This is a genomic window from Parapedobacter koreensis (genome assembly GCF_900109365.1).
GTDB classification, from domain to species: Bacteria; Bacteroidota; Bacteroidia; order Sphingobacteriales; family Sphingobacteriaceae; genus Parapedobacter; species Parapedobacter koreensis.
In genome coordinates, this window is sequence record NZ_FNZR01000003.1 from 344,887 (window position 1) to 402,557 (window position 57,671).

44 protein-coding genes (2 of these 44 only partly in view) are annotated in these 57,671 nt (G+C 48.8%); 35 read left to right on the forward strand and 9 right to left on the reverse strand.

The features are described 5' to 3' along the window. A protein-coding gene (locus tag BMW65_RS09275; protein ID WP_177181066.1) for a pyridoxal phosphate-dependent aminotransferase crosses the window boundary here: on the reverse strand, positions 1-1,135 show its 5' portion. 71 nt of this gene lie to the left of the window's left edge; only the first 1,135 of its 1,206 coding nucleotides appear in the window; the start codon lies at positions 1,133-1,135; its stop codon lies beyond the left edge, outside the window. Between the two features lie 119 nt (positions 1,136-1,254). On the opposite strand from BMW65_RS09275, the gene BMW65_RS09280 reads away from it, so the two are divergent. The 3 genes from BMW65_RS09280 (at position 1,255) to BMW65_RS09290 (ending at position 7,997) form a co-directional block, all read left to right on the forward strand. After that, on the forward strand, positions 1,255-2,229 hold the full coding sequence (locus BMW65_RS09280; protein WP_090604817.1) for a cation diffusion facilitator family transporter: 975 nt from the start codon (positions 1,255-1,257) through the stop codon (positions 2,227-2,229). Positions 2,230-2,366: 137 nt separating this feature from the next. Further along, entirely contained in the window at positions 2,367-4,799 is a 2,433-nt protein-coding gene (locus BMW65_RS09285; RefSeq protein ID WP_090604819.1) for a penicillin-binding protein 1A, read from the forward strand. 132 nt (positions 4,800-4,931) lie between these two features. Beyond that, positions 4,932-7,997, forward strand: coding sequence for a DPP IV N-terminal domain-containing protein (locus BMW65_RS09290; protein WP_090604820.1), 3,066 nt, complete (start codon positions 4,932-4,934; stop codon positions 7,995-7,997). 25 nt (positions 7,998-8,022) lie between these two features. Here BMW65_RS09290 and BMW65_RS09295 read toward each other — a convergent pair whose 3' ends face one another. After that, positions 8,023-8,358, reverse strand: coding sequence for a GIY-YIG nuclease family protein (locus BMW65_RS09295; protein WP_090604822.1), 336 nt, complete (start codon positions 8,356-8,358; stop codon positions 8,023-8,025). A gap of 110 nt (positions 8,359-8,468) precedes the next feature. Here BMW65_RS09295 and BMW65_RS09300 point away from each other — a divergent pair, with 110 nt between their 5' ends. The 12 genes from BMW65_RS09300 (at position 8,469) to BMW65_RS09355 (ending at position 23,787) form a co-directional block, all read left to right on the forward strand. Continuing rightward, positions 8,469-9,242, forward strand: coding sequence for an XRE family transcriptional regulator (locus tag BMW65_RS09300; protein WP_090604823.1), 774 nt, complete (start codon positions 8,469-8,471; stop codon positions 9,240-9,242). Positions 9,243-9,335: 93 nt separating this feature from the next. Then, positions 9,336-9,830 carry a ribosome assembly cofactor RimP gene (gene rimP, locus BMW65_RS09305; protein ID WP_090604825.1) on the forward strand — a complete coding sequence of 165 codons (495 nt, stop codon included), beginning with the start codon at positions 9,336-9,338 and terminating at the stop codon, positions 9,828-9,830. A gap of 1 nt (position 9,831) precedes the next feature. Then, entirely contained in the window at positions 9,832-11,070 is a 1,239-nt protein-coding gene (gene nusA, locus BMW65_RS09310) for a transcription termination factor NusA (RefSeq protein WP_090604826.1), read from the forward strand. Between the two features lie 112 nt (positions 11,071-11,182). Continuing rightward, positions 11,183-14,122, forward strand: a complete 2,940-nt coding sequence (gene infB, locus BMW65_RS09315) for a translation initiation factor IF-2 (protein ID WP_090604828.1) — start codon at positions 11,183-11,185, stop codon at positions 14,120-14,122. Positions 14,123-14,244: 122 nt separating this feature from the next. After that, positions 14,245-15,621, forward strand: a complete 1,377-nt coding sequence (locus tag BMW65_RS09320; RefSeq protein ID WP_090604829.1) for a tryptophanase — start codon at positions 14,245-14,247, stop codon at positions 15,619-15,621. Positions 15,622-15,861: 240 nt separating this feature from the next. Next, positions 15,862-16,785 (forward strand): formylglycine-generating enzyme family protein, encoded by a 924-nt coding sequence (locus BMW65_RS09325; RefSeq protein ID WP_245747579.1) that lies wholly within the window; start codon positions 15,862-15,864, stop codon positions 16,783-16,785. Positions 16,786-16,821: 36 nt separating this feature from the next. After that, on the forward strand, positions 16,822-18,141 hold the full coding sequence (locus BMW65_RS09330; RefSeq protein ID WP_090604832.1) for a Gfo/Idh/MocA family protein: 1,320 nt from the start codon (positions 16,822-16,824) through the stop codon (positions 18,139-18,141). Beyond that, positions 18,141-19,160 (forward strand): FAD:protein FMN transferase, encoded by a 1,020-nt coding sequence (locus tag BMW65_RS09335; protein ID WP_245747581.1) that lies wholly within the window; start codon positions 18,141-18,143, stop codon positions 19,158-19,160. Before BMW65_RS09330 ends, BMW65_RS09335 begins: the two co-directional genes overlap by 1 nt. 23 nt (positions 19,161-19,183) lie before the next feature. After that, positions 19,184-20,116 (forward strand): hydroxypyruvate isomerase family protein, encoded by a 933-nt coding sequence (locus BMW65_RS09340; RefSeq protein WP_090604833.1) that lies wholly within the window; start codon positions 19,184-19,186, stop codon positions 20,114-20,116. 87 nt (positions 20,117-20,203) lie between these two features. Then, on the forward strand, positions 20,204-21,433 hold the full coding sequence (locus BMW65_RS09345; protein WP_090604835.1) for a nucleoside permease: 1,230 nt from the start codon (positions 20,204-20,206) through the stop codon (positions 21,431-21,433). A gap of 93 nt (positions 21,434-21,526) precedes the next feature. Continuing rightward, positions 21,527-23,206, forward strand: a complete 1,680-nt coding sequence (locus BMW65_RS09350) for a GMC oxidoreductase (protein ID WP_090604836.1) — start codon at positions 21,527-21,529, stop codon at positions 23,204-23,206. A gap of 11 nt (positions 23,207-23,217) precedes the next feature. Further along, positions 23,218-23,787, forward strand: a complete 570-nt coding sequence (locus BMW65_RS09355; protein WP_090604838.1) for a gluconate 2-dehydrogenase subunit 3 family protein — start codon at positions 23,218-23,220, stop codon at positions 23,785-23,787. 28 nt (positions 23,788-23,815) lie between these two features. Here BMW65_RS09355 and BMW65_RS09360 read toward each other — a convergent pair whose 3' ends face one another. Then, complete coding sequence (locus BMW65_RS09360; RefSeq protein WP_090604839.1) at positions 23,816-24,706, reverse strand: M20/M25/M40 family metallo-hydrolase; 891 nt, start codon at positions 24,704-24,706, stop codon at positions 23,816-23,818. A gap of 143 nt (positions 24,707-24,849) precedes the next feature. On the opposite strand from BMW65_RS09360, the gene BMW65_RS09365 reads away from it, so the two are divergent. The 7 genes from BMW65_RS09365 to BMW65_RS09395 all read left to right on the forward strand — a co-directional run bounded on the left by BMW65_RS09365 (position 24,850) and on the right by BMW65_RS09395 (position 37,058). Next, positions 24,850-25,122, forward strand: coding sequence for a hypothetical protein (locus BMW65_RS09365; RefSeq protein WP_177181067.1), 273 nt, complete (start codon positions 24,850-24,852; stop codon positions 25,120-25,122). A gap of 2 nt (positions 25,123-25,124) precedes the next feature. Continuing rightward, positions 25,125-25,817: a type 1 glutamine amidotransferase gene (locus BMW65_RS09370; RefSeq protein ID WP_090604840.1), complete on the forward strand. Its 693-nt coding sequence runs from the start codon at positions 25,125-25,127 to the stop codon at positions 25,815-25,817. A 46-nt stretch (positions 25,818-25,863) separates the two neighbouring features. After that, a complete protein-coding gene (locus BMW65_RS09375; protein ID WP_090604842.1) occupies positions 25,864-28,023 on the forward strand; it encodes a S9 family peptidase in 2,160 nt (719 codons plus the stop codon). A 202-nt stretch (positions 28,024-28,225) separates the two neighbouring features. Beyond that, positions 28,226-28,873, forward strand: a complete 648-nt coding sequence (locus BMW65_RS09380) for a LuxR C-terminal-related transcriptional regulator (RefSeq protein ID WP_090604843.1) — start codon at positions 28,226-28,228, stop codon at positions 28,871-28,873. Between the two features lie 338 nt (positions 28,874-29,211). Next, a complete protein-coding gene (locus BMW65_RS09385; RefSeq protein WP_177181068.1) occupies positions 29,212-33,957 on the forward strand; it encodes an Ig-like domain-containing protein in 4,746 nt (1,581 codons plus the stop codon). 104 nt (positions 33,958-34,061) lie between these two features. After that, positions 34,062-35,033, forward strand: a complete 972-nt coding sequence (locus BMW65_RS09390) for a PorP/SprF family type IX secretion system membrane protein (RefSeq protein ID WP_394332217.1) — start codon at positions 34,062-34,064, stop codon at positions 35,031-35,033. A gap of 78 nt (positions 35,034-35,111) precedes the next feature. After that, positions 35,112-37,058 (forward strand): OmpA family protein, encoded by a 1,947-nt coding sequence (locus BMW65_RS09395; RefSeq protein ID WP_090604848.1) that lies wholly within the window; start codon positions 35,112-35,114, stop codon positions 37,056-37,058. A gap of 79 nt (positions 37,059-37,137) precedes the next feature. Here BMW65_RS09395 and BMW65_RS09400 read toward each other — a convergent pair whose 3' ends face one another. Further along, complete coding sequence (locus BMW65_RS09400) at positions 37,138-37,977, reverse strand: prephenate dehydrogenase (protein WP_090604849.1); 840 nt, start codon at positions 37,975-37,977, stop codon at positions 37,138-37,140. Positions 37,978-38,009: 32 nt separating this feature from the next. Beyond that, positions 38,010-39,179: a pyridoxal phosphate-dependent aminotransferase gene (locus BMW65_RS09405; protein ID WP_090604851.1), complete on the reverse strand. Its 1,170-nt coding sequence runs from the start codon at positions 39,177-39,179 to the stop codon at positions 38,010-38,012. A gap of 107 nt (positions 39,180-39,286) precedes the next feature. Here BMW65_RS09405 and BMW65_RS09410 point away from each other — a divergent pair, with 107 nt between their 5' ends. From BMW65_RS09410 to BMW65_RS09430, 5 genes are all read left to right on the forward strand, one after another. Further along, positions 39,287-41,107 (forward strand): ABC transporter ATP-binding protein, encoded by a 1,821-nt coding sequence (locus BMW65_RS09410; protein ID WP_090604852.1) that lies wholly within the window; start codon positions 39,287-39,289, stop codon positions 41,105-41,107. Positions 41,108-41,180: 73 nt separating this feature from the next. After that, a complete protein-coding gene (mqnE, locus tag BMW65_RS09415) occupies positions 41,181-42,389 on the forward strand; it encodes an aminofutalosine synthase MqnE (protein WP_090604854.1) in 1,209 nt (402 codons plus the stop codon). 11 nt (positions 42,390-42,400) lie between these two features. Beyond that, on the forward strand, positions 42,401-43,027 hold the full coding sequence (locus tag BMW65_RS09420) for a histidine phosphatase family protein (protein ID WP_090604855.1): 627 nt from the start codon (positions 42,401-42,403) through the stop codon (positions 43,025-43,027). Between the two features lie 17 nt (positions 43,028-43,044). Then, positions 43,045-43,785 carry a menaquinone biosynthetic enzyme MqnA/MqnD family protein gene (locus tag BMW65_RS09425; protein WP_090604857.1) on the forward strand — a complete coding sequence of 247 codons (741 nt, stop codon included), beginning with the start codon at positions 43,045-43,047 and terminating at the stop codon, positions 43,783-43,785. Positions 43,786-43,840: 55 nt separating this feature from the next. Continuing rightward, positions 43,841-44,311 carry a MarR family winged helix-turn-helix transcriptional regulator gene (locus BMW65_RS09430; RefSeq protein ID WP_090604859.1) on the forward strand — a complete coding sequence of 157 codons (471 nt, stop codon included), beginning with the start codon at positions 43,841-43,843 and terminating at the stop codon, positions 44,309-44,311. Here the strand turns inward: BMW65_RS09430 and BMW65_RS09435 are convergent, their stop codons facing one another. Both BMW65_RS09435 and BMW65_RS09440 read right to left on the reverse strand, forming a co-directional pair. After that, positions 44,312-45,055, reverse strand: coding sequence for a ZIP family metal transporter (locus BMW65_RS09435; protein WP_090604860.1), 744 nt, complete (start codon positions 45,053-45,055; stop codon positions 44,312-44,314). Continuing rightward, a complete protein-coding gene (locus BMW65_RS09440; protein WP_090604862.1) occupies positions 45,052-45,636 on the reverse strand; it encodes a phosphatase PAP2 family protein in 585 nt (194 codons plus the stop codon). The genes BMW65_RS09435 and BMW65_RS09440 overlap by 4 nt, the downstream gene beginning before the upstream one ends. Positions 45,637-45,787: 151 nt before the next feature. On the opposite strand from BMW65_RS09440, the gene glmM reads away from it, so the two are divergent. Genes glmM through ctlX form a run of 3 tightly spaced genes read left to right on the forward strand, consistent with a single transcriptional unit; the run spans position 45,788 to position 49,585 of the window. Next, complete coding sequence (gene glmM / locus BMW65_RS09445; protein WP_090604863.1) at positions 45,788-47,170, forward strand: phosphoglucosamine mutase; 1,383 nt, start codon at positions 45,788-45,790, stop codon at positions 47,168-47,170. Positions 47,171-47,222: 52 nt separating this feature from the next. Beyond that, positions 47,223-48,668, forward strand: coding sequence for an arginine deiminase family protein (locus tag BMW65_RS09450; RefSeq protein WP_090604865.1), 1,446 nt, complete (start codon positions 47,223-47,225; stop codon positions 48,666-48,668). Then, positions 48,665-49,585 (forward strand): citrulline utilization hydrolase CtlX, encoded by a 921-nt coding sequence (gene ctlX / locus BMW65_RS09455; protein ID WP_245747583.1) that lies wholly within the window; start codon positions 48,665-48,667, stop codon positions 49,583-49,585. Before BMW65_RS09450 ends, ctlX begins: the two co-directional genes overlap by 4 nt. On the opposite strand, the gene BMW65_RS09460 is transcribed toward ctlX, so the two are convergent. Next, positions 49,560-50,015, reverse strand: a complete 456-nt coding sequence (locus tag BMW65_RS09460) for a YybH family protein (protein WP_090604866.1) — start codon at positions 50,013-50,015, stop codon at positions 49,560-49,562. The genes ctlX and BMW65_RS09460 overlap by 26 nt on opposite strands. A 44-nt stretch (positions 50,016-50,059) precedes the next feature. On the opposite strand from BMW65_RS09460, the gene BMW65_RS09465 reads away from it, so the two are divergent. Then, entirely contained in the window at positions 50,060-50,614 is a 555-nt protein-coding gene (locus BMW65_RS09465; protein ID WP_090604868.1) for a DUF1543 domain-containing protein, read from the forward strand. Positions 50,615-50,629: 15 nt separating this feature from the next. Here BMW65_RS09465 and BMW65_RS09470 read toward each other — a convergent pair whose 3' ends face one another. Next, positions 50,630-51,625, reverse strand: a complete 996-nt coding sequence (locus BMW65_RS09470) for an acyl-ACP desaturase (RefSeq protein ID WP_090604869.1) — start codon at positions 51,623-51,625, stop codon at positions 50,630-50,632. 174 nt (positions 51,626-51,799) lie between these two features. Between BMW65_RS09470 and BMW65_RS09475 the strand changes: the two genes are divergently transcribed. The 4 genes from BMW65_RS09475 to BMW65_RS09490 form a co-directional block, all read left to right on the forward strand. Then, positions 51,800-52,258: an NUDIX domain-containing protein gene (locus BMW65_RS09475; RefSeq protein ID WP_090604871.1), complete on the forward strand. Its 459-nt coding sequence runs from the start codon at positions 51,800-51,802 to the stop codon at positions 52,256-52,258. A 75-nt stretch (positions 52,259-52,333) separates the two neighbouring features. After that, positions 52,334-53,518, forward strand: coding sequence for a glycosyltransferase family 2 protein (locus BMW65_RS09480; RefSeq protein ID WP_090604872.1), 1,185 nt, complete (start codon positions 52,334-52,336; stop codon positions 53,516-53,518). Positions 53,519-53,633: 115 nt separating this feature from the next. Next, positions 53,634-54,905 carry a Gfo/Idh/MocA family oxidoreductase gene (locus BMW65_RS09485; protein WP_090604874.1) on the forward strand — a complete coding sequence of 424 codons (1,272 nt, stop codon included), beginning with the start codon at positions 53,634-53,636 and terminating at the stop codon, positions 54,903-54,905. A 28-nt stretch (positions 54,906-54,933) separates the two neighbouring features. Further along, a protein-coding gene (locus BMW65_RS09490; RefSeq protein WP_090604875.1) for a DUF1080 domain-containing protein crosses the window boundary here: on the forward strand, positions 54,934-57,671 show its 5' portion. The gene runs 40 nt beyond the window's last position; only the first 2,738 of its 2,778 coding nucleotides appear in the window; its start codon is at positions 54,934-54,936; its stop codon lies beyond the right edge, outside the window.

Consider the following 57,671-nt stretch of genomic DNA (forward strand, 5'->3'; position numbering starts at 1 on the left):
ATGACAATCGGATGTAATTGTTGTTGCCAAACGAATCGCCACCAACGGTAGCTACGTGGCCTTCGTTTAAAAGATAAAGCGCAAGGTCGGCCGAATCCTTGATTACATTGCCTTGCGGATCCATTTTGCCAAAGAACGAGCTGATATCCGGGAAGAAATAGAAAGCACCTTGCGGTAAGTTCGTTTTTACGCCCGGTATATCTTTCAGTAGGTTGTAGACCAATTCCCTGCGCCGTGCAAAAGCCGCTTTCATTTCCAGTACCGTTTCCAGGCCTTGATCCAGTGCGGCAATGCCTGCTCGCTGTGCGATGGAGCAAGTACCCGATGTGGTTTGTCCCTGCAATTTGTCATTGGCAAGGGCGATTTCTTTCGTTGCAGCGAGGTAACCAAGCCGCCAGCCCGTCATCGCAAAGGCCTTGGAAAAGCCGTTGATGAGGATGACGCGATCTTTGATGCTGTCAAATTGGGCAATGGATTCGTGCTGGCCGATGAAATTGATGTGCTCATAAATTTCATCCGAGATGATGTAGATATTGGGGTATTTCTCAAACACACGCACCAGCCCTTCCAGTTCGGCTTTGGTGTATACGCTGCCGGTAGGGTTGCAGGGTGAAGAGAACATGAACAGCTTGCTCTTAGGCGTAATGACGGCCTCCAGCTCTTCCGGGGTGATTTTGAAATCGCTGTCGATAGTGGTGTTGATGAATACGGATTTGCCCTCTGCGAGGGTCACCATCTCGGAATAAGACACCCAATAGGGTGTTGGGATGATGACTTCGTCACCCGGGTTGATCAACGTGAGGATGGCGTTGGAAAGCGACTGTTTGGCTCCCGTGGAGACCACGATTTGGGAGGCATCATAATCCAGCCCATTTTCGTTTTTCAGCTTATCCACGATGGCTTTACGCAATTCAGGGTAGCCCGGTACCGGCGAATAACGTGTGTAGTTGTCGTCAAGTGCCTGCTTAGCCGCTTGCTTTACGTGCTCAGGCGTATTGAAATCAGGTTCGCCTACACTGAGGCTAATCACGTTGACCCCTTTTGCTGCTAGCTCGCGGCCCAATTTAGTCATTTTCAGCGTAGCGGATTCAGACAGGCTGTTGATCCGATCTGAAAGAATAGATGGTGTACTCATGGTGGGCAAACTTAGGTAAAATTGCGGATTCCGCAAACAAATTTATCGACGTCAAAGTTACCCACAATGGGATTAATCCGATTTAGTTATCTTTGCCAATTATCTTAAGCACATCGGTTTTGAATAAACAGAAAAACATCATTCTTTTTGCATTGGCTGCTGGTGTTGTACTGATGTTGGTTAAGTTTGCGGCATACCTGCTCACCAATTCAAATGCGATCCTGACAGATGCCATGGAGAGTATCGTCAACGTGGTAGCTTCGGGCTTTGCCTTTTACAGCATCCATTTATCGGCGCGCCCCAAAGACCAAAACCATCCCTATGGCCATGGGAAAGTTGAGTTTTTCTCTGTTTTTTTGGAAGGTGGGCTGATTTTTATCGCTGGCGTATTGATTTTGGGCAAAGCGATATACAACATCTTCCTGCCCGAACCCTTGGGCAACCTATTGGGTGGTATTGGGCTTATTGCACTGACGGGCATTGTCAATTTTGTGTTGGGCACGTATATGGTCAATCAAAGCAAGCGGCTGAACTCATTGACGCTGCAAGCCGATGGCAAGCATTTGCAGACAGACGCGTACAGTACAGCAGGGTTGCTGGTGGGACTTTCTCTCCTGTATTTTACCGGATTGGCGTGGATCGATGTGGTGTTATCCATCGGGCTTGGTCTGTACATTTTATTCAGTGGATATAAGCTGCTCCGTAAATCGATAGCTGGCCTGATGGATGAGTCGGATATGCAGCTGGTAGGGGAGGTGGCTGCGATTTTACAGCAATATCGAAAGGATGACTGGATAGACGTGCACAACCTGCGGGTACAGCGCTACGGGCATGAACTTCATATTGATGGCCATGTAACGTTGCCTTACTATTACGACTTAAACAAAGTACATGATGAAGTATCTGCCATCGATGCACTCATTAATAGCCGCCTGCATGCCAATACCGAATTGTTTATCCATGCAGATCCCTGCATGCCAGCTTGTTGCCACTATTGCAGGATAAAAGATTGCCCTGTCCGGAATGAATCGCGGAGTGTAGATATCATATGGGACAAACAACTCATCAGTAAAAATGAAAAACATTTTCATTAACCGGTAATGGCCACCAAAAATATTAAACAATTAAAATTTTGAAAAATAGGGTTTTATATGGCTACCCATGCGCAGGATGTAGCACAAAGCAGTAGTCAACCGTATGCAATATCAAAACATTTCATCATCTTTACCCGATGTTTAAGGAAATACGAAACCGTTACATACGCTATGCTGTGATAGTCATCTATGTGATTATTTTAATCGTGTGTATGGTTGAAGTAAATTTCCTTTGGTTGTTTGGTTACTCGCCTACGGCTAAAGATATCAGCAAGCCTATCCAGCAGGTTGCTTCGGAGGTGTATACGGCGGATAATGTGCTTATTGGCCGCTACTACAGGGAAGATCGCTCGCCCGTGCCTTATGATAGCATTTCACTGGATGTGGTCAATGCGCTGATCGCCACGGAAGATAACCGTTTTTTTAAACACCATGGCGTGGATTTTTTTGCTATTTTATCGAGCATTATATCTACCGCGCAGGGCGACAGGAGGGGGGGGAGTACCATCACCCAGCAGTTGGCAAAAAACTTGTATCGTACCCGTTACAACCAAGCTGTTGGGCTATTGGACAAGGTGCCGGGTATTCGGATGCTCGTTATCAAGTTTAAGGAATGGCTCACCGCGTATAAACTGGAGGGTGCCTATGACAAAAAGGACATCATTGCGATGTACCTCAATACCGTATCATTCAGTAATAATGCTTATGGCATAAAAACAGTCGCCAAACGGTATTTTAACAAGGAGACCCAGGAATTGAATGCCCCGGAGGCAGCGGTGCTCATCGGGATGTTGAAGGGTACCACCCTCTATAATCCGATACGCAACCCCGAGCGTTCACTGGAGAGACGCAACGTGGTTTTGGGTCAAATGCAGAAGGAAGGGTTCCTATCCGTGGAGGAATATGAACAATCAAGGGCCGCCGAGCTTGGACTGCAACTGGGGGAAATCGATGAATTGGGAAGTGGTGATTCCTACCTGCGTACGGCAGTGGAACGATGGCTGGCTTCATGGTGCGAGGAAAACGGGTATGACATCTACGTGGATGGCCTGAAGATATACACGACAATAGATTCGCGGGTACAGCAACATGCGGAAGAGGCTATGGCCGAACAAATGAGGCCCTTGCAACGACGTCTGGAAAATGCCTGGCAGGGAGAAGTTCCCTGGCGGGATTCGGAAGGCCAGGTCATCGAAGGTTTTTTGGAAAACTTAGCAGCACGGACAACGTACTATCAGCAACTGGACAAAAAATACCAGGGCAATAAAGACAGTATCCTTTATTACCTGAATTTGCCCAAGGCTATGGAAATATTTACTTGGGATGGCCTTAAACAGGTGCAGTACTCCAGCATGGATTCGCTGGCACACTATGCAATGATGCTTAATGCCGGGCTAATGACGATGGATCCATATAACGGTGAAATCAAAGCGTGGATCGGAGGTATCAACCACCAGTATTACAAATACGATCACGTATTTCAGGCAAAGCGGCAAGCAGGCTCCACCTTCAAACCATTCGCGTACCTTGCTGCCTTGGAAGCGGGCATGTCGCCCTGCGATAAGTACGTGGATAAATTTGTACGGATCACCTACACGGAAAATGACGAGGAAAAAACCTGGGAACCCAAAAATGCTGATTGGGTGTTCAGTGGCCGGGAGATGTCCCTGCGCTGGGCCATGGGAAGATCCGTCAATTCTATCACCGCCCAAATTACGGAACAAATCGGGTGGGATAAGGTGGTAGACGCCGCTCACCGCTGTGGCATTACAAGTCCCCTGGCCAGCGTGCCTTCGGTAAGCTTGGGATCCAACGATGTGAGTGTGTTTGAGATGGTCAATGCCTATGCAACCTTTATGAACCGTGGGAAAAAAGTGGAACCTATCTTGGTTTCGAAAATCGTCGATTTCAACGGCAATGTGGTCGCTACATTCAAAACCAAGGCTACCCAAGCCATCAGTGAAGAAGTGGCGTGGCTAATGGGATATATGCTCAGGGGCAGCATGGAAGAACCCGAAGGCACTTCACAGGCACTTTGGGAATGGGATCTATGGAAAGATAAAAACCAGATCGGCGGAAAAACAGGTACGTCCTCGGATTATGTGGATGGCTGGTATATGGGCGTTACGAAGGATTTGGTCACCGGCGTATGGGTAGGATGCGACGAGCGGAGTATTCATTTTAAAAACTCGCAGACCGGGGAAGGGTCACGGACAGCCCTCCCGGTGTTTGGAAGGTTTATGGAAAAAATCTACCATGACGATTCGCTGGCTTACGAATACGGCCCGTTTCCTGAGCCCGGTGTGGAGATAAGTCGGAAGTATGACTGCCCGAGTCCACGTGTCCCCCGTCCGGACAGTACACTGCTGGATACCATTGTGCCGTTTAGGTTGCCCGATTCTCCTTCGCTGGAAATTCCGGTGGATATCGAAGAACTGAAAAAACAGCTGGAAATTCCGAAGCAGGTGCCGCAAGGCGATAAAGAAAGCAATACACATGAAGGACAGCCGCTGCATCAAGAGCCGCAGCCGAATAACAAGATCCGTATCCGGTATCCCTTAAAAAAATAATATCATTGGTAATAATTAAACTTTTTCACCGATATTCGTTCTAATTTAGACACTGTGATTATACACCCATTTTCCATGACGTACCTTAATCGATTTGTCAAACGTATAGTGTTAAATAGCTGCTGTGTGTTGATGCTTGGCGTAATTGCTATAAACGCACAGGCCCAGTATTTCGGCCAGAATAAAATGCGGTATAAATCGCTCAAGTTTCAGGTGTATGAAACCCCCCATTTCAACCTTCACTATTATTTGCCAAATGATACGTTAGTCACATGGCTGGCTAAAGAAAGTGAAGTATGGTATGAATTGCACCAACAGGTGTTCAGGGATACTTTTTTGCGCAAAAACCCGATTATTCTGTACAGCAATCACCCGGAGTTCCAGCAGACGACGACTGTCCAGGGGGAAATCGGGGTGGGTACCGGCGGTGTTACGGAAGCGTTCAAGACACGGGTGGTGCTGCCCGTGATGCAGATTAACCACCAAACACGACATGTGCTGGGGCACGAATTGGTGCATGCGTTTCAATACCGGATATTAATGGAGGGGGGGGATTCTACCCGCCTGGAAAATATTGGTAATATCCCGCTATGGATGGTGGAAGGGATGGCGGAGTATTTTTCCATCGGAAAGAAAGATGCATTTACAGCCATGTGGATGCGCGATGCCTACCTGAACAACGATATTCCGTCCTTGCGGGCCATGACCGAAAACATGAACCGTTATTTTCCCTATCGCTTTGGGCAAGCGTTTTGGGCATATATCGGTTCCACCTATGGGGATACGGTGATCATGCCCCTGTTCAAGGCAACGGCGATGTATGGGTATGAGATGGGTATCAGGCGGGTTTTTGGTTACGACGCCCAAACGTTGTCCAACCTCTGGAAAAATAGCATGGAAAATGCCTACCGCAGCCTGCCGGTGGATACGGGAAAAGCACCGGTGGGACGTTCCATCGTGAACAGCAAAAATTCAGGGCGTTTGAATGTATCGCCAGCTATTTCGCCCGATGGTAAATACGTGGCTTTTATGTCAGAACGGGATCTGTTCAGCATCGATTTGTTTTTGGCAGACGCCCAAACGGGCGAAGTGATTAGGAAGCTTTCCAGTAGGCTCACTAACACCGATATCGATGAATTCAGCTACCTGGAATCCGCAGGGGCCTTTTCGCCGGATAGCAAGCGATTTGCCTTCAGTGTGTTTAGCAGGGGCCGAAGCAAACTGATGGTGGTGGACGTAGCCAACGGCAAGACACTTGCCCTGGAAGCGATGGGGGATATTACCGAATTTGCAAACATTGCTTGGGCACCAGATGGCGAAACCGTGGCGTTTTCCGGACTGAAGAACGGCTACAGTGATATTTATTTATATAACCTGAACACAAAAAAGCTAACGCAGCTTACAGACGATTGGTATTCGGATTTTCAGCCGAGCTTTTCGCATGACGGCAAGCGCATCGTATTCAGCACTGATCGCTTGGCGCTTCAATCCGAATCACGGAGCGTAGATATACCCATGAACATTGCCATGCTCGATGTGGAAACTGGGGAAATTACAAACGTGAATGTGTTCCAGGGTGCCAATAACTTAAATCCTCAGTTTGCTGCGGATGATAGTCAGGTTTATTTCCTTTCCAATAGTGACGGTTTCCGAAACATGTACCGGTATACCTTGGCTGGCGGTAAAGTGGAGCGGATGACGGAATATTTCACGGGTATCAGCGGCATTACGGAATATTCGCCAGCCTTGAGTCTATCGGCGAATGGAGACGTGGTATATTCGTATTACCGGCGCAATGAGTACAGCGTATACAACGCCAGGGTAGACGAATTTGAACCCAAAGAAGTTGATCCGTACCTGGTTAATTTCGATGCGGCAATGTTGCCACCACCGGAGAATCTTGGTGTGGATGTGGTGAATGCCAACTTGAGCAACTTCAACCTCTTCCAACGGATTGGTGATAACCAGATTGCGTCGGTGTCCTATAAGCCCAACTTCAAATTGGATTACTTGGCCAATAGCGGGATGGGTTTGGCCGTGGGTAGCCGGTATGGTGCCGGTATAGCCAGTGGCATACAAGGGATGTTTTCGGATATTCTAGGCCACAATCAGATTTTTGCCGCATTATCCGTCAACGGCGAAATCTATGATTTCGGCGGCCAGGTCGCCTATATTAACCAGCGGAGCCGGATAAATTGGGGGGGCGCTATCTCCCATATTCCATACATGTCCGGATTATCCCTGTATGATGAGCGGGATGTTGGTAATGGGCCGGAGCCCATATTGGATACGTATATCATACGGACCTTCCAGCAGCAGGCCGAAGCTTTTGGCGCTTATCCTTTTTCGCGGCATCACCGCTTTGAGCTGGGGGGTGCCTTCGCAAGGTACAGCTATCGGGTTGATAGATGGTGGCAGAGTTATTTGTATGGCTACGGTGGCCGCGATCGGATAGCGAATGACCAAATCGATGAAACACCATTGGGGTATTATTACGGCAATTTCAACGCATTTACCATTCAACAGATCAGTACATCATTTGTTGGTGACAATGCGGTGTTTGGAATTGCAGCTCCGCTGCAAGGATTCCGCTATCGGGTAGGTATGGAGCAATATTTTGGTGATTATAACTTTACGGCCTATACCTTTGACTTGCGCAAATATAATCGGTACCAGCCAGTGACCATCGCAGCCCGTGCGTACACCTATTTACGTGCCGGTCAGCATGAAAATGCGCTATACCCGTTGTTTTTGGGATATCCATACCTCATAAGGGGGTATGAAAGCTCGTCTTTCCGGAATAGCACAGGTAGTTTCAATTTCAATAGCCTGATGGGTACGCGCATTGCTGTGTTCAATTTCGAAGTACGCTTGCCCTTCACCGGGCCGGAGAAATTAGCGGTGCTTCGATCCAATGTGCTGTTTTCAGACCTGAACTTCTTTTTTGACGCCGGGTTGGCTTGGGACAGCAACTCTAAGGTCGCATTTCGGAGCACCCCGAGATACATAGAAACCATCCAAAACCCCAATGGTCAGTCGATCGATGTTTACGAGCGCATTCCGGCGCTAAGTGCGGGTGTATCGTTACGGGTTAATCTATTTGGAGCGATGGTGCTTGAGCCTTATTATGCTTTTCCATTCCAGCGCACGGATGTGAATTTTGGCACATTCGGATTGAACTTTGCGCCCGGGTGGTAGCTGTTTGGCCAGCAACAGCTACCGCCTAACTTAGCATACGGCCTGAATACGGCCCGGAAAGCGGCGTGAAGATGGCCAAGGGCCTCACGAGGCCAAGATCCACCCAGTTGGGATTGTATTTTCGTATGAGCCTTTCTTTCTGCATACGTGTATAAGTACTTATTTCGTTAAACCGGCAAAGGGCAGCTTCTTCGGAGGCAAGCGCTTCGTGGTAAACCAAACGGGAAACTTTTGAACAGGCATCGAAAAATAACCCCGGGGTCTCTTTGTAAGTTTTAATCGCCTTATTGAGGTCGTGTGTCATGCCGACGTGCAGGCAAGTACGGTTGCAATCTGTCAGGATATAGATGTAATTGTTCATATGTTGAAAATTATTATGTTATTTTTTTGTGGCTCTAAAAAATTCTTACTAACTTTATTGGCACAATTATACTAATTTATTTAGTTTGTACAAATTTATTTTTACTTTTTATGTCGAACATTGCTAACAATCTTAAATACCTTCGTAAAAAAAAGGGGCTTACGCAACAACAATTTGCCGATGAAATGGGGATAAAGCGTGCATCTGTCGGTGCGTATGAAGAGAATCGCGCGGAGCCTAAGTATGAATTGCTAAAGAAAATCGCTGACTTCTATGAGTTAACCATGGATGAACTTGCGAATGATACGGTCAATGATAAATGGCGGCCCACACCTCGGGGCAACGCAGCCAATGTGCGAATATTGAGTATAACGGTGGATGGCGACGATAAAGAAAACATTGAATTGGTGCCTGTGAAGGCGAGTGCTGGATACCTCAATGGTTATGCTGATCCGGAGTATATTGCCGAATTGCCAAAATTCAGTTTGCCGATGTTCAGGCAAGGCACTTACAGGGCCTTTGAGATAAAAGGGGATTCCATGCTGCCATTGCAACCGGGGAGCATTGTGATAGCCGAATACATAGAAAATTGGAATGAGGTGAAGCCCGGGCAGACTTACGTGGTGATTTCCCGCAATGATGGGGTGGTCTACAAGCGCATCGCATTCAAGTACAAGGAAGACAAGGGACTGAAACTGGTTTCCGATAACAAGACCTATGAGCCGTATTGGGTGTCTGCCGGGGATATTTTGGAACTATGGAAGGCCAAGGCGTATATCAGTACCCAACTGCCTGAACCCAGCCCGGAACCTACCATGGAGACACTTACTGCCATGATGGCCCAGATGCAGAAGACCATCAGCACGGTGGTGGATAAACGATAAACTACTGTCGCATGCAGATTTTTAATTGTCAAAGATTTTACTTATCTTTGCATCATCTTGAAAAAGAGGGGACAGAAATCGTCCCCTTTTTTCATGGTTAATAGTTTTATTCGGCTCGTGGAATTTGCAATAGAAAATAAGGTGCGCACATTAGTGGAAGAAAAGATTGCCGATAGGGAGGATCTTTTTTTAGTAGGGGTCAAAATGCATCCCAATGGCAAGCTGGAAGTGCTGGTGGATGGCGACAATGGGATTAGTATCCAAGATTGTGCGGCAATTAGCCGCCATGTTGGTTTTCACTTGGAAGAAGAAGATGCGATATCCCATGCTTATCGGCTAGAGGTGTCCTCGCCTGGTATCGATACGCCGTTTGCGTTGGATAGGCAATACCGCAAAAATGTGGGAAGAATGATACAACTGAAGCTACAGGACGGGGCAGAGAAAGAAGGTAAACTCCTGGAGGTCGCTGATGGGTATATTATCATTATGGAAAAAATAAAAGAAAAAGGGAAGAAAGCTGTCGAACACCAAAGCAATGTGCCCTTTGGAAGTATAAAAACAGCGAAGGTGTTAATTTCATTTAAGTAAAATGAGCAATAGTATCAATTTGATTGACTCTTTTCAGGAATTTAAAGAGTTCAAAAACATCGACCGCCCTACGGTCATCAGCGTATTGGAAGAAGTTTTCCGGAGCATGATTCGTAGGAAATACGGTACAGATGAGAATTGTGATGTCATCGTTAATCCGGACAACGGCGACTTGGAAATTTGGCGTACACGGGTGGTTGTGGAAGATGGTTTTTCCGAGGATGACGATTTGGAAATCGAATTGGCCGATGCCCATAAATATGACCCTGATCTGGAAGTGGGTGATGATTATATCGAAGAAATCACCTTGGAAAGCTTTGGGCGCAGGGCTATTTTGGCCGCTCGGCAGACCCTGGTTTCCAAAATCCTGGAACTGGAGAAAGACGAAGTGTTCAAAAAATATAAGGATCGGGAAGGTGAATTGATTACCGGTGAGGTCTACCAGATATGGAAAAAAGAAACGTTGGTGTTGGACGACGACGGAAACGAGTTGATTTTGCCAAAGACGGAACAGATTCCAGCGGATTATTTCAAGAAGGGCGATACCATCCGGGCGGTGGTACACAAGGTGGAGATGGCCAATGCCAATCCAAGGATTATCATATCCCGTACTGCTCCTGAATTTTTGCAACGCTTGTTCGAATTGGAAGTCCCCGAAATATTTGATGGGTTAATTACTATCCGGAAAATCGTACGGGAACCCGGTGAGCGCGCTAAAGTAGCCGTTGAATCGTATGACGATCGCATCGATCCGGTAGGAGCATGTGTGGGCATGAAAGGATCCCGCATTCATGGTATTGTACGCGAACTGCGGAATGAAAACATCGACGTCATCAATTATACAAACAATACGCAACTGTATATCCAGCGGGCATTGAGTCCGGCACGCATTGGTTCAATAAAGTTGGATGATGAGCATAAAACCGCGGCGGTATACCTCAAATCCGACCAGGTGTCGTTGGCAATAGGCCGCGGGGGCCACAACATCAAGCTTGCGGGCAAGCTTACAGGGTATGAAATCGATGTGTACCGGGAAGCCGAAGAAGTTGAGGAAGATGTGGATATTGAAGAATTTGCAGATGAAATCGATGGTTGGATCATCGACGAATTAAAACGTGTAGGTTTGGATACCGCTAAATCTGTATTGGCTCTTTCTGTGGATGACTTGGTGCGACGCACTGATTTAGAAGAAAATACCATACACGAAATTATCCAAGTGTTGCAGGCTGAATTTGAATAACCGGATCACGGGCCTGGTGCCTGTGGTCGCGCTTTTTTAATTCTTTGCCGATATACGCTTAAAAAAATATATTTTTGTATCAATACAAAGAAATAAGAGGTAAATAAATTAGATGTCAGAAGGTAAGAGCATAACATTGCTGAAAGCAGCAAAAGAATTGAACATTGGTATAGGTACAGCTGTTGATTTTTTGGTCAAAAATGGCTACGATGTCGAGCCCAAGCCAGGAACTAAATTGGACGGTGATACCTACGATGTTCTTTTACGCGAGTTCCAAGGGGATAAGATTGTGAAGGAAGAAGCCAATCAAATTATCATTGGCAAAATCCGTCGTGAAGAATCTCCTGCGGAAACCGCTGTGCAGCGACCACAAAGAGACATTGAGGCGGAAGAGATTCTGATAAAGAACACCGGCGCTTTTACCCCGGAGGTGCGGCCGGCACAATCGGTTGACAAAGAAAAGGGATCGGAACAGCAGATAGAGCCGGCCAAGACCACCGATGAAAAGCCGCATGTCTCCGGCATGAAAATCGTTGGAAAAATAGATTTGGATAGCCTTAAGGGTGGAAGACACCAGAAAGAAGCGCCAAGAGAAGAGAAGAAAGAAGAGCAGGAAACGAAAGAGATACCGGTAAACAATACCTTGCCTGAAAAGGAACCTGAGCATAAACCAGTGCCGGAACAGGCAGTGGAACCGCGCGAAGAACCCATCAGCAGTGAGCCAGCGCCCCCTGTTCCCCCTGTCCAGGAGGCTGCCCCGGAAGTTCCTAAAGTTCAGGATCGGAAACAGCCCGAGCCAATCAGGGCGAGTGCGCCGGACCCGCAGCAAAACGAGGTTATCAGGGCAAGGGCACAGCGCTTGACTGGCCCGAATGTGGTGGGACGTATTGATTTGACGGCTCATCAGCCAAAAGAGAAGCCTGTAGCCTCCTCTTCCAGTGCTTCAAGCGTTTCGTCACACGATCATAAGCGTAAGCGCAAGCGCAAAGATAAACCCGGTACCCAGCAGCGCCCAGGAGGGCCTAATAATGCTCCGGGACAACCAGGGCAGCATGGCCAGCATGGGGGAACGGCGCCGAAAGGACGCCACGATTTTAAAGGCAAACCACGGCAGGCAACCGAAAGCAGGGAAGAACCGTCTGAAAAGGAAATACAGGATCAAATCAAGGCAACGCTCGCCCGCCTCAGCGGTGCAGGCAAGTCGGGGAAATTTGCACAACGAGCCAAACTCCGTCGGCAAAAACGGGACGACATTGCACATTCAGCCGAAGAGGCAGCGCTCGAACAAGAGGCGTTATCCAAAGTGTTGAAGGTAACGGAGTTTGTTACCGCCAACGACCTGGCAAACATGATGGGGGTGCCTGTAACCCAAATCATTGCTACCTGCATGAGCTTGGGCCTCTTCGTTTCCATCAATCAACGCCTGGATGCTGAAACAATTGCCATCGTAGCCGATGAGTTCGGTTATGAAATTGAGTTTGTAAAACCCGAAGACGAGGAAAATACTGAGCTTGAAGAGCCCGATAATCCAGCAAATTTAGTTCCCCGGGCTCCCATTGTAACGGTGATGGGCCACGTGGACCATGGTAAAACATCGTTGCTGGACTATATCCGTAAGTCCAATGTCATTGCGGGCGAGGCCGGAGGGATTACACAGCACATTGGTGCTTATGAGGTAACCCTCGACGATGGCCGCAAAATAACATTCCTGGATACGCCGGGCCACGAAGCGTTTACCGCTATGCGTGCCCGTGGAGCGCAAGTAACGGATATCGCCATCATCGTAATTGCCGCGGATGATAGCGTGATGCCGCAGACAAGGGAGGCCATCAATCACGCGCAGGCGGCCGGTGTCCCGATTGTATTTGCCTTTACCAAGATTGATAAAGCGGGGGCCAATACCGATAGAATCCGTGAACAGCTTTCAGCCATGAATATCTTGGTAGAAGATTGGGGCGGAAAATACCAGTGCCAGGAGATATCAGGTAAAACGGGCGAAAATGTGGATCTGCTGCTTGAAAAAGTATTGCTTGAAGCTGAACTGCTCGAATTAAAAGCTGATCCAAAGAAACGTGCCGTTGGCTCGGTTATCGAAGCCAGCCTTGATAAAGGCAGGGGCATTGTGACCACGGTATTGATCCTTTCTGGAACGTTGAGGGTGGGATCACCCATATTGGCAGGTTCGCATAGCGGCAAAGTGAAAGCGTTGCATAATGAACGTGGGCAAAAGGTGATTGAAGCGGGTCCTTCAACACCGGTACAGATATTGGGCATGTCAGGCGCGCCGACCGCCGGCGATAAGTTCTACGAAATGGAGAACGAGGTTGAAGCGCGGCAAGTAGCTAACAAGCGCCTGCAATTGCAGCGCGAACAGGGACTACGTACCCAGAAACACATCACGCTGGACGAAATCGGCAGGCGATTGGCTATCGGCAATTTCAAGGAACTCAATGTCATTGTCAAAGGTGACGTAGACGGTTCCATTGAAGCGTTGTCTGATTCGTTGCTTAAATTATCGACCGAAGAAATCCAAGTCAACGTGATTCATAAATCCGTGGGCCAAATTTCTGAATCGGATGTATTGCTTGCCTCGGCTTCGGATGCTATCATCATCGGCTTCCAGGTGCGGCCTTCTTCGAGTGCCCGTAAGCTGGCCGAACAAGAACAGATTGATATCAGGCTGTACTCCATTATCTACGATGCCATTGGAGAGGTGAAAGCGGCTATGGAGGGCATGTTGGAGCCTAAATATGAAGAAAAAATCGTGGCCAACGTGGAAATCCGCGAAACCTTCAAAATCAGTAAGGTCGGCACCATTGCGGGTTGTATGGTGCTCGATGGCAAAATTAACCGTAACCATAGCGTACGGGTCATCCGTGATGGGGTGGTGTTGTACACCGGCCAACTGGCTTCCCTGAAACGGTTTAAAGATGATGTGAAAGAGGTATCCGCAGGCTACGAATGTGGGTTGAATATCCATAATTTCAACGACATCAAAGTAGGCGATATCATCGAAGCCTACGAACAGGTAGAAGTAAAACGCAAGCTTTAAATCAACCATGTGGAAGAATATCATTAAGCGTCCTTCTTAGCGTGAATTGAAAATGTATCGCAGTCCAGCTACGGGCTGCGATACGTGTTCAGTTGACTTTTGGATACGCTTAGTGATTATACATGAATACCATAATTGAACCATTTCGGATCAAATCGGTTGAACCGATTTACTTTACCACACGTGAAGAACGGTTTCATATTTTAAGACAAGCCCATTATAATCCTTTTCTAATCAAGGCACAGGATGTCATCATCGACCTGCTTACCGACAGCGGCACGAGTGCGATGAGTAGCGAGCAGTGGGCCGGAATGATGCGGGGGGATGAAAGCTACGCAGGGAGTGACAGCTTTTTCCGTTTTGAAGAAACGGTAAAACGGATTACGGGCCTTCCGTTTATTATTCCCACACACCAAGGCAGGGCATCGGAGAAAATCCTGTTTACCATCATGGGCGGTAAGGGCAAATACGTGCTCAGCAATACCTTATTTGACACCACCCGGGCAAATGTTGAATTTTCTGGAGCCGAAGGCGTGGATTTCCGTTGCGCGGAAGGCCGCGATCCCGAATTGGACGCCCCTTTTAAAGGGAATATGGATACTGCTGCATTGCACTCATTCATTAGGGAAAAGGGGGCAGCCGCCATTTCACTGGTCATGCTTACCATCACGAACAATTCTGGCGGAGGCCAACCTGTGAGCATGGCTAATGTCCGTGAAATCAGTACAATATGTAAACAACAGGGGATCCCCTTGTTCATCGATGCATGCCGATTTGCTGAAAATGCTTATTTTATCAAATTGCGTGAAGCAGGGTATGAGTCGAAAAATATCCCCGAAATCGCCAAAGAATTTTTTTCCTATGCGGATGGCTGCACCATGAGCGCGAAGAAAGATGCTTTTGCGAATATCGGAGGATTCATCGCGCTCCGTGACGAGCCACTGGCCGAAAAATGCAGAAATCTGTTGATCATAACAGAGGGCTTTCCGACCTATGGCGGGCTTGCGGGGCGCGATTTAGAAGCCATAGCCATTGGCTTGCAGGAAGTGATGGATGAAGATTACCTCAAATACCGGATAAGGAGCATCCAGTATATGGGCAATCAGCTTGATGCGCTGGGCATACCTTACATTAAACCGACAGGCGGGCATGCTGTGTATTTGGATGCCAAGCGGTTCATGGATCATATCCCGGTAGATGAATATCCCGGGCAAGCGCTGTGCACGGCCTTGTACCTGGAAGGAGGGATAAGAGGCGTGGAGATTGGCTCGGTAATGTTTGGCAAATATGCCACCGATGGTAGCTTGGTTTCACCGCCCATGGAGCTGGTGAGGCTGGCAATACCCCGAAGGGTATATACACAAAGCCATATTGACTACGTGACGGAAGTCATCGCCGGGGTCTATAATAAGCGACGCGATTTTTCGGGTTATCGGATTGCCCATGAACCACCTTTCCTACGGCATTTTACAGCCAGGTTCGAACCTGTATCCCCCTGATACCGGGGGACGAAACCTAAAAGTTTTCCACATTGGCCACCGCCCATGGTGTGTAATTGATACACCATGGGCGTTTTTTTGGCTGCGACTACCGCCATTTCATAGAAAGACGAGTTGGTGGCGGCTAAAATACCTTTAGGCATATTTTGCATTTAAATAAAAAGGCTTTAAATTGAGCCACCAATTTTTGAATATATTGCAATGTCTATAAGGCCTTTGTTTTTTGTTTATTTGCTAACTGTGAATTTTGCGGTAGCGCAAGAACATTTCAAACCGTATACCCAGCCCATTGAAGGCACGGTCTTGAGCTTTGTGATGCAACCCATCCCCGGTGGAGCATATACCATGGGAAGCTTAAAGGGCAATACCGATGAACAACCGGCGCATCACGTGCAGGTCGATCCGTTTTGGATGGGTACTTACGAAGTGACATGGGACTTGTATGAACCATTCGTGTACAAAGATTTTGAACGTGCTCGTAGTGGGGGCAACATTTCGCCGGAGGTAGATGCAGTGACCCGGCCTACCAAACCCTACCTGGACATGACGTTTGGCATGGGCAAAGACGGGCACCCAGCGTTGGCCATGACGCAGTACAATGCCATTCAATTCTGCAAGTGGCTCTACATCCGTACGGGTATATTCTATCGGCTACCTACGGAGGCGGAATGGGAGTATGCCTGCCGGGCGGGCAGCGATAGCGAATACTATTTCGGAGATGATGCGGCTGTTTTGGGGGATTATGCCTGGTATCGGGCAAACAGTGAGCATAAAACCCATCCGGTGGGCCAGAAAAAACCCAATGCATGGGGGCTTTATGATATGCATGGCAACGTCGCTGAATGGACCTATGACCAGTATATTGAAGATTTCTACCAGCAGTTTGAGGATGCTACGGCGGATAATCCCGTGGCGGTGCCCGAGAAGTTATACCCGCATAGCATCCGTGGCGGTTCATTTGAGGATAGTGCCGCTGACCTGCGGTCGGCATCACGCCTGCCCTCGGACCCCTCATGGAAGCAGTTGGATCCGCAGATACCCAAGAGCAATTGGTGGTTTCCAGAGGCTCCTTTTATCGGTATCAGGCTGGTAAGGCCACTGAATCCACCATCCGAAGCGGAGATCAGGGCCTATTATGATAAAGCACCTATAAAGGATTATTGAACAGAAAAAAACTAAGATAAATCTAAAACAAAACAGATGAATACGAAGCGTACAGGCGAACAACGCCGTGAATTCCTGAAAACCTCAGCGCTGCTGGCTGGCGGCGCCATGCTTAGCGGGATGCCCATATTGGGAGCATATGCCAGCGGAGACGATACGATTAAAGTGGCCGTGGTCGGCTGCGGCGGTAGGGGTACAGGTGCTGCTTTTGATGCGATTGCATCGGGAGCGAATATTAAAATCGTGGCATTGGCAGATGCTTTCCGCGATAGGTTGGACGAAGCATATAAGACACTGTCGGAGCGCCATGCTGACAAGTTGGACGTACCCGAAGAACGGAAATTCGTTGGGTTTGATGCCTACCAAAAGGCCATCCCATTTGCTGATGTGGTTATCCTGGCCACGTCGCCCGGATTCAGGCCCATACATTTCGAGGAGGCGGTCAAGCAGGGTAAACACGTGTTTATGGAAAAGCCTGTAGCGACTGATATACCCGGCATACGCCGGGTACTGGCCGTTGCCGAAGAGGCCAAGCGGAAAAAGCTCAACGTGGTTGTCGGATTGCAGCGCCGTTACCAGGCCAATTACCGGGAGGCCATCAAGCGCATACAGGATGGAGCCCTTGGGGATATTGTGTCCGGACAGGTGTATTGGAACAGTGGTGGGGTATGGGTGCGGCCGCGCCAGCCCAACCAGACCGAGATGGAATATCAGATGCGCAATTGGTATTATTTCAACTGGCTCTGCGGCGATCATATCGTAGAGCAACATGTTCACAACATTGATGTGGCTAACTGGGTGAAAGGAAGTTATCCCGTATCTATACAAGGTACGGGAAGCCGGGCTTGGCGCACAGGTAAGGAATACGGCGAAATCTACGACAACCATGCCATCGAACTTACCTATGCCGATGGTTCGGTCATCTATAGCCAATGCCGCCATTTCGAAGGCACATCAAATAGGGTCGACGAAACGTTTCAGGGCACTAAGGGCCGGATATACCTTTCAGCGGGCAACGATGCCGTGCTCTGGGATACCAAAGGCAACGAGCTGTACAACCATCCTAAGCGTGGCAATGCCAACCCGTACCAGCACGAACATGTTGAACTGTTTGATGCCATCAGTAAAGGCGAATATAAGTTTGACAATGCGGAGTATGGTGCCTACAGCACGTTGACGGGCATCATCGGCAGGCTGGCCACGTATTCAGGTCAGGTCATCAAATGGGAGGATGCCCTGAAATCCAACGTTAGTCTGATGCCCGAACGTTTTGCATGGGATGCGCTTCCGAAAGTACTGCCGGATGAAAACGGTGTGTACCCCTATGCCATACCCGGTCAAACGGTGGTATTGTAGTGAAAAAGAGAACGGAGCTATTCATTGCGGGGATAGCGGCTTGGTGGTTGCTGTGGGCAGGCACCGGTGATGTTGGCCTGAAGCGGCACACCATCACCGGGTATGCCCAAGGCACGGATTATACGGTCACCTATTACGCGGCAGACAGCTTGATCAGCAAAATAGCCATCGACAGCATTTTGGCCGTGATTGATAGCTCCATGTCGCTGTATAAACCCTATTCGCTCATCACTAAAATCAATGGAAGCGGAAAGGGTTTATTTCAGGTGGATGAGCATTTTGATAAGGTGCTCACGCATTCGTTTGCAATCTATCGCGACAGTAAAGGCGTTTTTGACATTACCGTAGCGCCATTGGTCGAACTTTGGGGATTCGGGGTGCGGAAAATAGCGAAATTCCCGGATAGCACGGAAGTACGCCAAGCGCTGGCTTGTGTAGGGATGGATAAAATCCGAAGGAAAGGTGGCCGATTGGAAAAGCGGGTACCGTGTGTGCAACTGGACATGAACGGCATTGCACAAGGCTATAGTGTGGATGTATTGGCAGACTATTTGGAATATAAAGGAATAGCTCGGTACCTCGTAGAATTAGGGGGGGAGTTGCGTGTGAAAGGCCCCAAGCCCGATGGGACGCCAATGCGTATTGGTATTGAACGGCCATCTATTGGCGGGGGCATGGCAGCGGTCGATGGCGTGATGGAAGTGCAGGAAGGAGCAGTAACTACGGCAGGCAGTTACCGTAAGTTTTTGCAAGACAGCGAACGCAGGGTGTCGCACCATATTGATCCGAAAACGGGATATCCTTTTGATACCGGAATCATCGCCGCTACGATTTATGCAAAAAACGCAGTCACGGCAGATGGATATGACAATGTGATCATGGCCATGCCGCCTGATGAAGCCATAGCATTTGTCAACCAGCGCAAAAACCTGGAGGTTTTGGTCGTCTATAAAGACACTTCTGGCGTTGTGAGGGATACGATGAGTGTAGGATTTAAAAAGTTAATAGTCAGCTATTAAAAAGCAGTATAATCAGTACGACAATGAAAAGAAGTCAATTTATTAGCAAGTCACTGTTGATTACCGGCACGGCGGTCGGCGGCGGGGCATTGCACGCTTTTGGGAATCACACAATGGGAAATGCCGTAAAACAGGAAAACAAACCATTCAACCTCAATTATGGCCCACATCAAGGACAATTCGAAAACCACGCAGGGAAAAGCATGATCGACCAGATCCAGTTTGCATACGATCAGGGATTCCGGAGTATTGAAGACAATGGTTTTCCAGGCCGGTCTGTGGAGGAACAAGAACGCATTGGAAGCTTGCTGGCGAAGCTGGGCATGACAATGGGGGTTTTTGTGCTGGATAAAGGGGGTAATGGTGCCAATACGTTGGCTGCGGGCAAACAGGAATATGTGGATATTTTTCTCAAAGGATGCAGGCAGGCGGTCGAGTTGGCGAAAAGATGCGGTGGTACATATACCACGGTGGTGCCTGGCGATTTTGCAAGAAACCTGCCTCTGGACATCCAGACGGCCAATGTCATCGAAGCATTGCGGCGCGGCGCGGAAATATTGGAACCCCATGGGATTATCATGGTGCTGGAGCCTTTGAGTGACACCCCCGATCTTTTCCTGCGTACATCCACCCAGACGTACCTCATCTGCAAAGGGGTAAATAGCCCTTCGTGCAAAATCCTTTATGATGTGTACCATATGCAACGCAATGAAGGTGACCTGATCACAAACATTGACCGTTGCTGGGATGAGATTGCTTATTTCCAGACGGGAGACAATCCCGGCAGGCGGGAACCCACGACGGGTGAAATCAATTACAAAAACCTGTTCAGGCACATCTACGACAAGGGATACCGGGGTGTCGTGGGCATGGAGCATGGCAAGTCGATGGAGGGCAAGGAGGGTGAAGTGAAGCTGATTGCGGCGTATCGGGAAGTCGATGCTTTTTTGGGTTAATTCCTGTTAAATTTGTTGTAGTATTCATAAATATATCTCATATTCGTTGCGGATTCACCATTCCGTCATTTCACGCAATAATCAATTATGAACATAAGCATAAGAATTAAGTTGTCATTTATGATGTTCCTCGAATTTTTTATTTGGGGAGCATGGTTTGTCACATTAGGAACATTTCTGCCGCAGAACCTTAACGCATCTGGTTTTGAAATAGCAAACGTCTTTTCTACACAATCCTGGGGAGCAATCATCGCCCCCTTTATCATCGGGTTGATAGCGGATAGGTATTTCAATGCAGAACGTATATTGGGGATCCTGCATTTGGTTGGTGCTTTCCTGATGTACCAAATGTATAGTGCGCCAAATGTTGGGGTTTTTTATCCGTATGTATTGGCTTATATGATAGCCTACATGCCTACGCTGGCATTGGCAAATTCCGTTTCGTTCAGACAATTGACCAATCCCGAAAAAGAGTTTTCAGGTATCCGCGTTTGGGGAACGATTGGCTGGATTGTCGCTGGCTTATCCATTAGTTTTTTGGGTTGGGATGCCGAAGGGGGGATAAAAGAAGGACTATTGCGGAATACATTTTTAATGTCAAGCACGGCCTCCTTGATCTTGGGGTTGTTTAGTTTTATATTACCCAAAACCCCACCAATTAAAAAGTCGGTTGAAGACAAAAGCAGCATATCCGAACTATTAGGGTTGGATGCGATCAAATTATTGGGAGATAGGAATTATTTGGTATTTTTTCTTTCTTCCGTCCTTATTTGTATTCCACTGGCCTTTTATTACCAAAATGCCAATCTATTCCTGTCGGAAGTCGGGCTGGCTAATCCCACGGGCAAGATGGCAATCGGACAGGTATCCGAAGCGTTTTTCTTGTTGCTATTGCCCATCTTGTTCACTCGGATTGGGTTCAAGAATACCATCATGCTCGGCATGCTGGCTTGGGCGGTACGGTACCTGCTTTTCGCGTATGGCAACTCCGGTGAATTGGCGTATATGTTGATCATAGGCATCGCGTTGCACGGGATTTGCTATGATTTCTTCTTCGTGTCCGGCCAAATCTATACCGATGCCAAGGCAGGGGAAAAGTATAAGAGCTCCGCTCAAGGGCTGATTACCCTGGCTACTTATGGCGTTGGGCAATTGATTGGTTTTTGGGTTGCAGGATTTATCAGCGAACATTACAAAGCAAACCCAACGAACGATCCCTTTTGGCAGAATGTGTGGCTGGTACCAGCGGGGATTGCAGCGGTGGTATTGTTCCTGTTTGCGGTGTTCTTCAGGGATAAGAAGATAGCGAAAGGCTAATTTTCGATGGCGGTGGGCAATAAACCGGCGATAATGACGTCAATAGTAATACCATACTAACACATAACTAAAACAAAACTATACTAACAAACTATGGCAGATAATGTATATGATGCGATTGTCATCGGATCGGGGATTAGCGGTGGTTGGGCTGCAAAAGAGTTAACCCAAAAAGGACTAAAGACCATCATGCTGGAGCGTGGCCGGAATGTGGAGCACGTCAAGGATTATCATGCGGCGACCAAACACCCGTGGGAGTTTCCGCACCGTGGCGGGCGTACGCAGCAGATGATTGAAGATTATCCGGTATTGCGGCGGGACTATCCCTTGAATGAAAAAAACCTTGATTTTTGGGTAAATGAAAAGGAAAGCCCATACGTTGAGGTCAAGCGTTTCGACTGGTACCGAGGCTACCATGTAGGTGGGCGTTCACTGATGTGGGGCCGCCAGAGTTACCGGTTCAGCGATTTGGATTTTGGGGCCAACATAACAGACGGCCATGGCGTAGATTGGCCAATCCGGTATAAGGATATCGCTTCCTGGTACAGCTATGCTGAGCGATGGGCGGGTATCAGTGGCAACCGAGATGGCTTGGATGTGCTCCCTGATGGCGATTTTTTGCCACCGATGGCGATGAACGTCGTGGAGAAGGATTTGGCGGCGCGCATAAAAACACACTATCAAGGCAAGCGGCACTTCATTATCGGCCGTGTGGCGAACCTTACCGTACCGCATGAAGGGCGGGTCAATTGCCAATACCAGAATCAATGTTCGTTGGGCTGCAACTTTGGTGCTTATTTCAGCACGCAGTCGTCTACGTTACCCGCTGCGGTAGCTACGGGCAACCTAACATTGCGCCCCTTTTCCATCGTCACCAAGATTCTCTATGACAAAGATACCAAGAAAGCAAAGGGTGTGGAGATATTGGATGCGGAGACCAATCAGACCTATGAATATTTTGCGAAAATCGTGTTTGTATGCGCATCGGCATTTAACTCGACATGGGTATTGATGAATTCGGCCACCGATATTTGGCCGGAAGGCTTGGGCAGCAGTAGCGGTGAGCTTGGCCACAATGCAATGGATCACCATTTCCGTTGTGGTGCCAGCGGCCGTGTGGAAGGCTATGAAGACAAGTACTATTATGGCCGGCGGGCCAATGGCTTGTACATACCCCGTTTCCGGAATGTCGGCGATGACAAGCGTGATTACGTACGTGGATTTGGTTACCAGGGTTCGGCGAGCCGTGGCCGGTGGAGTGGTGAGATTGCGGAGATGAGCATCGGCGGCGAGTGGAAGGATGCGATGTGCGAACCGGGCAGCTGGTCTGTCGGTTTTACCGCATTTGGCGAGACACTGCCCTACCATGAAAACCGGATTTTCCTGGATAAGGACGTGAAAGATAAGTGGGGATTGCCGGTATTGGCCATGGATATGGAAATCAAGGAAAACGAATTGAAAATGCGCAAAGACATGATGGAGGATGGTAAGGAAATGTTGGAAGCAGCGGGTGTGAAAGATGTGTTTACGTATGACAACGGTTATGGTTTCGGCCAAGGCATCCACGAAATGGGTACTGCACGCATGGGCAGGGATCCCAAAACTTCGGTTCTGAATGCCAACAACCAGGTATGGGATGCGTTGAATGTGTTTGTCACGGATGGCGCCTGTATGACGTCTGCCGCCTGTGTGAACCCGTCGCTCACCTATATGGCATTGACAGCACGTGCCGTTAATTTTGCAGTGGAAGAATTGAAAAAAGGTAATTTATAGGAATTGAAATCATGAATAGAAGAGAAGCTTTGGCAAGGGTTGCATGGATCATGGGTGGGGCCGTTGTTGGTGCCAATCTATTTTTAGAGGGGTGTACCCGGAAAGCCGCGAAAAACGTTGAGGGCCTGTTTGAGCCGGAGACGATAGATTTCCTTGGCGATGTGGCTGATACCATATTGCCACCGACGAGCAGCCCGGGTGCGAAGGAGGCCGGAGTGGGCGCGTTTATCCCTGTGATGGTGAAAGATTGCTATACCACAGACCAACAAAAAATCGTTATCGATGGACTTGGCAAATTGGAAGATGCAGCAACGGAAAAGTTTGGCCGGAAATTCCAGGAATTGGACGCAGCCGAACGCACGGAGCTTTTGGCAGCCATCGACAAAGAGGCTAAAGACTATCAAAAAAATAAAACCGAAGAAGACGCAGACCATTATTTCCACCTCATAAAGCAGTTGACCTTGCTTGGGTTTTTTACGTCGGAGCTGGGTGCCACGGAGGCATTGCGTTATGTGCAGATTCCGGGTCGGTATGATGGGGATTATCCCTATGCGAAAGGCGATAAAGCTTGGGCGACATAATACGGGGAATGCCCTTGGGTTGTGTATGCTATCGTAATTCGGTGGGATTTCCGTTGTCGATATTTTCCACGGTCGCTAAGATGGCCAGCACAGCGTGATAGAAAAAATCAGGCTGGATGCGTTCATAGGTATCACGCGGCGTGTGGTAGTCGGGGTGATCTTCTACACCGAAGTAGATAAACGGGATGCCTGCCTCATGAAAGGCAGCATGGTCGCTTTGCCTTGTCCAATCGTCATGGCCGCTCCCGGGCTGGTCATGACCCGTTTTAACGGTTACTACGGAGTCACCGCCCTTGATGAAAGGCAGTAAAAAAGGATAATGGTAGGTGCCACAAGCGTATAATTCGTTGTTGTCATTACGGCTCACCATATCCATATTGATATGGAGGATGATTTTGTCCAGCGGGATGGGAGGTTTCTTGACAAATGCCCTAGCACCCCGCAGCCCCATTTCTTCGGCATCAAATGCTGCAAAAATCAAGGTATGGTTAGGCTGCCGTTGGCTGAAATAAGCAGCCAATGCGAGTAGCGCAGATGCTCCGCTGGCATTATCATCGGCTCCATAGTAAATTTGCCCATTACGTTCGCCGAGGTGGTCGTAGTGGCCGGAAATCACGATGGCCCCTTCACGTTTCCCCGGTATGTACCCAATGATGTTGTGTCCGGTGAGTCCGTCTTTAATTTCAAAGGTGTCCAGGTAACCGTGCTGGAAGGATTTTAATTGCAACATGTGGAACCGTTCAGTAAGGTAAGCCAAGGCTTTTTGATGACCTTTGGTGCCTGGTTTTCGGCCGGAAAAGGCGCTGGACGACAGGGTTTTGATGTCGTTGAGCAAGTATTCACGATCTATTTTTTGTGCGGTTGCATCGAAAACGATTAAATAACAGGAAATGATAGCAACAAAAAACCTGACGGACACAATAAACTTGTTTTATAGTAAAAAATTACTCGCGCAAAGTAGTAAAAATGTGATGGATGAGCATCATGTAACTGTATTTTTTCAAATCCATCATTGATAGTTTGGGAGTATTTCAGTAGTATTGTTTATCCAAAGCAAAAACCATGATCACAACTGTAGAATTGATACCTAAGGAAGATATCCCGAAGTATAGGTTGGCAAAGGCATCGGAAGATCATTCCAGGGAGCTACGACCTAAATTGCAAGGTGCTTTGCGGTTAGGCAATGAGTTTAAATCCAAGGCAACCATTACCTTCCAGACACTTGATGGGCCTAAGCGTGTGGAGACAACCGTTTGGACACTTACGGATGATGCGCTTCAAATCAAGAATGGGGTGGTACTGCCATTGGGCAGTTTGCTGGATGTCGAGTATTGACGATGAATATACACTATTTCCAGCATGTGCCTTTTGAGGGACCTGGCTATATTCAGGTGTGGGCTGCTGAAAACGGACATTCCCTGACTGCTACACGTTTTTTTGACTCCCAATACATGCTGCCTGAATTGCCGTCTTTCGACGTACTGGTTGTATTAGGTGGGCCAATGAGCGTGTTTGACGAAGAACGCTATGGATGGCTGGTAGACGAAAAGCGCTTTATCAGAAAAGCCATCGATGAAGGGAAGAAAATCCTGGGCGTTTGCCTCGGTGCCCAGTTGCTCGCCACGGTGTTGGAAGCCGCAGTAAAACCAGCACCCAACAAGGAGATCGGATGGTTTCCGGTGTCCCCCACCGAAGAAGCAAAAAAACTTCCCTGGTTTTATGAATTATTTGCCGACCATCCAATGGTATTTCATTGGCATGGCGATAAGTTTGAAATTCCATACCGCGCTATAAATTTGGCTTCCTCTGACGCTAATAAAAACCAGGCCTTTGCTGTAGACGACCAGTTGCTGGGATTGCAGTTCCATGTGGAAACTACACCGGCCAATGTGAGGGACTTGGTAGCAAACGCCAAGGCGGAGATTGTACCGGGTAATTTTATTCAGGACGAAACCGAATTGGTGTCAGGCATTAGGCATATAGCGGATAACCGGCTTTGTGGGCAGTTGCTGATGCACTTCTTTTCTTAAATTTCAATTGCTATTTCATTCATTATTTGTATTACTTATATATTCCATGAAACGATTTTTACTACTAATTGCATTTTCTCAGGTGCTTGTTGCTGCCATCGCTCAGCAAGCTACAGAAAAGATTAAGGTGACCGATTTGCTGAAGATAAAGACGGTGACATCGGTGGATTTGTCGCCGGACGAAAAGCAGGTGCTATTTATTGTACAATCTATCATTCCTGATCAGCAAAATAAGTCGGATTACTCCTATGACAACCAATTGTGGCTTGCGGCTACAACGACGGGTACCAGCACGCCAAGGCAACTGACGTTTTCGGAAGGGGGTGTTTCCCAGCCGGTGTTCAGTCCGGATGGCCAGTCCATCGTGTTCGTAAGGTCGGTAGATCGCAAGCCCCAGCTGTTTTTGCTTTCATTGGCTGGCGGTGAGGCGCAGCAACTTACGCACCATCGTTATGGCGCGAGCAATCCGCAATGGAGCAAAGACGGTCGCCGCATTTTGTTTACGGCATCGTTGTCTTTAGCGGAAGTGCTGCAGGATTCCATCATCAATCCCAAAGGCGGACTTCCGGAATGGGTGGATGAAAAGCCCGGTTTTGAAGACAACGAACACCTGAAGATAGACACCGACTCCAAACCGAATCCCGATGGGACGATGGCGGAAATCCGGGCTTATTTGAGGCAGAATGAAGAAGATAGGAAAGCAAAAGTATTGACCAAGCTCGGCTTCCAGGGTGAGACATCCACGTCGGCAGATATTCGTTTTTCCCATATTTTCGTGATGGATGCCAAAGTGGGGGCAACACCCAAGGCGATCACAAGCGGATTCTATTCCTATGGGTCACCCCAAATCGTTGATGATAACCGCTTGATAACGAGTGTTAGGAGGGAAGGAAAGCTCCATCCCGACCGTGTGCAGGAAAGCCAGCTGGTAATGCTCTTTATCGATGGGTCGACAGAAAAGGAACTGCTGGCAAAACCGGGCAAAAGTTTGTCGGTGGGAGCTGTCTCGCCAAGCGGAAAGTGGCTTGCTTTCCAGGAATCGGAAACGGGTAGCCCCAAGATTCCTGAATTGTATGTGATGAATCTGGATGCTTCCGGAACGGCGGTACCGATTGTTTTCGATCGGAACAAAAGCGGGCTGAAATGGAGCAGGGACGAGCAGTATCTCTATTTTACAAGTCCAAGTAACGGTGGTACCATACTGTGCCGGGCAACTATCGGCACGGGCAAGATCGACAATTTGACTTCCGTAGATGAGGGTATCGGTGACTACGATTTTGAAGGCGGCCCAGTAGTCTATACAAAGACCAGCATAAGCAACCCTTCCGAGCTGTTCATCGCCGACGATTTGGCGATGAAAAACAGCAGGCAATTGTCGGATTTCAACAGCCAGTGGATCGCAACAAAACAACTGAGCATTCCGGAAAAACACACGTTTACCAACGACGAAGGGATGGAAGTCGAATATTGGGTAATGAAACCGATTAACTATCAAGAAGGAACAAAATACCCATTGCTGCTGGAAATACACGGCGGGCCATCGGCCATGTGGGGACCCGGCGAGGCAAGTATGTGGCATGAGTTTCAATATTTCTGCGCGCAGGGATACGGTGTGGTATACAGCAATCCAAGGGGATCCGGTGGATATGGCGAAGCATTTTTGCGTGCAAACATGAATAATTGGGGTGCTGGGCCTACCAGTGATGTGCTCACCTCTCTGGACAAGGCTGTCGCAGAAGGTTGGGCAGATACGGCCAAACTGGTGATTACCGGCGGTTCATACGCCGGCTATTTAGTCAGCTGGATCATCAGCCATGACCACCGTTTCAAAGCAGCGTGCAGCCAACGTGGCGTATATGACTTGAATACGTTTTTTGGCGAAGGCAATGCCTGGCGCTTGGTACCGAATTATTTTGGTGGATATCCCTGGGAAGATGGCGTGAAGGATGTGCTGGAGCGCGAGTCGCCGATCAATTACGTTTCCCAGATCAAGACCCCCTACATCATCTTCCACGGTGAAAATGATCTCCGGACAGGGGTTATTCAAAGTGAAATGCTTTATAAAAGCCTGAAAGTGCTTGGTCGGCCGGTTGAATACGTCCGCCATCCAGGGGCAAGCCATGAAATCACGCGCAGTGGGGATAATCGGCAGCGCATTGATCAAATGCTACGCACGTATGAATTTTTCGAACGTTGGATAGACTAAAATGGAATAAGTCACGTTAAATGATTTAGGTTTAGGTTGATAAAAAACATTTTGTTTTTACCGCGCTTCCCAAAGGCGCGGTTTTTTTTGTCTTTGTCGTTTATATACATTTTTTTGTTGTTTACACGCATTGTTTTTCTGAAAGCTACCTAACCACCTAACTTTGACCATGAATTAATAGCGGAATCTCTTATCTTATACCATGGCTAGTAGCTTGACAAACGTAGGGCGCAATATTTTTTTGACGTATTGCCATGAAATTGTAGGAATAGCGATGAAATGGCTCGTGCAGCAGCATTTTCCGTTTTCGGCCATTGGCGAAGCACAGAATTTTCAGGAAACGCTGAGCGATTTGCCAAAAAAACAATACGATTTGGTTGTCCTGGATGCAGAGATTGGTGGCGGCGCACATGTATTGGGTACCGTAGAGCACATTAAATCTATCAGTCCCAAAACACGTATACTGATATTTTCGGAATTGGACGAAACCATCTATGGGCCTAAATATCTTGCGTTTGGCATCAACGGATATTTGACCAAAAATGCAGATGTCGATAGCATCGTTCAAGCCATTGAAGCGGCGTTAAATGGTGAAATTTTTCAAGGTGAAAACGATTTTTCCGCGGCGGCGCAACAGCAGGAGCCCCTTAAGTGGAGCCCGTTTGGCCTACTGTCCAACCGTGAGGCCCAAATCGCCGATTTGCTGATAAAAGGTGTTCCGTTAATTGAGATCAGCAAGCGGATGAACTTAAAGGAGACCACCATCAGCACCTACAAAAAACGGGTCTTCAAAAAAACCAATGTCAAGGCAATAGCTGATCTTATTTCCTTGTGGCAGCGCTACAAATAATGCTCCCAATGGCGTGCTGCCACACTATGCTGTAGTGTTTCACCTACATCCTTTACTGTTTACATACATTTTCCTGTCGTTCATATACACAAAATTGATGGTCGTATGATTAATCATTCTCTTTGTGTGTCTGATTGGACGCGCTTATCAGACAGTTGATACATACATCTATTAATTTTATTTAAGACATGAGTTTGGGAACCAAGCAACCTGGAATTGCTTCCAATTTCAGATGCACTGAGAAACTTCAATTATGTGATCACTACGGTTTTCGTGGATTAGCTCGTGCCTCTAATGACCATAGCGCGCGTTTTGAGATGACTTCAGCTTATAAAAATATGGAAAATAAACTTTTACGCGGTATTGGAACCAAGCTCTTGGTTTTCGTATTTATCCTGCTGAGCCTGCTGGATAAAACGTATGGTCAGCAGGCCAGCCTAGGCGACAATATCTTTAAGGAGGACTTTGGCCAGGCAACTGTGGGATCGGACGGCAATAGCACCCTTTGGGATGGTATTTATTTTAAGAAAGAACCGCTGCCTTACATCAGCTCGTTGCTTTTTTATAACCCTTCTAATCCCCCATCCGCTTACGGCTGGGGCCAAGACAACAATTGGGGCCCGCGTTATATCAGCAATGAAAGGCTGGTCATCGGGTCATATGCTATTGCTACCAATTCTCAAGGGTATCGAAACCCCTATTTTTACAGTGGCAGGGATCACACCGGAAACGAGCAAGGGCTTATGTTGCTGGTTGATGCCAATGTGTCTACGACACTTTATTTTGATCGGGAGATTGAAGGGCTGTGCGCAGGCACCAAGTTCCAGTTTTCTGTTTGGATAAAAGATATTAATTCAGAAGGGCACGCCAAACCGAGTGTGACATTCAACATATACGACGGGGATCTATACAATGGCGAAAGTTCTCCTACAGGGTTATTAGCTACTTACACAAGCGGCAATCAAGATGTAATCCCCGTCAACCGATGGAAAGAGGTAAAGATGGATTTCGTCATGCCTGCTGGTGTGGGGAAAATCAGGCTGCAAATCCGGAATGCGCTTGCGCAGGAAATCGGCAACGATTTGGCGATTGATGACATCTCTTTTCGGCCTATGGGGCCGCCCATTTCGTTGGTTGCTGATCATACCGGAGCAGTTTGCGTTGGATCACCAGCGACCTATCGTGCCAAGGTATTGGATGGAAGCGCTTATCCAACGAACTATTTTCAGCTACAGCGCCGGAAAGTCATTGCAGAGGGCAATGATCCGCTGGGTGCCGATTATGAAAACGTAGGAGAACTGAAGACGACCACTGGCACGGAAGAAGCTGTATTCACGCTGCCGTCCGTCACACTGGATGATGACAACTATGAATACCGGGTTATCGTAGCTGGCGATCCGTCGACATTGACGAATAAAAACTGCCGTGTGGCCTCGGAATCGAGCATATTGCGCGTCTATCAGCATCAGCCTACTCTTTCGTTTGAGGACAACGACGGGCAACGTGAGTTATGTAAAGGACAGTCTACCGTGTTGGTTGCCAATGTGACCAACGGCGTTGATGATAGTCAAACCTATTTCTATCAATGGGAAAAGTCGACCAACCAAACGGACTGGGAGGTCATTGACGGACAATCCGGTGCGACATTATTTACGGGTGGATTGGCGCAAACAACGTATTACCGTGTGACCGCCTACGCAAATGGGGAGGGGGGATGCCCCGGCAATGGGGTTTCGGATGTCCTCACGATCGTTGTCAATGACAATTGCAACTTCACCAGCGAGAAGAAGGTTGTGGATGCCAACAACGATGGGCTGGCACAAGCCGGGGAGCAACTGACATATTCCATCACGGTAACAAATAATACGAATGAAAGTGCGACTATAGCCATCGTCGACGTAATCCCTCAACATACGGTATACGTTAGCAATGCGACTGATGGGGATTATTCAAATACGGAAAATGAAATCGTCTGGAACGATGTGACTATTCCGGCTGGATCAAGCATGACCGTTTCCTTCGTTGTCAAGGTTGTCGAGAATTTGACGGGCATTTCCCAGGTAGCAAATACAGCGCTCATCACGGGTGAAGAACTGGAAACGCAGACGCCAACGGTGGTGATTGACACCGATCCGGAAAAGCTATTCGTGAGTAGAAAAACAACGGACAAACAGCGGGTCACTGCGGGGGATGAATTGGTCTATACCATCTCGGTCGAAAATACCGGCAACGTTGACTACAATGGCATCTCGGTAGTTGATAATATCCCGGCCAATACAACCTATAAGGCAGGCAGTGCGAGCGAGGGAGCTACCATCAATGGTGATCAGCTGACGTGGACGATCGACGTGCCGTTTGGCGAGAGCCGGCAGGTAAGTTTTGCCGTAGTGGTCACAGCGGATCTTACGGGTGTTGACCAGATTCGCAACGTAGCAACGGTAATCGGTGTAGACCCGGAAGAGCCTGAAGAGCCAGAGGTTGAAGTACCTGTACACTCGATTGACGCCCTTGATGACCATATCGGCCAATTGAATGATTTCAATGGCCGCGTAGACGCCATCAATGTGCTGACGAATGATGTGTTGGATGGTAAAGCAGCTACGATAAGCCAGGTGACGATCAGTGTCGTAACGCCTGAACCGAACGGCTATTTGACGTTGGATACCGAAACAGGCAGCGTGGATGTTGCACGAGGCACCCCTGTTGGTACCTATCAGCTGAAATACCGCATTACAGATAAAGGCGATACGGATTTGTTGGACGAGGCTATCGTCACGGTCGAAATCGTATGTAACGATCAAACCTGGATTAGCGGCACGGTGTTTAATATAGACAACGGCGACAGCCCATTGGCCAACGTGCCCGTGACGTTAATTCCGCAGGGAGATACGGGCGGAAATGTACTGATGCGGGTTACGCAAGCGGACGGACGTTTTACGTTCGAAGGCATGAAGCCAGGCAGTTACTTGCTGCAAGTGCAGGATGCCAATTTAAATGCCGCGCGCGGCTTGTATCCTGCGGGAGAAAGTTCTTCCTTGTTCTTCATAACCATTGAAACATGCGTTCCGATACTGCATGATTTTCCTTATGGAGCATCTGATTTGCCTGTGCTTGGCGACTTGGTGTGGTATGATACAAACGGCGACGGGGTTGATAATGAATGGTGGGATGCCAATGACAATGGAAAAGTTGATCGCACCGATCCGGGAGCGGATGGATCCATTGACTATGCTGCATGGGAATGGATGGATTTGAATGGGGATGGCCGCTGGGATGGCCCCGAGAATGAAGGGGAGTTGAATAAAGGTGGCGTAGGCAACCTGGCTTCTTTGCCAAATATATTCGTCTCCGGACCCAATGGATACCGGGAAGAAGTCATTATCGGTTACCTCGGGTATTGGCGGCACTGGCCCGTGGTGAATGGCGCTCCGCTTTATGGCCAGTTCGAGGTAGAGTTGGTGATGGATGATGAATTGGCTAATAATGCCATCAACATCGCTGCTTCCGGAAAAGTGAAGACGTATGATGCGGCTGGGAATGCAATTGCCTTTGCGGAAACATTTAATAACTATAACTGGATGCAGTTGGCCTTGAACTATTCACAACTACGGCATAACAATCATGTTGTTCAAGGCATGTTGGTTGGCGACAGTGGGTTCCAATCCGCTGATGGCCATCGATACATCAACAAGTTGTTGACACATGGTGTACTCGAATCCATGCTGGCTGCACGGGCGGAAACCTCGGTCGAAATCACCAATGATACGAAACGTACGACAGCACTGTCATCCGCAGCTCCAGCTGATTTGACGCTTGATTTCGGATTGATGGCCGTTACTACGGATGACGAAGTAGGGCCCACTGCCCATGATGATGAAGGAAATACGAATCAGGGCGAACCTGTTGTCCTTGATGTATTGGCCAATGACGTAGCTGGTAGCAGTGCTTTGGCACCCGCAACGGTGCGGCTGGTCACGCCCAACACGGGCAACTTGGTCACCACATTGGAAATCGCCAGCGAAGGTACGTACCGCGTGGATGAAACCGGCCAAGTACAGTTTACACCTACGGATTCATTTGTTGGCACCAGCACGGTGAAGTATACGGTAAAAGACGAAAATGGGCTGGTATCCAACGAAGCAACCATCACGGTTACTGTCGAAGGGGGAGGAACGGAAGAAGTAGCGCCTACAGCTCATGATGATGAAGGAAGCACGAATCAGGGCGAACCTATTGTCCTTGATGTATTGGCCAACGATGTAGCCGGTAGCAGCCCATTGGCACCCGCAACGGTACGGTTGGTAGAACCCGGTACGGGCAGCTTGGTCACCACATTGGAAATCGCCAGCGAAGGTACGTACCGCGTAGATGAAAACGGCCAAGTACAGTTTACGCCTACGGATGCATTTGTTGGTACCAGCACGGTGAAGTATACGGTAAAAGACGAAAATGGACTGGTATCCAACGAAGCAACCATCACGGTTACTGTCGAAGGGGTTGCTGCGGAAATCGCACCGACTGCTGTGGATGACAACGCGACGACACCTTATGGGCAGGCAATCACCATTGCGGTATTGGGAAATGATCAAGTGGGAAGTAGCCCGATTGTGCCGGGTACCGTGCGGCTGATTGATGCAACGGACAATCGGTTAGGCGCAGTAAGCATTCCCGGTGAAGGCCGTTATGAAGTGAATGCGCAAGGAGGGGTAACCTTTGTGCCGGCTGAAGGCTTTATCGGTACAAGTACGGTGCGTTATGAAGTGAGTGATGAAAATGGCTTGGTATCCAACGCGGCGACCATTTCAGTCACTGTCGATGCTCTTCCGTTTAAGATTCCGAACGTATTCACACCGAACGGCGATGGCAGAAACGATGTATTCCAAATCCTTGGCATAGAAGGTTTCGACCGCATGGAGATCACGGTGGTGAATCGCTGGGGCAATGAAGTCTACCGCAACACGAACTACCGGAATACCTGGGATGGACAAGGGCTGAATGAAGGAACCTACTATTATTCAATCATTGGCCATGTCGGCGGACGCCAGGAACGGTATACCGGTTGGGTGCTTATCAAACGGCAGTAACATCAGGCATCGGCAAATATTAATAACACAATGAGGCACGTTATATAACATCTAAAAATAAAACTATGAAGCGCATTATAAGATTAACGATATTAGTAGTCAGCATGGGGATGGCTTGGGAGGCCCATGGCCAACAAAATATCCAATTTACGCAGTATATATTCAATTCAATGAGTGTAAACCCGGCGTATACAGGGTACAAAGAAGAATGGTTCGGCCAGTTGGGACTCCGGGGCCAGTGGGTGGGATTGGAAGGCGCGCCGCAGACGGGTTTGTTGTCCATTGATGGCATCGCAGATCCCATCACCAAGCGCCATGGAGTGGGGCTGCAGCTCACGGCAGATAATTTGGGGCCGCAATCGGCCACTTCGATGTATGCGAATTATGCCTTCCGCCTGCGGTTGAATGAGGAGGACACACAGCGGTTGAGTTTCGGCATCGGCGCTGGTGCGACGCAGTACAGCCTTGATGGTACAGTGCTTGATCCGATTGAAGGGAGCGATCAGATAGTTCCTACGGGCAAGATAAGCAGTTGGATACCGGATCTCCGTTTCGGGGTGTATTACTACAATCCCAAATGGTATGCCGGTGTATCCGTGATGGATATGCTATCCGGAGACCAGACCAATAACATTTTCCGCTGGGACAATACCACGACGGATAATATCCGCCGCAAGCGCCACCTGTATGTTATCGGGGGGGCATTGTTCGATCTTTCACCGGGCCTGAAACTCCGCCCCAGCTTATTGGTAAAAGAAGATTTTAAAGGGCCGACCAGTTTAGACTTGAATGCGATGTTTATTTTCGGTGATCGGTTTTGGCTTGGTGGTGGCTGGCGTACCGGGGTGACTGTTTTCGAACGGGAATATAACCGGATAAGTGGAAATAGCTTGAGTGGGCGGAACTCGTTTTCGGCTGTCACGCAAATCTACGTCACCGAAGCGTTGCGGATAGGCTATTCCTATGACCATATTATAAGCAGGCTGTCGAATGTCCGCAATGGATCGCATGAGGTGACACTGGGCGTCACTTTTGGATCTAAAGCACAGCGGATATTAAGCCCGAGGTTCTTCTAATCAACAGGTTATCAGATAGGAATTCAGAATATCAGGTATAAAAGTTAATAAAACATCTTCCTTTTAATCTTAAAAGATATGAAAAAGAATTACATAGGCTTGCTGGTGGGTATGTCGATGTTATTGATCAATAGCGCGATAGCCCAGGAACAACCTAATCTCCGGGATCGGGCAGATGAATTGTACAAGCGGTTTGAGTATGCCAATGCGGTGAAGCTGTATGCCAGGCTTGTCGATAGCCAACGTCCGCGCGTACAAGATTTGGAGCGCCTTGCCGATAGTTACCTCAAGATGAAAGACTACGAGTCTGCGGAAAATTGGTATGCGCGGCTTACCGGACATGAAGGTGTCCAGCCAGAACACTTCCTTCGTTATGGGGAAGTGCTCAAAATCAATGGAAAGTATGCGGAAGCAAAAGAACAATTGGAGACTTATGCCACCAAAACCGGCGATACTTCCCGGGTTGCCCTGGAAATTATCGGATGTGATTCCGCATTGAACTGGATGGCTCACCCCACACTGCACCGGCTGCATAACGAGGCCGACGTGAATACAGATAATGCCGAATTTTCAGTCTTTCCACAAGGCGAAAACGTGTACTATGCAGGGGAACCTGCCGGCGGTACATTTTCGGATACCTACGGCTGGACAGGCAACGCGTTCCTGCGCGTGTATACAGCACCATTGTCGTCGGGCGGGATGTTGGGTAGCCCTACACTCGCTGAAACGGCCATCAATGACGCCAAGTACCATGTGGGGCCCCTTACGGCAACGAAGGATGGAAATACACGCTTTGTCACCCGTACGCACGTTGGCAAGGAGGGCGAATTGGAAAAGATAGGCGAATATAAGTATCGTACCAATAAACTGGAGCTGTATAGCTATCAAAATGTGAATGGCACATGGGTGGAAGAGCCGTTTGCCTATAACAAGGTCACGGCCTATTCAGTGGGGCATGCCGCGTTGTCGTTGGATGACAATATCCTCTATTTTGTCTCGGATATGCCCGGAGGCCATGGCGGTACGGATATCTGGTACAGCGAACGGCAAGCCGATGGGAGTTGGGGAACTCCTGTCAATGCCGGGGAATCCATCAATAGCGCAGGGAATGAGCTGTTCCCCAATATCGGCCCCGATGGCACGCTTTATTATTCGAGCGATGGTCTGGTAGGAATGGGCGGGCTCGACGTGTTTAAGGCGGTGGGTAGCAAGGCTTCATGGACAGCTCCTGAAAACCTGAAATACCCGGTTAATAGTGCGGCAGACGATTTCGCTTACATTGTCCACAGCGAAGATGAAGAAGGTTTCCGTGGATTTGTTTCTTCCGATAGGCCGGGGGGGAAAGGGATGGATGACATCTATTCATTTTCGTTTGAGAAACCGAAAATTATCATCATCCTGAAGGGTACTACCGCCGATAAAGCTACGGGCGAACGGTTGCCTGCGGCAGCCGTGACACTTTATGATGGCCAGCGGAAGATTATTGCCAAATTGAACAGCAGCAATACAGGCACCTTTGAGTTTGAATTGGAGCGTGACCGCGCCTATACGGTATTGGCACAAAAGTCGGGCTATCATGCGGATTCGGCCAAGGTAAGTACAATGGGAATTACGCAATCGGACACCCTGGAGGTTGCGCTCCTATTGGAACCTGTATTCCAGGTAGGGCAGACCTTTGAACTGGAAAATATTTATTACGATTTTGATAAATACAATATCCGCCCGGATGCGGCAATCATATTGGATGAGCTGGTGCGCACGATGCGGGATAATCCGACCTTGAAAATCGAACTATCCAGCCATACCGATAGTCGTGGCAGCCATGCATACAACGAAGTGCTGTCTCAGCACAGGGCGCAGGCTGCGGTAGACTACCTGGTGAGCCGTGGCATAGCACGGGATCGGATGGTCGCGAAGGGCTATGGCGAGAGCAAGCTGATCAACCGTTGTGCAGATGGCGTCCAATGCTCGGAAGAAGAGCACCAGGCAAACCGGCGGACGGAAGTCACCGTATTGGAATATTAAACCATTTATATCAAACCTAACATTGAAAAGGGCAGCCGGATTCGGCTGCCCTTTGTTGATTTTCAGGAAGAAGGGCGATCTATTTCAAAATCTTCCGGATCTTGTTTGACTTTTTTATCAGTTTGTAAAACGTGTCATAGTCTTCGTTGTCCAATACATCTTTGAGATGTTGGAGCTGCTTGATATGTTCCTGCAATACTTCCAGCACGTTGTCGCGGTTTTGCCTGAAAATCGGTGTCCACATATCGGGCGAGCTCTTCGCGAGCCGCACGGTGGATTCGAATCCCGAACCGGCCAGCTCGAAAATCCGTCCCTGCGATTTTTCTTTTTCCAGCACCGTCAGCGCCAATGCAAAGGACGTAATGTGCGAAATGTGGGATACGTATGCCGTGTGTACGTCATGCTCGTGGGCGTTCATAAAGGTGGTTCGCATGCCCAATTGTTCGGTAATGGCTTCCACCGTCTCAAACGCATCTTCGTCGCTATCCATCGCGTCCACATATACCATCATCTTGTCATTGAACAGGTTGGGGACAGCAGCTTCGGGGCCGGAATATTCCGTGCCTGCCATCGGGTGGGCCGCCACCAGCCGCCCGCGTTTGGGATGGTCTGCTACTTGTGCTAATATCCGCTCTTTGGTAGACCCCATATCGATAATCACCTGGTTCGTCACCCGGTCGAGCAGGGAAGGTAGCAACGTCAATATAGCATCGACAGGGATGGTGAGGAAGATGACGTCGCATTGGTCGAGGGCTTCTTCGATGGTCATGCCTTCATCGACCAACCCCAGCTGTATTGCTTTTTTCAGGTTGCCCTCGCTTTTATCCACGCCCACAAACTTTGTGGCTACTTTTTTCTCCTTAAGGGTGATGGCAATGGATCCTCCAATGAGCCCCACGCCAACAATGGCTACATTCATTTTCTACTTGCGTATATGATTTATGGAATACGTCATAGGCTTATTGGTGCATGTTCGATACGGTCCAATGCGTCATCCAGCACGGCTGTTGTTGCACATAGGCTCACCCGGATATAGGCATTGCCGCCATCTCCGAAAATCCCACCGGGGGTGATGAATACCCGGGACTTTTGGAGGATTTCATCGCTCAGGGCATAGCCGTCGGCATAGGTGGATGGCACGTTGGCCCATACAAATAAGCCCACTTGCTGTTTGTCGTAGGTGCATTTCAGTGCGTCCAGCAGTTGGTATACTTTTTCCCGCCTGCTGTTGTAGGTCTTGTTTAATTCATGGTACCACGTAGGCTCCAGCGACAAGGCCTGCGTGGCTGCCATTTGCACAGGAAGAAACATGCCCGAATCCATGTTGCTCTTAAACCGGATAACCTCATTGATGCGTTCTTCAGCGCCGATAAGCATGCCGATACGCCAACCCGCCATATTCGATGATTTGCTTAATGAATTGAGCTCAATAGCGACATCCATGGCCCCATCGACAGCCAATAGGCTTTGGGGATGGTCATTAAGGATGAAACTGTACGGATTGTCGTGACAAAGCAGGATTTGGTATTGTTTTGCAAACGCTACGATTTCCTTAAAGAACGTGTCCGGCGCTGCGGCACCTGTGGGCATGTGCGGATAATTGAGCCACATCATTTTCACACGGCTGAGATCGCTTTTGGCCAATGCATCCAAATCGGGCAACCAATTAGTTTGTGAAGTCAGCTTGTAAGGCCTGCCGATGGCCCCGCTCAACCGCACGGCAGAAGCATAGGCCGGATATCCGGGATTGGGTAAAAGTGCTACGTCGCCTTCTCCTAAGTAAGTCATGCAAATATGGACGATACCTTCCTTGGAGCCAATCAGTGGAAGCACATGGGTATTGGGGTTTAGCGATACACCGTAATACCGCTGGTACCAATCGGCAATCGCCTGCCGTAGCGGCTGTATTCCCTTGTAATTTTGGTACCCATGGCTAGTCGGCATCTCCGCATAGGCATGGAGCGTCTCAATGACACTCGGATGGGGTGGTAAATCCGGACTTCCGATGCCCAAATTAATCACTTTTGTTCCGGCCTGGTTTAATGCGTCGATTTCCCGTAGCTTCCTTGAAAAGTAGTATTCCTCCGTATGTTGGATCCGCTTAGCAACCTCTATTTGCATTTTTTTACTTTTAGGCGACTAAAATAAATAAATACATCCAATAATTAAGTCCGTATTTTTCGGTCAGCTTTTCTTTTTTGGTAACTTTGCCGCTTGCTTAGTGCTTGATGAAGACATACTTTCGATTACTTTCATACGCCAAACCCATTGAAAAATTTGCGATTCCTTACGTCCTTACTACGTTGTTGAGTGTGGTATTCAGCGTATTAAACCTTGCGTTAGTCATTCCCCTGTTGCAAACATTGTTTAATACCGGAGAATCTGCAGCCGAGGTAGCAAAGCCGGAGCACTGGTATGATATGACGGAAAATTTCAATTATTACGCTACGCAGGCGGGTTTGCTGTATGGCCCTTATGAGGCTTTGAGGCGGGTTTGTTTGATTATTGTTATCTCCGTATTTCTTAGCAACCTTTTTCGCTATCTATCCCAGCGTGTCATGGAAAACCTCCGTATCCATACGCTGTTGAATCTGCGGCGGGCGGTCTTCGACAATGTGATGGATTTGCATGTCGGTTATTTCAGCAATCAACGCAAAGGGGATATCATATCGAAGATTGCATCGGATGTACAGGTTGTGCAATTTTCGGTTACCGGCACCTTGCAGGTCGTGTTTAAGGAGCCGCTTACGCTGGTATTTTACATTGTAGCACTATTTCTGATTTCTACCGAATTGACCTTGTTTGCTGTTGCGGTTATCCCGTTGTCGGCATTTCTCATTTCCAGGCTCGTAAAGCGGCTAAAGGCGCAAGCCGTACAAGCACAGCAGGTCTATGGCAACATGATCGCTTACCTGGATGAAGCATTGTCTGGCGTGAAGATCATCAAAGCCTTCAACGCAACTGCCTTTATCAAGAAAAAATTCAATGACGAAAATGTGCTGCTTTCGAAAATCAGCAGAAGGATGGTGCGGCGGCAGCAATTGGGTTCCCCGGTATCCGAGCTATTAGGCGTTGCGATGGTTGCCGTGGTACTGCTTTATGGCGGTAACCTGGTATTAAGCGGTTCCGGCGAATTGTCTGCGGCGGCATTTATCGGTTATATCGCCTTGTTTTCACAGGTCATGCGCCCCGCCAAGGCACTTACGGATTCGTTTGCCAATATTCATTCCGGGATAGCGGCTGGCGAGCGGGTGCTCGACTTGATTGACCAAAAGAACGAATTGCCTGATGCTCCGTCGGCCCGACGCATTACGGCTTTCAATCAAGGTGTGCGGCTGGCCAATGTGAGTTTCGCATACGGGGATAGGCAAGTCTTAAAAAACATCAACCTCGATATCCCCAAAGGCAAAACCGTCGCATTGGTAGGGCCCTCGGGTGGCGGAAAATCAACGTTGATGGATTTGATACCCCGGTTTATGGATGCGCAGGAAGGTGAGGTATTACTTGATGACGTTAATATAAAAGAATTGAAGACGAATGATTTGCGTGCGCTAATTGGATTGGTCAATCAGGATTTGTTTTTATTTAACGATACGATATATAACAACATCGCATTTGCAACCGAAAATGCGCATTTGGATGATGTAATGGCGGCTGCCAAAATTGCCAATGCACATGAGTTTATCCTGGAGACCGAAAAAGGGTATGATACCTATATTGGTGACCGGGGCATTAAGCTGTCCGGTGGCCAGCGCCAACGGATTTGTATTGCCCGCGCCGTACTGAAAAACCCACCGATTCTGCTGCTCGACGAAGCAACGTCTGCATTGGATACCGAATCTGAAAAGCTGGTGCAGGAAGCGTTGGGCAAACTGATGGAAAACCGTACGACACTGGTCATCGCGCATCGGTTGAGCACCATCCAGAATGCAGATAAGATTGTGGTGCTCGAATCCGGCAACATCGTGGAAGAAGGTACGCACCAGCAATTGCTGGCTAAGGATGGGCTCTATAAAAAATTAATTGATATGCAGCAGTTTGGCGAATGATGCCCCGAATTATAGGGGTTACGTTGTAAATAAACGCAATTTTGCCTAAGTTTGTTGTTTTAGATTTCTGGATATGGATGCTGAAAGAAAACTTACTTTCCTCCTTGGGCATAAGCACCTTGACGGTGCATTGAAAGCAATAGCCGATAAGGTATATGCCGGCGAACGGATTACGGAAGAAGAGGGGGTGCTTTTGTACGAACGCGGCGACTTGGGGTACTTGGGGGTACTGGCAAATTTTATGCGGGAGCGAAGGCATGGAGATACCACTTATTTTAACCGCAATTTTCACATCGAGCCAACCAACCTATGCGTATACGATTGCAAGTTCTGTTCGTATTCCCGTTTGATTAAACAGCGGGATGATGGCTGGGAAGCCACCATGGATGAGATGCTTGGTCAAGTAAAATCGTATGATGCCGAGCCGGTGACGGAAGTTCATATTGTGGGTGGTGTATTGCCCCAATACAATATGGCATTCTACATGGAATTGTTCACGGCGATAAAACAGCATCGTCCGAATCTCCATGTGAAAGCGCTTACGCCAGTGGAATATCACTACATCTTTAAAAAAGCGAAGATAGACTACGCCACAGGCATGGCCATGATGAAGGATGCCGGGCTGGATTCCATGCCGGGCGGCGGAGCGGAAATCTTCCATCCGGAGATCCGGGATCAAATAGCCAAAGATAAATGCAATGCTGAGCAATGGCTACAGATCCATGAAGTATGGCACCAGTTGGGCATGCATTCCAATGCCACCATGTTATATGGCCATATCGAACAGTACTGGCATCGCATAGACCATATGGAGCGGCTTCGGCAGCTACAAGATAAAACGGGCGGGTTTCAAACATTCATTCCGCTCAAATTCAGGAATAAGGACAACCAAATGTCGCACGTGCCGGAAGCTACCGTCATCGAGGACCTGCGCAACTATGCGATTAGCCGCATTTACTTGGATAATTTCCCCCATATCAAAGCCTATTGGGCAATGATTAGCCGGGAAACGGCCCAATTGGCATTGGGCTACGGCGTAAACGATATCGACGGGACGTTGGATGATACCACGAAAATTTATTCCATGGCTGGTGCTGAAGAACAGCATCCGGCAATGACCACGCGGGAACTGGTTGAGCTGATTCGGAATGCTGGCCGGCATCCCGTTGAAAGGGATACCCTTTACCGGGTGATTACGGACTACAAAGACGTGGCCTTCGACGAGGACCAATCCAATAAACAATCAAGGTATTATCAATTACCGGTGTTGAACGATAAATAGCAGTATACTTCTTGGAAAAATTACTTTACATTATCCGCCACGGCCAGACCGATTTCAACCTGAAGGGAATTGTGCAAGGGCGGGGTGTTGATTCGCCATTGAACGAGATGGGGAGGAAGCAGGCCGAAGCGTTTTATGCCCATTATAAGGCCGAGCGTTTTAATAAAATATATACATCTACCTTGCTGCGCACGCATCAAACCGTAGCGCCATTCCTGAAAGAAGGCATACCCATGGAGCAATTGGATGGACTTGATGAGATCGGATGGGGGATGTACGAAGGCAAGGAGCAGACCCCGGAAATCATGGAAGGTTTTACCGACCTCATCATGCGGTGGCGCGACGGCGAATTGGATGTCTGTGTAGAAGGTGGCGAAACGCCCAACCAATTGGCAGCAAGGCAACGCCGGGCACTTAGCCACATCATTGCCACCCCGGAAGAGAAAAAGGTCTTGGTATGCATGCATGGCAGGGCCATGCGTGTATTCCTATGTTTGCTGATCAACCGGGATATTGCATTAATGGATGACTTTCCGCACACCAATACGGCGCTCTATAAAGTGTTATACGATGGGCGCGGGTTCGCCATAGAAGATGCGTATAATATCCAGCATTTGGACGGGTTACTTACGGAATAATTAGAACAAAGGTATACATGGAAAAAGTGAGAGTCTCTGCGGTATCTTATACCAATACGTTGCCGTTTATTTATGGGCTGCAGCATTCGGCGGTCATCGACCAGATCGCGCTTAGCCTGGACGTGCCGAGTATGTGTGCGCATAAATTAATCCACGATGAAGCCGACCTGGGCATTGTCCCCGTGGCGGCCTTGCTTGATCTGCCCAATGCCGAGATTATTTCCGATTATTGCCTGGGCGCGACAGGCGCGGTCAATTCCGTTTTCATTTTCAGCGAAAAGCCCATTGGCGAAGTGGATACGATTCGGTTAGACAGCCAGTCGAGGACCTCAAATGGCTTGGCGCAAGTGTTATTGCGCCATTATTGGAAGCGGGACGTGACGATACTGGCCGAGGGGGCGGCGGATGCTTATGTGGAAATTGGTGATCGCACGTTTGGGAAACAGCAGGCGCATTCCTATGCTTATGATTTGGCATTGTACTGGCAGAAATTTACAGGATTGCCCTTTACATTTGCTGCTTGGGTGGCTAATAAACCGCTGCAACCATCGTTCGTGCACGCGTTTAATGTAGCCCTTTCCTATGGATTGGCCCACCGGGATGTGATCATCGGACAACTTCCTCCCAGGCTTGATTTTGACTATCGTCAGTACCTCATGGAGCATATTGACTATCAATATAATGAAGAGAAAAAGAAGGCTGTGACCCTGTTTTTGAAGTTGATGAAAACATTGGACCATGCTCCCATCAGTTCGTAAAGCGTTCTCATTGATGCCGTTGAGGAATAAACAATAAATCAATAATTATTCAAAAATGAAAATCGAAGACGAGATTCAAACGCGGAAGTTCCGTAATGAACGGCAGAAGGCGACGATCAACATCGTATTCACCAGCAATTGGATTACGAGCATTTTGGAAAAGCGGGCAAATGCGCAGCAGATTACCTTGCAGCAGTTTAATGTCTTGCGGATATTGAGAGGCCAGCATCCCAGCCCGGTTACGAACAGCTTGCTGAAAGAACGGATGCTGGACAAGATGCCCGATGTATCGCGTATCATCGACCGTCTAGTGAGCAAAGGGATGGTCACCCGGGGTGTTTGCGATAGGGATCGGCGGGCTGTAGACGTCATGATTACCCAAAAGGGACTTGATACCTTGGCCGAATTGGAAGACAATATGCTGATGATGGATATCCTCCAAGAAAATATCAGCGAGGACGAATGCCGGATTCTTAATGAATTGCTTGATCGGCTGCGTGGATACCGGCCGCCGGCTGCCGGTTAATCAATGCACATGTGGGTCAAATAAGAAGTTTACGAGGGAAATGGCAATCCCCAAAGCCACAGCGATTATTTTCCTCCTGTTGAAATTGTGATGGTCCGCAGAGCCCGATTCAAAAAGAATCGTTGTGGAAATATGGAGGAAAATACCGATAACCACGGCCATGATCCGATCGAAATACTGCTCGATGTGGCCGATTTCACCAATGCTGATAGCCTGGCTGACCAGGTAACCCAAAGGTGTCATCGCAGCAAACACCGCCAACAATGAGATGATATACTGCCTGGAAAGGGAAGTGTGCAACAAGAGGCTACCCAATGCGAAAGCCGCAGGAATGTGGTGCAAAGCAATCCCGAAGGTAAGCTCATTTTGGTGGTGGGAAGCCAATGGCATCCCTTCCAAAAACGCATGTAAACACAGGCTGATCATGATTCCCAAAGGAAATGCGCCGCTCGGCTTGTGCAAGTGGTGGATATGCCCGTGCTCAATGCCATGGGAAAATTGCTCCAAACCCAATTGGAAAAGAAAGCCAAGGAGCACAAATAGACCAATGTATTCGCCGGACGAACTGTGTGTATGGTATACTTGGGGAATAAGGTGCAATACCGTGATGGAAAACAAATAAGCACCGCTAAAGGAAAGGATGAGCTTCAGTGCATTGGTATTATCACGTTTTACAAAAAATACCGATACGCCGCTCGCAAATGCGGAAACAAATAAAATAGCAATAATCAACGCAGTACTCATAATATATTAGTTGCCGGTAGGGGATTGGGGGTTATGAAACGGAAAATCAGGCCGGTGCACCAGCCGACTAGGCAGCCAAGGATAGCGCCGCCAAGAATATCCAATGGATAGTGTACTCCCACGTATATTTGGGCGAAGCTGATGATTGCGGCCCAAGCAAGCCCAAGCCATAGGATGGGCTTCCAGCGACGGTAAAAAACTAGGATAAGAACCATCGCGATGGCAAAATGGTTGGCCGCATGCGACGAGGTAAAGCTGTACCCGCTACCGCACCGCACACGGATGTTCACTTCTTCTTTAAACTCGATGTCATTGCATGGCCTGACCCGCTGGACGGATTTTTTAATCACGGAAGAAGAAAGCGCGTCTGCGATGCCAAACGTGATCAAGATGAGGAAAACAATGAGTACCCCTTTTTTTTTGTAGTTTTTGATACAGAAAATAATGATAAAGAGGTACAAGGGAGCCCAGGTATACGGATTGCGCAATACCGGCATCAGCCAATCAAAGAATGCATTGCTCCACCCTTGGTTGATAGCTAAAAAAGCTTCTTGATCTATGGAGATGAGTTGATCGATCATTTAAATTAAACAAAGTTGCAACAAAAGTAGAAATAAATTTGGATTTCCAATGATACGCCTGACAATTAAAAAATACAGCACAATATTCCTAATTTTATCGCCTCGAAAATAAACATTTGTAGCAAACAGACAGTAGCTAAAAAACAAGAAAATGACATTAATCAAATCCATCTCGGGTATCCGTGGTACCATCGGAGGGAAACCGGGAGAAGCACTTACTCCGGTTGATATTGTAAAATTTACTGCCGCGTTTGGCCAGTTTATCCGGCAAAAGACAGGTATCAACAAAATAGTCGTCGGCCGCGATGCGCGTATTTCCGGCGAGATGGTGCGCAACCTGGTCATTGGTACGCTCCAAAGCATCGGCATGGATGTGGTTGATCTGGGATTGTCTACGACGCCCACGGTTGAAATAGCGGTACCCCAAGAGGGGGCCGGTGGGGGGATCATCCTGACGGCCAGCCACAATCCTATCCAATGGAATGCACTTAAATTACTAGACGGGAGTGGCGAATTTATCAATGATGCGGCGGGACAGCAGGTGCTGGAACTGGCAGAAACCTTGGATTTTGATTTTGCAGACGTGCACCAACTGGGCTCGGTGGCCTATACGGATGGTTATTTGCAGCGACATATTGACCAAGTGCTGGCGCTACCTTTGGTTGATGCTGCAGCGATACGGCAGGCGGGATTCAAGGTAGCGGTGGATGCCGTAAATTCAACGGGGGGGATATTCGTACCGGCACTCTTGGAAGCGCTTGGTGTAGAAACGATATACCCGCTCTACTGCGAGCCGAATGGTGATTTTCCGCATAATCCGGAGCCCCTCGCTGAAAACTTAACCGACTTAGCCGCGCTCGTCGTCGAAAAAGGTGCCGACTTGGGGATTGCAGTAGACCCTGATGTAGATAGGCTCTGTTTCATGATGGAAAATGGGACGCTATTTGGCGAAGAGTATACGTTGGTAGCAGTAAGTGACTATGTGCTCCAGCATACCCCCGGGCATACGGTGTCCAATTTGTCCTCTACGAGGGCCCTGCGTGATGTCACGGTCAAGCATGGGGGGCAATACTATGCCGCCGCCGTGGGCGAGGTCAATGTGGTCACCAAAATGAAAGAAGTAGGTGCCGTGATCGGCGGTGAGGGCAATGGCGGCGTCATCTATCCGGCGTTGCATTATGGCCGCGATGCGCTGGTTGGGATAGCACTTTTCCTCACCCACTTGGCTAAAAGCGGCAAGCGTATTTCAGAACTGCGTGCCGGATATCCACCGTACTACATGTCCAAAAATAAAATTATACTCACCCCGGATCTGGACGTGGATGGCTTATTGGCCGCCATGCAAGAGCGGTACAACGATGTACCCCATAGTACCATTGATGGACTGAAGATTGACTTTGAGCAGGAATGGGTCCATCTGCGGAAATCCAATACCGAGCCGATCATCCGGATTTATTCCGAGGCTCCGACACCGGAAGGGGCGCTGGCCATCGCGCAGCGCATCATCCAGGAAATCGAAGCGTTCATTGGCTAAGTGCTTTCCAGCACCCGTTGAAATTTGTATATTGCCATTTTTGAAGATTGATATGGCTGTAGATGATAGCATACAAGTAACCTCTGAAACGGGTAGATTGCGGCGCGTGTTGGTGCACAGCCCGGATAGTGGATTGGGCAAGGTCGTTCCTTCCAAGGCGCAAGACTGGCTGTTTGAAGACATTGTGCACCTGGATACCATCCGGCGCAATGAATACGACTATTACGTTAAATTGCTGCTGTATTTTTTAGATGAAAGGAAAATCAAGGGCCGTTTGGCCCACATCGATGATCCGGCAAGCGAGCGGGCTTTTTATAAACCCGGCCATCGGGCTTTTTACCATTCCGAAAAAGTAATCGAATTGCAGGTACTGCTTACCGAAATACTGGAAAGTCCGTCGATCAAGAGCCAGCTTGTCGCTTCTGTTTGCGCTATCGAGGCGTGCAGCTACGAAATCCAGCAGGAAATGATGGGGTACACTCCGGCGGCATTGGCGAGGGTTTTCTTCAGTGGCACCTACAACGAAACGGTGCTTATCTTCCCACCGATTCCCAATTTCATTTTCACGCGGGACATCGGCATCGTCATCAATAATCACATTTTGCTCAATAAACCAAAAAAAGAAGCCCGGAAACGGGAAGCGCTGATTGCCAAATATATTTTCTACCACCATCCGATTTTTGCCGGATATAGGGATAGGATTATCGAATTGACAGATACCCAGCACCATTTTTTATTGCCCAAAGATTCGGCAGCAGAAAAAGTGACGCTGGAAGGGGGCGATGTGATGGTGGTGAGCAAGGATCACATCTTGGTTGGAGTGAGCGAACGCACCAGCCGGGAAGCCGCCGCACAAGTGGTTGCCCACTTGTTTGAACGGGGTGTTGTCAGCAAAGCGACCATCGTGAGGATTCCCAATAAACGGGATTATATGCACATTGATACGGTCTTTACGCAAGTAAAGAAAGACGTATGGGTGATGCTGGGCGACTTTTCCCGCGAGCGTACCAAAGGATTGCAGACAGACGATATCCATCGTGCATTACGTATCCAAACGCATAAGGCAGACCGGCTGGAAATCATCCAGTTTGAAAAAGCGGATACGGCGCACCCGCGTTTCTTTGAAAGCCTCGAAGATTTGCTTATCGATGTAAGCGTATCGGATTTGGGCTGTGCTGCCGAAGATGTGCGGATTATCCTATCGGGCAACGACGAGTTTCCATACGATGCACGTGAGCAGTGGACAGATAGTTGCAATTTATTGGCCCTCCGGGAGGGTGTGGTGCTGGGCTACGACCGGAATGACCGTACCACGGAAGCGTTCCGGATGGCAGGTTTCGACATCGTGGATGTGCGGACGTTGCTGGCCGATTTGGAGGCGGGCAGGCTGTCCGTTGATGCGTTGAATGACACATTGGTGCTGATGCCGTCAGCGGAGCTGTCCCGTGCACGGGGCGGTTTTCATTGCATGAGCATGCCTTTATTGCGAGACGAATGACCTTATTAATGATCCGCCCGGCGCATTTCGGCTACAACGAACAGACCGCCGTAAACAATGCATTCCAGCAGCCCGCAACGGAAAATGGCGAAGCGATCCAGCAAAAAGCTGTGCAGGAATTTGATACGTTTGTGGGGCTGCTGCGTAGCCACGGTATCGACGTGCTGGTTGTGCAGGATACGGCCTATCCGCACACACCGGACAGTATCTTTCCGAACAATTGGATTTCCTTCCACCAGGATGGCACCGTCGTCTTGTATCCGATGTTTGCCGAAAACAGGCGCTTGGAACGGAAGCAGCAGGTGCTTGATGAAATCGGCAACCGATTCCATGTCCGCCACCGGGTGGACTACACCGGACATGAAACGGAAGGGCGGTTCCTTGAGGGAACAGGTAGCATGGTGCTGGATCGGGTATATAAAATCGCTTACGCCTGCCGCTCTCCCCGTACAGACGAAGCCCTGTTGTTGGATTTTTGCGGGCAGATGGGCTACCGTCCGGTTATGTTTGATGCAACCGACAGCCGGGGAATGCCGATATACCATACCAACGTGATGATGTGCGTGGCGGATGACTATGCGGTAGTCAATTTGGAAAGCATTGCAGCGGTGGATAGGACGGTTGTTGTAGAGGCCTTGGAAGGCTCGGGGAAGGCTATCCTGCCCATCACTTCAGCACAGATGGATGCGTTCGCGGGCAACATGTTGCAAGTTGAAAACCGGGAGGGCGAGCGTTATCTAATCATGTCGTCACGTGCATATGAGGCGTTGCGCCCGGATCAGGTGGAGCGGTTGGTGGCGTTCAACCCGATTATCCACGCGCCGCTGGATACCATCGAGCGCCATGGCGGCGGCAGCGCCCGCTGCATGATAGCCGAGGTGTTCCTCCCCGTCAGCTCGAATGGTCGGCTACAATGACCCATTCGCCTTCGATCTTTTCAAACAGCAGCGTGAAATGTCCCGAGGCATTTCCGACAGTCCGCGTGAGTTGCCATTTGCCGAGCACAAAGCAATGGGTGGGCGATAGCTGTTTCACCTGCAAAATGTCAAAATGAAGCTTGCCCATGGCTGCGGTATCCGGATAGGTATTGGTATAACGGTCCAAGGTGTTTTGCCAGCCAAATACGGGGCCCTTGCTTCCGACGAACAATAGGCTATCATGGTGCCAATAGGTTTCCATGAAGGCGTAGATGTCTCCATTATTCCATGCGCTTTCCTGTTTTTCCATGGAAGCCCTGATGGCTGCTTCTGGCGTGGCGGGGGCGCTTGAATCCGTTGCCGTTGGATCGGCACAAGAAGAAACGGAAAGGAAAAGCGACACAATGACGAGTAAGTTTATGGCATTCATGCGTTGGTTTTTTTATCTTTACGACAAAGATAGTATTTTCACCCATGGATGCCACGCTATACATGTTGCTGCTGGGGTGCAAACCGGAAGGCAGGCACACGGAGCAACACGATGTTTTTTTCGGAATCGGAACTGCATTGAGTGATTTGGTGCCGGATATCAACGCTTTTTGGCCCGAAGCCCAAGGGAAAATCCATATCGACGCCTGGCGGACGGTTCGCTTTGTCGATGGATATACCATTACCGCCATCCCCAAGGACGAGGCATCGCAGCTCGGGGGATCACCGAAGTTGTTTTTCGTAAACCTGGGCGGCTACAAGGAAGGTGATTTCGAAGAATACCATTATAAATGCCTCTCCATCGCTGCGGATGCCGCCGGGGCAATCAAGCAAGCCAAAGAACAGACGTTTTGGAAGCATAACATTTCCTCCCATATCGATGATAAATATGGCATCGATGTAGACGATGTCTATGAAATAGGGGATGTACTTGCCCCGCACCTGAAAGAGCGGTATACGTTGGTGATCGAGAAAATCGAACAGGGAACACCGGATGAGCTGCATCCGGGGTACCTCAAGCTGAGCAAATTGGTTGGGTAATGCGTGCCCAACCCATTAGGCGTGTATCCACTTGAAGCTATAACTTTTTTCCGGTATTTTCATCCGGTCGGCCAAGCGCAGCAACCGATCAGGCAGCCGCATCAGGTAGTCCCTTGCGCGCTCACCGGCTTCATTAAGCTCCCGGATAGACTCTACCTGCCACTCCCGGAGCAGTTCCTTAAGAATATCTACGTAATCCACCGCCGTATACACACCAAGCCGCTGGGCAGCATCGGAAAAATGGGCAAAAGCTTCACCTTGGGGCTCACCCGATTGGCGCAGCAAATGGGCGGGCATCACGATTTTTTTGCGCATCATGTCTTCAAAGGCCAACATGACTTCGCTGGGATCCACTTCCATAGCTTTGGAGATAAATGACATGTAGGCCTTGGCGTGCCGTGCCTCGTCAGATGCGATGACACCGCACATTTTGGCCAGCAGTTTGTCGCCATCCTTCTTGGCAAATCCTGCTACGCGCCTGTGCGATACATTGGTGGCCAGTTCCTGGAACGATGTATAGATGAAATTGCGGTAAGGGTCATTGCCCGTGCCGATATTGATGCCGTCTTGGAGCAAGTATTGGGTAGATATCTCCATTTCACGCATGTTTACGCGTCCGGAGAGGTAAAGGTATTTATTCAGCAAATCACCGTGGCGGTTTTCCTCGGCCGTCCACGCCCGTACCCATTTCATCCAGCCGCCTTGTTCATTTTTGTTGACGTCTTCCACCATGGTCAGCCAGGATTCATACGTAGGCAACGCCTCTTCGGTAATGGTGTCGCCAATCAGTACGGCCACTAAATCATAGGATAATTCCCGTGCACTTTCCTGCAATTCTTTGACTTCCCGGAAAAAAGTATCCCGTGAAGCGTCGGGTAGCAAATCGGCAGGCTGCCACATTTCTTCCACGGGCTTCAGGTACTCACTCATTTCATTGAGCATGAATGGCTCCAAATACGCCATTACTTCCTTTCGTGATCCTTCGGGTATCTGTTGTGTTAGTGTTTGCATATTTCCTGCAAAGGTAGTCAAATACGCTGATAATCTTTTTTTAACAATCCGATTATATTTAAAATATGACAAGAATCATATTTTAAAGCGTATTTTTGGGCGTTTTAATCCTTAAATCAATAACGGATGAAGCCCCTTCTTGTTTGCAAAAAATGGTAATGGTCAAGCTTAACGATGAATAACTTTAGTATACGGGTATATGGCATCCTGATTAATGGAAAGCAGGAAGTGCTGATCAGCGATGAACGGGAATACGGCATGGAGTTCAGTAAATTTGCCGGTGGTGGGCTCGAATATGGCGAGGGACTGTTGGAAGGGCTCAGCCGGGAGTTTATGGAGGAATGTGGAACAAACATCGAAATCCTGCGCCATATCCATACAACGGATGTTTTCTTCAAATCCGCATTCAGCGACAGCCAGGTTATCGGGGTTTATTACTTGGTGAGAAACCTAGCACCCTTTGTCTGCCGGTTCAGTGAAAAACGCTTTGATTTTGAAGCCGGAAAAGAGCCGGACCAAGTGTTCCGCTGGGTGCCATTGGCTGAATTGAAAGCAGCCGATCTTACCTTCGAGATGGACAGGGCCGCTTGGCAGGTACTGGTGTCGGAAAAAAGCTACGGATTGGAATTTTAGTGGCATAAGCAGGGGGCTTTGGGGGCCAATGAAACCGATAATTGCATACATTCGCGCTGGTTTTGTTATGGATTGATGGAATATTTTTTTTGGATCGGCCTATTTCTTATCGTTTATACCTATATCGGTTATGGCGTTGTACTGTATGCATTGGTGGCCGTCAAAAGACGGCTAAGCGGAAAACGGCATGTTCCATACACCGAACCAAGCAGCCTTCCTTCGTGCTCCGTGGTGGTAGCTGTTTACAATGAAGCGGCCATCATCGAAGCGAAGATAGCCAATACGCTGGCCTTAGCCTATCCACAGGGAAAGCTTCATTATTTTTTCGTGACAGACGGGTCTACAGACGAATGCCCCCTGCTCATTGCCAAATACCCACAGGTCAACCTGCTGCATACCGACGAACGTAAAGGCAAGATTGCGGCCATTCATCGCGCCATGGAGCAGGTCACGACTGACATCGTCGTTTTTACGGATGCCAACACCTTGCTCAATGCCGATGCCCTTATGGAAATAGCCAAACATTATGCAGACGGGAAGATCGGTGCCGTGGCGGGCGAGAAGCGGGTATATTCGGGCAAAGAGGCAGATGCGAGTGCGGCAGGGGAGGGCTTCTACTGGAAATATGAATCTACGCTGAAAAAATGGGATTCCGAATGGTATTCCGTTGTAGGGAGCGCCGGAGAACTCTTCAGTATCCGCACCAAGCTGTATGAGGCGGTACCGCCGGACACCATATTGGACGACTTCATGATATCCATGCGGATCGCTGAAAAAGGATACCGCGTGGTTTATGACCCCAAGGCCTACGCAACGGAGATGGCTTCAGAAAACGTAAAAGAAGAGTTGAAGCGGAAGGTTCGGATAGCAGCCGGGGGAATCCAATCCATCGTGCGGCTCAAGGGATTGTTGAACCCATTCACCAATCCGGTGCTGACATTCCAATACATCAGCCATCGGGTGTTGCGGTGGACCATTACGCCGGTATTGCTACCCCTTGTCTTTGTCAGCAACGGCATGTTATACCTGAAAGGAGCGGGCGACCTATACACGGTCCTGTTTTATGGGCAGCTGTTTTTTTATACATTAGCATGCATAGGGTTCCTGCTCGAAAGGAAAGCGTTGAAAATAAAGGCAACGTTCGTACCGTATTATTTCTGCGTGATGAATTATGCCGTGCTCGCCGGAATTGTGAGGTACCTCAACGGACGGCAAAGTGCTGTTTGGGAGCGTGCCCACCGGAAACACGAAACGTTATAGTTTTATAACCTCTTTAAAAAGTCGGCCTGATCTTAAAGAAAAACATAGAAAGTTTTTGGTTTAATTAAGGAAATAATAAATTTGTGACATTCATACCGATTCGGAATCTCATCATATGAAAGAAAAAAATACATCCCGTCGGGAATTCATCAAGAAGTCATTACTGGGAGCAGCCGCGTTCAGTATTGTGCCCCGTTTTGTTTTGGGTGGCCCGGGTTACCTGGCGCCCAGTGATCACCTTACCAAAGGCATAATAGGTGTAGGATCTATGGGCCGGGGGCATTTTGAATATGCCGGCACCAAGACGGTGGCCATCTGTGATGTAGACACCCGGCACCTTGCTATTGCGATGAAACAACTTGGTGATGCTGGCGTCAAGCAATTTGCTGATTTCCGCGAGCTCATCCAACTGCCCGAGGTGGATATCGTCCATATTGCGACCCCTCCGCACTGGCATGGCCTTATGGCAGCCGAGGCGGCACGCATGGGCAAGGATATTTGGTGCGAAAAACCGATGACCCGGACTATTGGAGAAGGCAAGCGCGTCAAGGAGGCCGTTAAGCAACATGGGAATATTTTCCGCCTGAATACATGGTTCCGCTTTGAGTCCAATTTTTACGGGATGAACGTGCCGGTAAAACGGATTAAAAAGCTGGTGGACACCGGCATGCTGGGCTGGCCGCTTAAAGTGACCATTAGCAAGCACACCGGGTTTGATTGGAAATTCTATTGGGTGGGCCGTGAGAATTTACCGGTAGAGCAGGTACCCAGTGAGCTTGATTATGACATGTGGCTTGGCCCTGCGCCGTACAAACCATATAGCACACACCGTGTACATACCACATTCCGGGGATATTGGGATTATGACGGTGGTGGATTGGGCGATATGGGGCAACATTACATCGATCCGGTCCAATATTTCCTTAACAAAGATAATGAAAGCCCCGTTTCGGTAGAGGTGGACGCCCCCCAGCAGCATAGTGATGCCGTGGGCACTTGGCGCCGCATCACCTATACCTATGCCGATGGCTGCCAGATCATCCTTGATGGGGAAGGCAGGGATGTGGGCAAACCGTATATCGAAGGCCCGTTGGGAAATGTTTATCGCGGCTTTAAGTCGGATATTCCAGATATGGAACGCAAGCTGGCCGCTTTTCCGGATCCCGAGCCCCAAGTGACCGATTTTGTTGAAGCGGTAAAAAACCGCACAAAATTTGCGCTCAATGAAGAGAATGGCTACCGTTCGTGTACCATCGTCAATATGGGCTTAGTAGCTTTGCGGCTCAATAGGTCGTTGAAGTTCGATCCCGAAAATCAAGTATTTGTAAATGACGAGGCAGCCAATAGGCTGATAGATCAGCCCATGCGCGGTCCTTGGTCTATATAAAATCGTTCATATAAAACGCCATCATCCAATGAGAAAATCGATATATCCATTTTTCGTGCTGTTCGTGCTTCAGCTGACTGTACATGCGCAGGTAGACTCCAAGGTCGCTGATTTATTGGCGAAGCAACCAGCCGAAACGTCCAACAGCTTCCGTGAAGTGATGGCGCAACTCGAACGGTTTTCCGAGTCGGACATTTCAACGTTGCTTCGTCAACTAACCCCTCCCGGCAAGGGAGCTAACGCAGGCATTGAATATGCAGCCAATAGCTACAGCTACCATGTTTTGCTGGCCGGCAAAGGGGAGCAACGAGCCACGTTTGTGAAGGGTGCAATAGCGGCACTGGATGCGCTGACGGACAAAGACAATAAAGGATTTGTAATCCAACTGCTGCAGAACGCCGGGGATGACACGGCTGTGGATGCGTTGAAGCGTTATTTGAATGACGATCGGCTGAGCGAAAAGGCTGCCCGTGCATTGGCCAGGATCGGTACGGAATCCGCTGGCGCTGCCTTGTTAGCTGGTTTGCAGGATGCTACAGAAGTAGCGGCCGTCAATGTAGCCAATGCACTTGGATTCATGGCTTATCAGCCCGCAGAGCAACAACTGCTCGCAAGGGTAAGCACCGAAGCTATACCCTTGCGGAAAGCCGTGCTTTATGCGCTTTCGCGCGTCGGCAGCCCGGCTGCTGAACCCGCTTTGAGAAAGGCCGCGCAAGATGTAGGCTTTGTTTATGATGTAACCGATGCGACGGCCGCCTATGTGAACTATGCCTACCGGCTGGCTTCCATGGGAGAAACCGCAGCGGCCGAAAAAATTGCCTCACGCTTACTCCGGTCAGCAAAGCAGGATCAACAGGTGCATACCCGTGTCGCTGCTTTACGGCTGCTTACCCAAATCGATGGCAATAAACAGGTGAATGTACTGGTGAAGGGGACAAAGGACGAAAATAGCATATACCGGAGCACAGCGTTGGCCCTGTTGGCACCCTACCTCAATGAGCGGATTTCCTGGCAAATAGGCAGAGGAATATTTAAGGCCGATGAATCGGTGCAGGTAGCTATCCTTCGCTATTTTGGGGATCACAACTTGGTCTCGATGCTTCCCGAAGTCAGGAGGGCATTGGATACCGGCACGCCAAATGTGCGTGCAACTGCCGTGAACACGCTGCAAAAATTACTTGGCAATGAAGCTGCCGCCGAACTGATTGAAAGGCTTGGCGCAAGCGATGTGGAAACGAGGACAGCAATAAAGGAAGCACTGCTCATTTCGAAGAACAGCCAGTTGCCCACATTGCTTACAAGAGCATTGTCCACGGAAAAAGATTCGGCACTCCAAGTGCTGCTTATCGATCTGTTGGCCCAGCGTGGGGTCGGCGAAAGTGTGCCCCTTATCTTTGAAATTATACAAAGCGAGGCCCCTGTGGAAGTCAAAACCGCTGCGTATGCGGCGTTGCCACAGGTAGCCCGCCCCACTGATTTGGAAAAATTGATGGAGCTGCTTTTCAGTGCAAAGAGCGAGCATGTAGGCCCCGTCCAGCAAGCAGTCATCGTGGCGGTAAACCGTGGTAGGGACAGGATTGATCAAGTGCAACAGGTGGTGGCACGTTTCCAAAAAACCAATGCCGTTTCGCGGCCGCTTTTTTTTCCCATCTTATCGGGCATCGGCGGCGGGGAGGCATTGGCATTGATAGCCGACTATACCGATAATGCCGATCCGGGCATTCGCGGAGCGGCCACTACCGCTTTGGTGAATTGGTCAGGTGCTGAGGCATTGCCGAAATTAGTCGAGCTCAGTCGCAAGAAAGTCATGGACGCAGCCCAGCGGGATGCGGTGGTCAAGGGATTGATACGCGTCATTGGCATATCCGGTATTCCTGCGGAGCAAAAAGTGTTGCACCTCCGTGACCTGTTCGAGATTGTTGAGACCGCCGACCAAAAAAAGGCCATATTAAGTGCGTTGGAATCCAGCAAGACGTATAATGCCTTGATTTTTGCGGGTAAATACCTCGATGATGAACAGCTAAAATCCACCGCAGCCAATACGGTTATGAACATCGCCCTGGAGGACAAACGCTTTTACGGGCCAGACGTTACCCGTTTGCTGACTAAGGTGATGGCGCTTTTATCCGGCAGCGAGAGCAGCTACCTCCGGGAGGCTATCCAAAAACACCTGGATGAACAAACTGACCAGGAAGCAGGCTATGTCTCCCTGTTTAATGGCCGAGACCTCACCGGATGGAAGGGTTTAGTAGCTAACCCTATCCAGCGTGTGCTGATGCATCCGGATTCGCTGGCAATTGCACAGGAACAAGCAGACCAACTTATGCGGCAGGGCTGGTCTGTTGAAGATGGCGTATTGCAATTCAATGGCCATGGAGACAACATCGCGACGACAGAACAATACGCAAATTTTGAGCTATTCGTGGATTGGAAGCTTGCAAAAGAAGGTAAGGAAGGTGATGCTGGCATTTATTTAAGAGGTACCCCGCAAGTGCAGATATGGGATATATCCCGGGTAGATGTCGGTGCGGAGGTCGGATCCGGTGGGCTGTACAACAACGAAAAGAACCGCCGCCATCCGCTGAAGGTGGCTGACAATCCATTGGGCGAGTGGAATACGTTTCGTATTGTCATGATAGGCGATAAAGTGACGGTATACCTCAACGGCGAACTGGTAACCGACAGTGTTGTACTGGAAAACTACTGGAATAGGAGCTTGCCCATTTTTCCGATAGAGCAGATTGAATTGCAAGCACACGGAACGCA

Coding starts and splice junctions, on each gene's coding strand:
- BMW65_RS09285 (WP_090604819.1), top strand. CDS start 2,367: ATGTTTAAGGAAATACGAAACCGTTACATACGCTATGCTGTGATAGTC.
- BMW65_RS09290 (WP_090604820.1), top strand. CDS start 4,932: ATGCTTGGCGTAATTGCTATAAACGCACAGGCCCAGTATTTCGGCCAG.
- BMW65_RS09295 (WP_090604822.1), bottom strand. CDS start 8,358: ATGAACAATTACATCTATATCCTGACAGATTGCAACCGTACTTGCCTG.
- BMW65_RS09300 (WP_090604823.1), top strand. CDS start 8,469: ATGTCGAACATTGCTAACAATCTTAAATACCTTCGTAAAAAAAAGGGG.
- rimP (WP_090604825.1), top strand. CDS start 9,336: ATGGTTAATAGTTTTATTCGGCTCGTGGAATTTGCAATAGAAAATAAG.
- nusA (WP_090604826.1), top strand. CDS start 9,832: ATGAGCAATAGTATCAATTTGATTGACTCTTTTCAGGAATTTAAAGAG.
- infB (WP_090604828.1), top strand. CDS start 11,183: ATGTCAGAAGGTAAGAGCATAACATTGCTGAAAGCAGCAAAAGAATTG.
- BMW65_RS09320 (WP_090604829.1), top strand. CDS start 14,245: ATGAATACCATAATTGAACCATTTCGGATCAAATCGGTTGAACCGATT.
- BMW65_RS09330 (WP_090604832.1), top strand. CDS start 16,822: ATGAATACGAAGCGTACAGGCGAACAACGCCGTGAATTCCTGAAAACC.
- BMW65_RS09340 (WP_090604833.1), top strand. CDS start 19,184: ATGAAAAGAAGTCAATTTATTAGCAAGTCACTGTTGATTACCGGCACG.
- BMW65_RS09345 (WP_090604835.1), top strand. CDS start 20,204: ATGAACATAAGCATAAGAATTAAGTTGTCATTTATGATGTTCCTCGAA.
- BMW65_RS09350 (WP_090604836.1), top strand. CDS start 21,527: ATGGCAGATAATGTATATGATGCGATTGTCATCGGATCGGGGATTAGC.
- BMW65_RS09355 (WP_090604838.1), top strand. CDS start 23,218: ATGAATAGAAGAGAAGCTTTGGCAAGGGTTGCATGGATCATGGGTGGG.
- BMW65_RS09365 (WP_177181067.1), top strand. CDS start 24,850: ATGATCACAACTGTAGAATTGATACCTAAGGAAGATATCCCGAAGTAT.
- BMW65_RS09370 (WP_090604840.1), top strand. CDS start 25,125: ATGAATATACACTATTTCCAGCATGTGCCTTTTGAGGGACCTGGCTAT.
- BMW65_RS09375 (WP_090604842.1), top strand. CDS start 25,864: ATGAAACGATTTTTACTACTAATTGCATTTTCTCAGGTGCTTGTTGCT.
- BMW65_RS09380 (WP_090604843.1), top strand. CDS start 28,226: ATGGCTAGTAGCTTGACAAACGTAGGGCGCAATATTTTTTTGACGTAT.
- BMW65_RS09385 (WP_177181068.1), top strand. CDS start 29,212: ATGGAAAATAAACTTTTACGCGGTATTGGAACCAAGCTCTTGGTTTTC.
- BMW65_RS09390 (WP_394332217.1), top strand. CDS start 34,062: ATGGGGATGGCTTGGGAGGCCCATGGCCAACAAAATATCCAATTTACG.
- BMW65_RS09395 (WP_090604848.1), top strand. CDS start 35,112: ATGAAAAAGAATTACATAGGCTTGCTGGTGGGTATGTCGATGTTATTG.
- BMW65_RS09400 (WP_090604849.1), bottom strand. CDS start 37,977: ATGAATGTAGCCATTGTTGGCGTGGGGCTCATTGGAGGATCCATTGCC.
- BMW65_RS09405 (WP_090604851.1), bottom strand. CDS start 39,179: ATGCAAATAGAGGTTGCTAAGCGGATCCAACATACGGAGGAATACTAC.
- BMW65_RS09410 (WP_090604852.1), top strand. CDS start 39,287: ATGAAGACATACTTTCGATTACTTTCATACGCCAAACCCATTGAAAAA.
- mqnE (WP_090604854.1), top strand. CDS start 41,181: ATGGATGCTGAAAGAAAACTTACTTTCCTCCTTGGGCATAAGCACCTT.
- BMW65_RS09425 (WP_090604857.1), top strand. CDS start 43,045: ATGGAAAAAGTGAGAGTCTCTGCGGTATCTTATACCAATACGTTGCCG.
- BMW65_RS09430 (WP_090604859.1), top strand. CDS start 43,841: ATGAAAATCGAAGACGAGATTCAAACGCGGAAGTTCCGTAATGAACGG.
- BMW65_RS09435 (WP_090604860.1), bottom strand. CDS start 45,055: ATGAGTACTGCGTTGATTATTGCTATTTTATTTGTTTCCGCATTTGCG.
- BMW65_RS09440 (WP_090604862.1), bottom strand. CDS start 45,636: ATGATCGATCAACTCATCTCCATAGATCAAGAAGCTTTTTTAGCTATC.
- glmM (WP_090604863.1), top strand. CDS start 45,788: ATGACATTAATCAAATCCATCTCGGGTATCCGTGGTACCATCGGAGGG.
- BMW65_RS09450 (WP_090604865.1), top strand. CDS start 47,223: ATGGCTGTAGATGATAGCATACAAGTAACCTCTGAAACGGGTAGATTG.
- ctlX (WP_245747583.1), top strand. CDS start 48,665: ATGACCTTATTAATGATCCGCCCGGCGCATTTCGGCTACAACGAACAG.
- BMW65_RS09460 (WP_090604866.1), bottom strand. CDS start 50,015: ATGAATGCCATAAACTTACTCGTCATTGTGTCGCTTTTCCTTTCCGTT.
- BMW65_RS09465 (WP_090604868.1), top strand. CDS start 50,060: ATGGATGCCACGCTATACATGTTGCTGCTGGGGTGCAAACCGGAAGGC.
- BMW65_RS09470 (WP_090604869.1), bottom strand. CDS start 51,625: ATGCAAACACTAACACAACAGATACCCGAAGGATCACGAAAGGAAGTA.
- BMW65_RS09475 (WP_090604871.1), top strand. CDS start 51,800: ATGAATAACTTTAGTATACGGGTATATGGCATCCTGATTAATGGAAAG.
- BMW65_RS09480 (WP_090604872.1), top strand. CDS start 52,334: ATGGAATATTTTTTTTGGATCGGCCTATTTCTTATCGTTTATACCTAT.
- BMW65_RS09485 (WP_090604874.1), top strand. CDS start 53,634: ATGAAAGAAAAAAATACATCCCGTCGGGAATTCATCAAGAAGTCATTA.